At 58.3% G+C, this 55,433-nt stretch carries 58 protein-coding genes, 1 tRNA gene and 1 pseudogene (1 of these 60 running past the window's edge); 14 read left to right on the top strand and 46 right to left on the bottom strand.

Annotated elements, in window-relative coordinates:
• Positions 1-383 precede the first annotated feature (383 nt).
• The 12 genes from ACR0NO_RS02295 to ACR0NO_RS02350 all read right to left on the bottom strand — a co-directional run bounded on the left by ACR0NO_RS02295 (position 384) and on the right by ACR0NO_RS02350 (position 14,666).
• The gene (locus tag ACR0NO_RS02295) at positions 384-2,165 is read right to left on the bottom strand and encodes a thiamine pyrophosphate-binding protein (RefSeq protein ID WP_480722836.1); all 1,782 of its coding nucleotides are present in this window, start codon (positions 2,163-2,165) and stop codon (positions 384-386) included.
• Positions 2,165-3,574, bottom strand: a complete 1,410-nt coding sequence (locus tag ACR0NO_RS02300; protein ID WP_480722837.1) for an aldehyde dehydrogenase family protein — start codon at positions 3,572-3,574, stop codon at positions 2,165-2,167. Before ACR0NO_RS02300 ends, ACR0NO_RS02295 begins: the two co-directional genes overlap by 1 nt.
• On the bottom strand, positions 3,555-4,469 hold the full coding sequence (locus ACR0NO_RS02305; RefSeq protein WP_480722838.1) for a sugar phosphate isomerase/epimerase family protein: 915 nt from the start codon (positions 4,467-4,469) through the stop codon (positions 3,555-3,557). Before ACR0NO_RS02305 ends, ACR0NO_RS02300 begins: the two co-directional genes overlap by 20 nt.
• A gap of 154 nt (positions 4,470-4,623) precedes the next feature.
• Positions 4,624-5,814: a Gfo/Idh/MocA family protein gene (locus ACR0NO_RS02310; RefSeq protein ID WP_480722839.1), complete on the bottom strand. Its 1,191-nt coding sequence runs from the start codon at positions 5,812-5,814 to the stop codon at positions 4,624-4,626.
• Positions 5,807-6,481, bottom strand: a complete 675-nt coding sequence (locus tag ACR0NO_RS02315; protein ID WP_480722840.1) for a hypothetical protein — start codon at positions 6,479-6,481, stop codon at positions 5,807-5,809. The genes ACR0NO_RS02310 and ACR0NO_RS02315 overlap by 8 nt, the downstream gene beginning before the upstream one ends.
• Positions 6,471-7,658: a Gfo/Idh/MocA family protein gene (locus ACR0NO_RS02320; RefSeq protein ID WP_480722841.1), complete on the bottom strand. Its 1,188-nt coding sequence runs from the start codon at positions 7,656-7,658 to the stop codon at positions 6,471-6,473. The genes ACR0NO_RS02315 and ACR0NO_RS02320 overlap by 11 nt, the downstream gene beginning before the upstream one ends.
• Complete coding sequence (locus ACR0NO_RS02325) at positions 7,648-8,463, bottom strand: citryl-CoA lyase (protein WP_480723108.1); 816 nt, start codon at positions 8,461-8,463, stop codon at positions 7,648-7,650. The genes ACR0NO_RS02320 and ACR0NO_RS02325 overlap by 11 nt, the downstream gene beginning before the upstream one ends.
• Before the next feature lie 8 nt (positions 8,464-8,471).
• A complete protein-coding gene (locus tag ACR0NO_RS02330; RefSeq protein ID WP_480722842.1) occupies positions 8,472-10,364 on the bottom strand; it encodes a bifunctional sugar phosphate isomerase/epimerase/4-hydroxyphenylpyruvate dioxygenase family protein in 1,893 nt (630 codons plus the stop codon).
• Complete coding sequence (locus ACR0NO_RS02335) at positions 10,364-11,659, bottom strand: TRAP transporter large permease (RefSeq protein WP_170328647.1); 1,296 nt, start codon at positions 11,657-11,659, stop codon at positions 10,364-10,366. The genes ACR0NO_RS02330 and ACR0NO_RS02335 overlap by 1 nt, the downstream gene beginning before the upstream one ends.
• A complete protein-coding gene (locus tag ACR0NO_RS02340; protein ID WP_480722843.1) occupies positions 11,656-12,231 on the bottom strand; it encodes a TRAP transporter small permease in 576 nt (191 codons plus the stop codon). The genes ACR0NO_RS02335 and ACR0NO_RS02340 overlap by 4 nt, the downstream gene beginning before the upstream one ends.
• A gap of 29 nt (positions 12,232-12,260) precedes the next feature.
• Positions 12,261-13,271, bottom strand: coding sequence for a TRAP transporter substrate-binding protein DctP (dctP, locus tag ACR0NO_RS02345; RefSeq protein ID WP_480722844.1), 1,011 nt, complete (start codon positions 13,269-13,271; stop codon positions 12,261-12,263).
• Between the two features lie 102 nt (positions 13,272-13,373).
• A complete protein-coding gene (locus ACR0NO_RS02350; RefSeq protein ID WP_480722845.1) occupies positions 13,374-14,666 on the bottom strand; it encodes a Gfo/Idh/MocA family protein in 1,293 nt (430 codons plus the stop codon).
• Here ACR0NO_RS02350 and ACR0NO_RS02355 point away from each other — a divergent pair.
• Positions 14,665-15,318 (top strand): GntR family transcriptional regulator, encoded by a 654-nt coding sequence (locus ACR0NO_RS02355; RefSeq protein ID WP_480722846.1) that lies wholly within the window; start codon positions 14,665-14,667, stop codon positions 15,316-15,318. The two genes, ACR0NO_RS02350 and ACR0NO_RS02355, sit on opposite strands and share 2 nt — an antisense overlap.
• Positions 15,319-15,498: 180 nt before the next feature.
• On the opposite strand, the pseudogene ACR0NO_RS02360 reads toward ACR0NO_RS02355, so the two are convergent.
• Positions 15,499-16,205, bottom strand: a pseudogene (locus tag ACR0NO_RS02360) (IS6 family transposase).
• On the opposite strand from ACR0NO_RS02360, the gene ACR0NO_RS02365 reads away from it, so the two are divergent.
• Together ACR0NO_RS02365 and ACR0NO_RS02370 are read left to right on the top strand one after the other, a co-directional pair.
• Positions 16,089-16,589 carry a DUF2924 domain-containing protein gene (locus tag ACR0NO_RS02365; RefSeq protein ID WP_480722847.1) on the top strand — a complete coding sequence of 167 codons (501 nt, stop codon included), beginning with the start codon at positions 16,089-16,091 and terminating at the stop codon, positions 16,587-16,589. The pseudogene ACR0NO_RS02360 and the gene ACR0NO_RS02365 overlap by 117 nt on opposite strands.
• Positions 16,586-18,265 (top strand): recombinase family protein, encoded by a 1,680-nt coding sequence (locus ACR0NO_RS02370; RefSeq protein WP_480722848.1) that lies wholly within the window; start codon positions 16,586-16,588, stop codon positions 18,263-18,265. The genes ACR0NO_RS02365 and ACR0NO_RS02370 overlap by 4 nt, the downstream gene beginning before the upstream one ends.
• A gap of 374 nt (positions 18,266-18,639) precedes the next feature.
• On the opposite strand, the gene ACR0NO_RS02375 is transcribed toward ACR0NO_RS02370, so the two are convergent.
• Positions 18,640-18,729: transfer RNA gene (locus ACR0NO_RS02375), tRNA-Ser, on the bottom strand.
• A gap of 202 nt (positions 18,730-18,931) precedes the next feature.
• On the opposite strand from ACR0NO_RS02375, the gene ACR0NO_RS02380 reads away from it, so the two are divergent.
• From ACR0NO_RS02380 to ACR0NO_RS02415, 8 genes are read left to right on the top strand one after another with little or no spacing between them, the layout of a single operon-like run.
• Positions 18,932-20,254: an SPOR domain-containing protein gene (locus tag ACR0NO_RS02380; protein WP_480722849.1), complete on the top strand. Its 1,323-nt coding sequence runs from the start codon at positions 18,932-18,934 to the stop codon at positions 20,252-20,254.
• Between the two features lie 16 nt (positions 20,255-20,270).
• Entirely contained in the window at positions 20,271-21,437 is a 1,167-nt protein-coding gene (locus ACR0NO_RS02385) for a D-alanyl-D-alanine carboxypeptidase family protein (protein WP_480722850.1), read from the top strand.
• The gene (tmk, locus tag ACR0NO_RS02390) at positions 21,434-22,060 is read left to right on the top strand and encodes a dTMP kinase (RefSeq protein WP_480722851.1); all 627 of its coding nucleotides are present in this window, start codon (positions 21,434-21,436) and stop codon (positions 22,058-22,060) included. Before ACR0NO_RS02385 ends, tmk begins: the two co-directional genes overlap by 4 nt.
• Before the next feature lie 3 nt (positions 22,061-22,063).
• Positions 22,064-23,185 carry a DNA polymerase III subunit delta' gene (locus tag ACR0NO_RS02395; protein ID WP_480722852.1) on the top strand — a complete coding sequence of 374 codons (1,122 nt, stop codon included), beginning with the start codon at positions 22,064-22,066 and terminating at the stop codon, positions 23,183-23,185.
• A complete protein-coding gene (locus ACR0NO_RS02400; RefSeq protein ID WP_480722853.1) occupies positions 23,182-23,988 on the top strand; it encodes a TatD family hydrolase in 807 nt (268 codons plus the stop codon). Before ACR0NO_RS02395 ends, ACR0NO_RS02400 begins: the two co-directional genes overlap by 4 nt.
• Positions 23,985-24,782: an MBL fold metallo-hydrolase gene (locus tag ACR0NO_RS02405; protein WP_480722854.1), complete on the top strand. Its 798-nt coding sequence runs from the start codon at positions 23,985-23,987 to the stop codon at positions 24,780-24,782. Before ACR0NO_RS02400 ends, ACR0NO_RS02405 begins: the two co-directional genes overlap by 4 nt.
• 45 nt (positions 24,783-24,827) lie before the next feature.
• Positions 24,828-25,760, top strand: coding sequence for an AEC family transporter (locus ACR0NO_RS02410; protein WP_480722855.1), 933 nt, complete (start codon positions 24,828-24,830; stop codon positions 25,758-25,760).
• Positions 25,761-25,819: 59 nt separating this feature from the next.
• Positions 25,820-26,518: a CbiX/SirB N-terminal domain-containing protein gene (locus ACR0NO_RS02415; RefSeq protein ID WP_480722856.1), complete on the top strand. Its 699-nt coding sequence runs from the start codon at positions 25,820-25,822 to the stop codon at positions 26,516-26,518.
• Between the two features lie 2 nt (positions 26,519-26,520).
• Here the strand turns inward: ACR0NO_RS02415 and ACR0NO_RS02420 are convergent, their stop codons facing one another.
• From ACR0NO_RS02420 to ACR0NO_RS02440, 5 genes are all read right to left on the bottom strand, one after another.
• Entirely contained in the window at positions 26,521-27,513 is a 993-nt protein-coding gene (locus ACR0NO_RS02420; RefSeq protein WP_480722857.1) for a diguanylate cyclase domain-containing protein, read from the bottom strand.
• A complete protein-coding gene (locus tag ACR0NO_RS02425; protein WP_170642979.1) occupies positions 27,510-28,097 on the bottom strand; it encodes a heme NO-binding domain-containing protein in 588 nt (195 codons plus the stop codon). Before ACR0NO_RS02425 ends, ACR0NO_RS02420 begins: the two co-directional genes overlap by 4 nt.
• Positions 28,098-28,203: 106 nt before the next feature.
• Positions 28,204-29,763, bottom strand: a complete 1,560-nt coding sequence (locus tag ACR0NO_RS02430; protein ID WP_480722858.1) for a trimethylamine methyltransferase family protein — start codon at positions 29,761-29,763, stop codon at positions 28,204-28,206.
• A 122-nt stretch (positions 29,764-29,885) separates the two neighbouring features.
• A complete protein-coding gene (locus tag ACR0NO_RS02435) occupies positions 29,886-30,578 on the bottom strand; it encodes an HAD family hydrolase (protein WP_170375178.1) in 693 nt (230 codons plus the stop codon).
• 17 nt (positions 30,579-30,595) lie between these two features.
• Positions 30,596-30,880 (bottom strand): DUF3572 domain-containing protein, encoded by a 285-nt coding sequence (locus ACR0NO_RS02440; RefSeq protein ID WP_480722859.1) that lies wholly within the window; start codon positions 30,878-30,880, stop codon positions 30,596-30,598.
• Positions 30,881-30,969: 89 nt separating this feature from the next.
• Here ACR0NO_RS02440 and ACR0NO_RS02445 point away from each other — a divergent pair, with 89 nt between their 5' ends.
• Positions 30,970-32,367 carry a diguanylate cyclase gene (locus ACR0NO_RS02445; protein WP_480722860.1) on the top strand — a complete coding sequence of 466 codons (1,398 nt, stop codon included), beginning with the start codon at positions 30,970-30,972 and terminating at the stop codon, positions 32,365-32,367.
• Between the two features lie 5 nt (positions 32,368-32,372).
• Here ACR0NO_RS02445 and ACR0NO_RS02450 read toward each other — a convergent pair whose 3' ends face one another.
• The 4 genes from ACR0NO_RS02450 to ACR0NO_RS02465 are packed head-to-tail and all read right to left on the bottom strand — an operon-like array spanning position 32,373 to position 34,277.
• Positions 32,373-32,846, bottom strand: a complete 474-nt coding sequence (locus tag ACR0NO_RS02450; RefSeq protein WP_480722861.1) for a periplasmic heavy metal sensor — start codon at positions 32,844-32,846, stop codon at positions 32,373-32,375.
• On the bottom strand, positions 32,843-33,196 hold the full coding sequence (locus tag ACR0NO_RS02455) for a hypothetical protein (protein ID WP_480722862.1): 354 nt from the start codon (positions 33,194-33,196) through the stop codon (positions 32,843-32,845). Before ACR0NO_RS02455 ends, ACR0NO_RS02450 begins: the two co-directional genes overlap by 4 nt.
• Positions 33,189-33,803, bottom strand: a complete 615-nt coding sequence (locus ACR0NO_RS02460) for an RNA polymerase sigma factor (protein ID WP_480722863.1) — start codon at positions 33,801-33,803, stop codon at positions 33,189-33,191. The genes ACR0NO_RS02455 and ACR0NO_RS02460 overlap by 8 nt, the downstream gene beginning before the upstream one ends.
• 6 nt (positions 33,804-33,809) lie before the next feature.
• A complete protein-coding gene (locus ACR0NO_RS02465) occupies positions 33,810-34,277 on the bottom strand; it encodes an EF-hand domain-containing protein (protein WP_480722864.1) in 468 nt (155 codons plus the stop codon).
• 213 nt (positions 34,278-34,490) lie between these two features.
• Between ACR0NO_RS02465 and ACR0NO_RS02470 the strand changes: the two genes are divergently transcribed.
• Together ACR0NO_RS02470 and ACR0NO_RS02475 are read left to right on the top strand one after the other, a co-directional pair.
• On the top strand, positions 34,491-34,886 hold the full coding sequence (locus ACR0NO_RS02470; protein WP_480722865.1) for a DUF983 domain-containing protein: 396 nt from the start codon (positions 34,491-34,493) through the stop codon (positions 34,884-34,886).
• The gene (locus ACR0NO_RS02475; protein ID WP_480722866.1) at positions 34,883-35,584 is read left to right on the top strand and encodes an NUDIX hydrolase; all 702 of its coding nucleotides are present in this window, start codon (positions 34,883-34,885) and stop codon (positions 35,582-35,584) included. Before ACR0NO_RS02470 ends, ACR0NO_RS02475 begins: the two co-directional genes overlap by 4 nt.
• 8 nt (positions 35,585-35,592) lie before the next feature.
• Here the strand turns inward: ACR0NO_RS02475 and ACR0NO_RS02480 are convergent, their stop codons facing one another.
• From ACR0NO_RS02480 to ACR0NO_RS02590, 23 genes are all read right to left on the bottom strand, one after another.
• Positions 35,593-37,260: a ribonuclease J gene (locus ACR0NO_RS02480; RefSeq protein WP_480722867.1), complete on the bottom strand. Its 1,668-nt coding sequence runs from the start codon at positions 37,258-37,260 to the stop codon at positions 35,593-35,595.
• Positions 37,257-38,036: a type III pantothenate kinase gene (locus tag ACR0NO_RS02485; protein ID WP_170467865.1), complete on the bottom strand. Its 780-nt coding sequence runs from the start codon at positions 38,034-38,036 to the stop codon at positions 37,257-37,259. The genes ACR0NO_RS02480 and ACR0NO_RS02485 overlap by 4 nt, the downstream gene beginning before the upstream one ends.
• Before the next feature lie 11 nt (positions 38,037-38,047).
• Positions 38,048-38,797: a biotin--[acetyl-CoA-carboxylase] ligase gene (locus ACR0NO_RS02490; protein ID WP_480722868.1), complete on the bottom strand. Its 750-nt coding sequence runs from the start codon at positions 38,795-38,797 to the stop codon at positions 38,048-38,050.
• Positions 38,798-38,851: 54 nt separating this feature from the next.
• A complete protein-coding gene (gene nuoN, locus ACR0NO_RS02495; RefSeq protein WP_480722869.1) occupies positions 38,852-40,294 on the bottom strand; it encodes an NADH-quinone oxidoreductase subunit NuoN in 1,443 nt (480 codons plus the stop codon).
• A 15-nt stretch (positions 40,295-40,309) separates the two neighbouring features.
• On the bottom strand, positions 40,310-41,854 hold the full coding sequence (locus tag ACR0NO_RS02500; RefSeq protein WP_480722870.1) for an NADH-quinone oxidoreductase subunit M: 1,545 nt from the start codon (positions 41,852-41,854) through the stop codon (positions 40,310-40,312).
• Positions 41,854-44,034: an NADH-quinone oxidoreductase subunit L gene (gene nuoL, locus ACR0NO_RS02505; protein WP_480722871.1), complete on the bottom strand. Its 2,181-nt coding sequence runs from the start codon at positions 44,032-44,034 to the stop codon at positions 41,854-41,856. The genes ACR0NO_RS02500 and nuoL overlap by 1 nt, the downstream gene beginning before the upstream one ends.
• A gap of 7 nt (positions 44,035-44,041) precedes the next feature.
• Positions 44,042-44,347 carry an NADH-quinone oxidoreductase subunit NuoK gene (gene nuoK, locus ACR0NO_RS02510; RefSeq protein ID WP_005984024.1) on the bottom strand — a complete coding sequence of 102 codons (306 nt, stop codon included), beginning with the start codon at positions 44,345-44,347 and terminating at the stop codon, positions 44,042-44,044.
• 4 nt (positions 44,348-44,351) lie between these two features.
• Positions 44,352-44,954 (bottom strand): NADH-quinone oxidoreductase subunit J, encoded by a 603-nt coding sequence (locus tag ACR0NO_RS02515; RefSeq protein ID WP_480722872.1) that lies wholly within the window; start codon positions 44,952-44,954, stop codon positions 44,352-44,354.
• Positions 44,951-45,361, bottom strand: a complete 411-nt coding sequence (locus tag ACR0NO_RS02520) for a carboxymuconolactone decarboxylase family protein (RefSeq protein WP_480722873.1) — start codon at positions 45,359-45,361, stop codon at positions 44,951-44,953. Before ACR0NO_RS02520 ends, ACR0NO_RS02515 begins: the two co-directional genes overlap by 4 nt.
• Positions 45,358-45,852, bottom strand: coding sequence for an NADH-quinone oxidoreductase subunit NuoI (gene nuoI, locus ACR0NO_RS02525; protein ID WP_039524264.1), 495 nt, complete (start codon positions 45,850-45,852; stop codon positions 45,358-45,360). Before nuoI ends, ACR0NO_RS02520 begins: the two co-directional genes overlap by 4 nt.
• A gap of 1 nt (position 45,853) precedes the next feature.
• Entirely contained in the window at positions 45,854-46,891 is a 1,038-nt protein-coding gene (nuoH, locus tag ACR0NO_RS02530; protein ID WP_209250261.1) for an NADH-quinone oxidoreductase subunit NuoH, read from the bottom strand.
• Positions 46,892-46,936: 45 nt separating this feature from the next.
• The gene (nuoG, locus tag ACR0NO_RS02535; protein ID WP_480722874.1) at positions 46,937-48,952 is read right to left on the bottom strand and encodes an NADH-quinone oxidoreductase subunit NuoG; all 2,016 of its coding nucleotides are present in this window, start codon (positions 48,950-48,952) and stop codon (positions 46,937-46,939) included.
• Between the two features lie 2 nt (positions 48,953-48,954).
• Entirely contained in the window at positions 48,955-49,359 is a 405-nt protein-coding gene (locus tag ACR0NO_RS02540) for a DUF5333 domain-containing protein (protein WP_480722875.1), read from the bottom strand.
• 98 nt (positions 49,360-49,457) lie between these two features.
• Positions 49,458-49,877: a hypothetical protein gene (locus ACR0NO_RS02545; protein WP_480722876.1), complete on the bottom strand. Its 420-nt coding sequence runs from the start codon at positions 49,875-49,877 to the stop codon at positions 49,458-49,460.
• A gap of 5 nt (positions 49,878-49,882) precedes the next feature.
• Positions 49,883-50,389 (bottom strand): DUF3291 domain-containing protein, encoded by a 507-nt coding sequence (locus tag ACR0NO_RS02550; RefSeq protein WP_170493639.1) that lies wholly within the window; start codon positions 50,387-50,389, stop codon positions 49,883-49,885.
• Positions 50,386-51,684: an NADH-quinone oxidoreductase subunit NuoF gene (gene nuoF, locus ACR0NO_RS02555; protein ID WP_480722877.1), complete on the bottom strand. Its 1,299-nt coding sequence runs from the start codon at positions 51,682-51,684 to the stop codon at positions 50,386-50,388. Before nuoF ends, ACR0NO_RS02550 begins: the two co-directional genes overlap by 4 nt.
• Before the next feature lie 12 nt (positions 51,685-51,696).
• On the bottom strand, positions 51,697-51,918 hold the full coding sequence (locus tag ACR0NO_RS02560; RefSeq protein ID WP_480722878.1) for a DUF5337 domain-containing protein: 222 nt from the start codon (positions 51,916-51,918) through the stop codon (positions 51,697-51,699).
• Between the two features lie 26 nt (positions 51,919-51,944).
• A complete protein-coding gene (gene nuoE / locus ACR0NO_RS02565) occupies positions 51,945-53,051 on the bottom strand; it encodes an NADH-quinone oxidoreductase subunit NuoE (protein WP_480722879.1) in 1,107 nt (368 codons plus the stop codon).
• Entirely contained in the window at positions 53,051-54,274 is a 1,224-nt protein-coding gene (locus ACR0NO_RS02570; RefSeq protein WP_170375130.1) for an NADH-quinone oxidoreductase subunit D, read from the bottom strand. The genes nuoE and ACR0NO_RS02570 overlap by 1 nt, the downstream gene beginning before the upstream one ends.
• Positions 54,274-54,396, bottom strand: coding sequence for a hypothetical protein (locus ACR0NO_RS02575; protein ID WP_419738290.1), 123 nt, complete (start codon positions 54,394-54,396; stop codon positions 54,274-54,276). The genes ACR0NO_RS02570 and ACR0NO_RS02575 overlap by 1 nt, the downstream gene beginning before the upstream one ends.
• 1 nt (position 54,397) lies before the next feature.
• Entirely contained in the window at positions 54,398-54,571 is a 174-nt protein-coding gene (locus tag ACR0NO_RS02580) for a hypothetical protein (RefSeq protein WP_480722880.1), read from the bottom strand.
• A gap of 3 nt (positions 54,572-54,574) precedes the next feature.
• On the bottom strand, positions 54,575-55,177 hold the full coding sequence (locus ACR0NO_RS02585) for an NADH-quinone oxidoreductase subunit C (protein WP_480722881.1): 603 nt from the start codon (positions 55,175-55,177) through the stop codon (positions 54,575-54,577).
• Positions 55,178-55,189: 12 nt separating this feature from the next.
• On the bottom strand, positions 55,190-55,433 hold the final stretch of the coding sequence (locus tag ACR0NO_RS02590) for a NuoB/complex I 20 kDa subunit family protein (RefSeq protein WP_037307875.1). It continues 290 nt past the right edge of the window; only the last 244 of its 534 coding nucleotides appear in the window; its start codon lies beyond the right edge, outside the window — the gene reads right to left on this strand; its stop codon occupies positions 55,190-55,192.

Genomic DNA, 55,433 nt, shown 5'->3' on the forward strand with positions numbered 1-55,433 from the left:
TCATCATCGGTGCGGGGCTGTATATGATACATCGTGAAAGGGTGGCGGCCAGACAGTTGGTCGCCGTGCGTGCCGTGCCTCCAATCTAAGGCTATACGCCCGGCCCTTAGCTGCTGTTGGCTGCTTGTTGGTGATGCTGCGACGCATCCCGTCGAAGCTGCCATTCGCTAAGGGAGCGAAAACTTGAACGCTAAGCACCCACATACTTCAGTGCTATGGCAAATTGACATTATCTCACGTGCTTCGATGAAAGTAACTAACCAACAAAAATATTCATACTCACAACAACGAAGACTGCGCGGCGACGAAGCTGTTGAAATTTGCTCGAACACGGATGAGCATTGACACAAGAAACTGGGCGCGTCTGAACGCGCCCAGTTCCGTCAAGTCGCGACGTGAGATACCTCTTGGTCCGGCGAGTATATGTCCAAGATGTTCCAATGTCCGGTCGTTGGTGTTGGGTTATTGATCATTGGCACATCGAGCACGGTTGGCTTGCCACTGGCGATTGCCGCTTCCAATGCAGGCAATAACTCATCAGCAGCGCTGAGCCTGTGCCCTTCCGCACCATAAGCTCGTGCAATGTCCGCATAGCCCGGTCCGTTCGCGGGTGCGGCGGCTGATCCCGGGAATGTGGTTCCATAAGTCAGACCGTAATGCGCTTTTTGAAGGCCGGCAATCGTTCCGAAGGCGTTGTTGTTCATAACCAGCCAGATGATGCCCAGATCAAGCTCGACCGCGGTTGCCAGCATCGACGGGTTTTGACCGAAGCCACCATCACCGACCAGACTGAGGACGACGCGATCAGGTGCCGCCAGTTTCGCGCCAATCGCGCCCGGAGGACCGAAACCCATCGTCGCGAACCCGCCCGGGGTCAGGATTGAACCCGGCGTCAAAATGTCGAACTGTTGCCCAACACCGTTCTTGTTCCACCCAACGTCCGTGGTGATGATGGCATCCTCGGGCAGTGCCTTGCGGGTGTCTGCCAGAATACGCTCGGGCATCATTGGAAAGGCCGATGAGGTCGCCATTTCCTCGTTGCGTGCTTTGAAGTCTGTCCGGAAGTCAGCGATCTTCTGCTCCAGCACGGGGCGCTTGAAGCCGTCCGGATACATCTCGCGGGCGACCCGGTTGAGGACTCGTAAAGCGACCTTGGCGTCAGCAACGACTCCGATCTCGGTGGGATAGTTCCGACCGATCTCCTGCGGCTCAATGTCGATATGAATGACCTTCGATCCGGGAATGTTGAACGTGTAGCCAGGGTACCAACTTGAACAATCAGCCTCTTTGAACCGAGTGCCCAAGGCAAAGATGTAGTCCGCATTCAAGCAGGACTGGTTGACCAACTCGGTGCCCCAAAACCCGGTCATTCCCAGCACAAGCGGGTGGTCATCACGCAATGCACCCTTGCCCATCAGGGAATGCGCGACGGGCAGACCCATATGGTCAACAAATTCTCGCAACTCCTCGCTGGCCTGAGCCAGAAGAATACCACCTCCGACATAGGCGACAGGGTTTTCGGCTTTAGCCAACGCTTTGACAATCTCTCGCGCTGTCTCGTCGTCAATCGACGGTTTCTTGAGCGCGCGCGTGTTACCGAGAATACGATCAAAGCTGTCCGACGGGATGACTTTCGAGAAGATGTCCATCGGCACATTGACCAACACAGGGCCAGGCTGACCGCTTTCCGCGAGGTGAAACGCCTTCTCCAGAATCTCGGCCATCAGGTCGGCGCGATCCACGCGCCAAGCGCGCTTCACGAAGGGTCGGTAAATCTCCCATTGGGCTGCGTCTGCATGCAGGTTCACTTCCTGATGCGGATGTTTACCGTAGTAATGCGTGGGAATATCGCCCGCGATCACGACCATAGGGATACAGTCCAAGGCCGCGTTGGCGACCCCGGTGGCGCAATTGGTCAGTCCCGGGGAGAGGTGGGACAGCACCACCGAGGCCTTGCCCGTCACGCGGGCATATGCGTCCGCCGCGTGGCTGGCGATTTGTTCGTGTCGTACGGTGACGAAATCGATGGGACTTTCCGCCAGCGCAGCCAGAACCGCAATGTTCGTGTGCCCGCAAAGGCCGAAAACGTGCTTGACCTCACGGCGTTCGAGAAAGTCAACGATATGTTCGGCAACGGTTTTGCCTTCCAGTTTCGCTCCGTCCATCACGCGACCTCCTGTCCGTAGAACTCACCGAACAGGTCCGGCTCCGAAGGGCGATCCTCGGGGATCGGACGGCTGACCCAGGTGTAGTTCATCATATGTTTCATGGTGACGTTTTCATTGGTGATGTTGCCGCCCCAGATGCCGCAACCAAGGCTGCTGGTCATAGGCATGCCATTGGTCCAGGCACCTGCATTGGCCTTGGACTGAGGCTGTCGCACCATCATACGGCTGACCGGAGCCAGACGCGCCAACCGGTCGATGTGATCGTCATTATGGCTATAAATCCCGCAGGAATGGCCCTTGCCCCCGGTGTTGTAGATCTGGCTGACCGTTTCCAGCGCGTCATCGAATGTGTCGAAGTGATATAGCGCCATCAGCGTGGTCAGTTTTTCCTTGGAGAACTTGTGCTGCGGGCCGATTTGCCCCTGATTTTCAACCATCAGAAACTTGCGATCTTCAGGGATGCTAAAACCGGCGACCTTGGCCGTTTGCTGCGGCGGACAGGCGATGGTCGGAAACGTACGGTTTCCCTTTTCGTCCCACATGGCCGCTTCGAGCATGCCCTTCTCTTCATCCGAACACAGGTAGCCGCCCTCGGCCTCAAGCGCCTTGACCATATCGTCGTAAACCGAGCGCTGGATGATGATGTTGCCGTCGGCTGAGCAACCGGACCCAAAGTCGGAGGTCTTTGAAATGCGAGTGTTCTGCGCGGCGATGTCCAGATCGGCGGTTTCATCGATGACGATGGACGAATTGCCCGCGCCGACACCATAGGCCGGGCGCCCAGAACTGTAGGCCGCTTTGACCATCGGCTTGCCACCCGTGGCCAGAGTCAGGTCACAAATCTCCATGAGGTGCTGTGTTAACGGGATCGATGGTTTGCGGATCGACTGGAATAGGTCTTCGGGGGCACCGGCGGCACGGCAGGCTGCGCGCATGACCTCGACCATCTCAAAGGTGGTATGGGCGGTTCGCGGGTGCGGGCTGAAGATGACCGCATTCCGGGCGTTGGCGGCGGAAACGCCGGTCACCGGCGGGGTCATCGCGGGGTTGGTCATGGGGATCAGGGAGGCGATCACACCGGCGGGCTTGGCATATTTCACCAGACCTTTTGCCTCATCCACCTCGACGATACCGGTCGATGGAGTGCGCAGGACATCACGCAGCACCATGTGAATCTTAAATCGCTTCGCAGGGCGCCCTTCGCGATCTCCGATACCGCTTTCGTCCACGCCTTGCTGGGCAAGACGGGTGAAGGTTTTCTCGTTCCCCGCATACCACGCGATGGCCTGAGACAGGCGGTCCAGCCTGTCCTGATCCCAATCCTCGATCTCGGCCATAGCAGCGCGGGCGCGTGCCAGCATATCGGCCGCGAGTTGTCGGTCGTTTTCAGTGAGCTCTTTGCCCATGATGATCCTCTTGGTGTTTTGGAATTGCAGCATCGGGCACACGACGCTGTGACCGCGCCTCTCCGAATGTTCGCTTGGCGTGGCTGAGACAGCGACGCGCGTGTTCTTCGTATCCCAACTCGGCAACGCGGCTTTGGTTGGGCAGTTCGATGGAATAGTCGACGGGCGGCATCCGTTCGATGATGCCGGTGAAATCGATCCATCCCTCACCGGGATATAGCCGCGCATCGCGGGCCAGTTGGATCATGCCCTCACGCGTATCGGCGATGCCGGGCAGGCAATCAGAGATATGCAGGAAGTGAAACAGGTCCGAGGGGACGTGTAGCAACTCTCCCAAATCCACGCGGCTGAGATGCAGATAAAGCGTATCAACCAGAATACCGCCATTCGGCTGATCGGAGGCGCGGACAATGTCAAGCGCCTCATCCAGAGTACGAAGGCGGGAAAAGCTTGGGAACTCCAGGTCCACTGTTAGCCCGTAGGGTGCCGCCAGTTCGCAGGTTTCCGAATAGACGTCGATCAGGAAGTCACGATCATCGCGGGTATTGGTCCACGCGCTCATGATCATGCGCTTGGCACCCAATTCCCCACCGATCTCAAGAGAAGGCTCAAAACTGCGCGGATCGACATCTTCTGTGATGCGCGCAAGTTCGACATCGAGGACTTTCAAGCCAGTGGTAGAGAGAGCAGTTTTGGTGGCATGCACCTGTGCCTTGTCGATTGGAGATTGAGTGAATTCACCGGGCACATGCATCGGAATGAACCGAGGGCTGACGGCATCGTAACCGGCCCGCGCGGCGATATAGACCAACTCGGGCGGCGTACAGCCAATCAGCGTCAAATGCGCCAAGGAATAGAGAGAGGGGCTTGCGCCAGCCTCTTCAGGTTTCGCCATGAACGACAGCTCCACGTGCCTGCGAATCTCATTTTCATCACATGTAATACAAAATATATGATATTTTTTAAAATATCAACTTTTAATGCTGAGCAGGAAATGAAAACGCCCGGGCAACAACCCGGGCGTGCTTAACCTTCGTGTTGGCGGAGCCTTAGAGAGTGACCCAGTCCCCTCCGGACTGTTGAGAGCGCACAGAGGCGTCAATGAATCGGACACCGTCTGCGCCTTGATTGACGCTGGGATATGTCAGCCAATCATCCGGAACGGTAACGCCATCCCGACGCGCGGCTACGGCCATGGCAAATTCCGTATAGAGGTTGGCCCAGGCTTCGATAATCCCTTCGGGGAAGCCGCGCGCGGTACGGATCAGACGTTCCGCGCCGTGTCCGATACCATGCCCGTGACCTCGGCTGATGATTCGATCCGGCTCACCAAACCGATTGAACTTCAGCTGCTCCGAATTCTCCAGGTCCCACTCGAGACCTCCTTCGCTCCCGAAAATGCGCAACCGCAATCCACCCCGATTTCCCGGTGCAAGGCGTGTCGCCATCAGGGTTCCCGGAACCTCGTTTTTATAGCGGGTGAACATAAACACCGTGTCTTCCAAAGGCTTAGGCGCGCCGCAGACATGAAACTCGGCCCGTAGGTCGGTCAAGGGCAGGCCCGAGACAAAGCTGGCGAGATGCGCGGCATGGGTGCCGATATCGCCGACACAACTGGTCGGACCAGATATCTTTGGGTCCAGTCGCCATTTGACGTGGGGCGCATCAGCAACATCATCAGGCGTCATCCAGTCTTGCATGAACTCGACATGGATTTGGTTGATTTTACCGATACCGCCTTCCGCCACGATTTGTTTGGCCTGACGGATTACTGGAAAACATGACATCGCATAGCCGACAGCAAAGATGTGTCCCGTGCGCGCGGTAATCTCCTCAATCCCTTCGGCCTCCGCGACTTCGTTGGTCAGGGGCTTATCGCACAGCACGTCAATACCCGCCTCCAGAAAGGCTTTGGCCGCTTCGAAATGAACGTGGTTCGGGGTGGTGATCATGACGGCATCTACGCCATCCGGGCGTGCCGCCTCGGCCTTTGCCATCTCGTCGAAGGACGCATAGCACCGGTCGGCCGGCAAGAACCACTCAGCTCCGCGCGCCTTGCTGCGCGCGGCATCTGAACTGAGAGCGCCTGCGGTGACCTCCCACTGGTCGGTCATCCGCGCGGCCGTTGCTTGGGTGACAGAGATACGTCCACCACCAACAACGCCCAGCCGCAATCGGCGAGACAACCGGGGGAAAGGTCCGTCAAAGTTCAGGTCTTCGGGTAAAAGTCTCTCAGCCATTCTGAACCTCCATTTCCGGGACCCGTACGCCTTCTGGCAGCATTTCCACCGCCATGAAAATGCTGGGGGTAATCGTCTCGTATTGATGCCAGGGATAGTTGCCTTCGGCGTCATACATCGGCTTGTGCGTCGTGCCCGGAGCCATGAATTCTTCAAGGTAAAGGGTTTCAACGTCCCGTTCGCGGCATTGCTGCATTTTGCCAAAGCCAACGATTTGCGTATGCACTTCGCGAAACCCCGGTACCGGGCAGAACGGATGATCCTTGTGCAATCCGACATTCAGCGGCACCGAGCCCGAGTGGTACATGGTCAGTCCAACGTTACCCACGAAGACCTTTGGCGACATGTAGTGGCTGACACCGCGCAAACGCTCCTCTTGACGGACGTCGAAAGCAGATGGCCATGTATCTTTCACCCATGCGAACAACTCGTTGTCATCGGCATGGGCGTCGAAATCGTGGACAATGACTGCACGTTCCACGCCGCTAAGCGTGCTGTCTTGCACGATCACAGAGGAAAGCGGTGCAATGGTCTGATCCTCGACAGAGAGATTTCGCCCCCCAAGGTTAAGGACGATGGCGCGACCCTCGATAGAAATTCTGCGCTCGTCAGTTGTGTGCTGGACGCGAAAGAATGGCTGAGCAAAGTCGAGTGTCTCAATCGGCATGAACCAATTCCTTCCTCTCATCGTTAAGGAAATCGACCGGCAAAGGCTCCGGAGCCGCGCAACGGCTTTCTATCGTCTGATAGGCGCCAAATTTTGGTGCCCGTTCGATCGCGTCCATGACCTCGAAAACGTGGTAGGCAAGCGCTCCACTTGCACGGGGTTGGCGTCCTTCTTGTGCCGCCAGAGCCAGATCCAATAGGCCGAGCCCGCGACTGTCTTCGTTGAACCCATGTTTGTTCTCGACCACCTGCCAGTCATCGCGACCGGTTGGACGAGGTTGATGAGACCAGCGCGAAGTCTCCCGCGTTTTCAGCCAGACATCCCCTTGAAAGATATTGGCCCCGTGAACCGGGTCAGGGTCTGGGATGCTGATGGTGCCGTTTTCACCGTAGATCTCGAACCGCGGAGTTTCGCTGTCCCAGACGTCGAAACTCATGGTCATCGACCCTATAGCTCCGGATGAGAACTGAAGCAGGCTTAGGGAGTGTGTGTCGACCTCGACATCCATCCATTCGCCGTTGCGCGGGCCGTTTTCGATCATCCGCTGGTCAAATGTCCGCCGCGCCATTCCGGCGACGCGATCAACGGGACCAAGGCAGCAGATCATGGCGGTCAGGTAGTATGGCCCAAGGTCCAGCAAAGGCCCTCCGCCCGCTTGGTAGTAGAAATCCGGGTTGGGATGATGGCGTTCCGTCCCGTGGGTACCGACATGGGCAAAAACCCCTGTCGGTTTGCCAATGACACCCTCGTCGATCAAGCGCCGAACGGTTTGCCAGCGACCGCCAAAAAATGTGTCGGGCGCGCAACCGACCAGCAACCCTTTTTCAGAGGCCATGTGCAGGATCGCCTTACCATCCGTTCGATTCATGACCAGTGGCTTTTCGGAATAGACGTGCTTGCCCGCCTCCAGCGCGCGCAGGCTGATTTCGGCATGGGCGGCTGGTATTGTCAGGTTCAGAACGCAGTCAATCGTTGGATCTTCGAACACGTCATCCGGCGTGCAGGCCCTGGAGATGCCGTATTGATCCGCCTTGGCGCGGCTTTCCGAAGGATCGAGGCTTGCGCAAGCCACGACCTCGACGTTCGAAAATTTCGATATTGTTTTTAAATAGATATCGCTGATACGACCACAGCCGATAAGGCCGACCCGGAAGGATTTCGATGTCTCACCTGTCATCATTCCTGTCTTCGTAGAGGGGTAAGTAATTCGGGGGCATGGGCCCTTTGTTTCGACCGCCCTGACCCATCTGCTCCCAGGCGTGGGCAAGTATTCCGACCGAGCGGGACAGGCAGAACAGCCCCCGCGACAGGGGCGCGGGAAAGCCAAGTTCGCAAAAGATCACCGCCGTTGCGCCGTCGATATTCATGGCGATGGGCCGACCGCCTCGTTGGCGGCCAAGCTCGGCCTGAACCTCTTCTCCGATATCGGCAAAGCGGCCGGAAACCGTGCCTTCACTCGCCGCATCACGGACGAGTTGCATCAGCCGGGGCGCGCGTGGGTCGACGGGTTTGTGAAACCTGTGGCCAAAGCCCGAGACGATCTTGCCGTAGGTCTCGCGCCAGCTGTCCAGACCGTCCCGAACAGCGTCATTCAACGAAGCCCCCGCATCAATGCGGACCGCGATATCATAGTACAGCTCTGCACACTGCTCTCCTGCCCCGCCGTGCACGTCGCCCAGCATGTTCACCGCAGTCGCCATCGCATTATTGAGACCTACCCCGCAGGTGGCAGCCATACGCGCAGCCGCGATTGATGGAGCCTGTGGGCCGTGGTCCACGCCTGCGACCAAAGCGGCTTCGAACAAGTGCGCTTGTGCGTCGCTGGGGAGATCGCCCCGCACCATCAGCCAGATCATCTGCGGGAGAGATACGTTCCCGATCAGGTCCTCTATAGCGTTGCCACGAAAAGAGATCTGTCCGGGTTTCATGTCGATGATGGAGGTACGCCACCATTGGCGAACGGCGCGCTCATCGTCTGTCATCTGCGCGGTCATTGCGTCTGCACCTCTTTCACCGGCTGGGTTTTGCTTTGCGCAGCAAGGCGAATGGGTGCATTGCGCGCGCCATAACCGGCATAGCCCATACGGCGTTCAACAATTTCGAAGAAGAAGCCGTTAAAGATGGGGCGGCTGTATATCTGAAAATACTCAGCACCCGCCGCCCGATCGTAGAGAATACTCCCCCTGCGCAATTGGGCGACCAAATCGTCATCCAATCCGAATGTCGCTTGCAGATCAGCGTAGTAGTTCTCCGGGATGGACAGGCTGGGAAAGCCAGACTTGAGCAACTGGGCTGAAGTTTCAAAAATATCATCCGACTGGAAGGCAATGTGCTGAACACCAGCCCCAAAGCCATCTTCAAGGAATGACGCCGCCAGTGTTCGACGCCCAACTGCCCCATTCAGGTTTAAGCGCACTTCGCCTTCGGGACTTTCGATAGCCTGGCTTTGCACGACACCAGACGGGTCGGCGACGTTCACGATAGGGGATTTTGCCATCTCGAAAGTCGAAATGTAGTAGAGTAGCCAGCTTTGCATCTCATCGTGACGCATCGTCTGGGCCAGATGGTCGATACGACGCAGACCGGCAGGTTGGGTGGCTTTGGTTTTCGCAACCGGCTCGAACTCAATGTCCCATACCCGATGGAGATCGGATTTCTCATCGATGAAATGAACGACGTTGCCACCAACGCCCCGAATGGCCGGGATATCCAGTTCCCCTGTTCCCACCGGTTGTGAGAAATTCGGCGCGCCCAACGCGGTCGCCCGCTGAACCGTCTGATCCGCATCTTTGACACGCAACCCCATGTCACAAACGGAGGGGCCGTGACCCAGGAACGCCGAATGGGCAAATCCTTCCTTTTCGGTATTCACAACGATGTTTATCGCGCCCTGCCGCCACAGCTCGACGGACTTGGATACGTGTTTTCGCTCCATTCGAAAACACATTGCTGACAACATATCTGCCAGCTGCGCGCCGCTTGTTTCGTCGGCTGTAAATTCGACAAATTCGAAGCCTGACGCATAGACGCGTTCCGGCAGGTCCGGGATGCCGAAATCGGTTCCCGGCTCGGTCCGGGATACCTCATCCAGGAGGTTCACCAGCGACCTGTAGCTGTCTCGGGCCAGTGTTCGGCCACCGGGTTGAGGAGCTGCTTCGTTGACGCGTGCAACCGACCAAGGCCCTTTGTATCCGGCGCGAGACAACACGCGAACGAAGCCCGCAAGGTTCAGCGACCCAAGCCCCGGCAGAAGCCCAAAGTGCCGCTTGAGCCGACGTATATCCATCTCAAGCCGGGGTGCATCGGACAGTTGCACATGGAACAGCCGCTCTCCGGGAATGTCCCGAAGGCGGGCTGGTTTGGATCCGTCGGCAAGCGAGAAGAAGGAATTCAAAGCCAACCCCAGATTAGGGCTGTCGACAGCATCAACGACGCCTAACGCCTGTTCATCCGAGTGAATAAGATCCGACCATGGCAAGCCCATATAGGCCAGACGCATCCCCATTTCTTTAGCGATTTGGGCCGCCTCGCCAAGATCTGCGATTACCTGTTCTTCGGTTGCAGCGGCATCGACGTCGAAGGCAGACCCGATTAGCAGTAATTCCGTTCCCAACTCGGTCATAAGGTCGAGTTTGCGTTTCAGCCGATCAAAGGCGCGCTCCCGTCCACCGCCGGACTGGCCTTCAAGGTTATGGAAGGGTTGTAGCAGGCAAATCTTAAGGCCGAGGTCCGACGCAATTTCGCGGACTTGCGATGGCGGCCCGTCAAAAGCGGTCAAATCCGGTTCTTGTAATTCGACACCTCCGAATCCCGCTTCAGCGATAGCACTTAGTTTTTCGGCCAGATCACCGGGGATCGACGTTGTCGAAACCGAGAGGCACATTATCCCTGATATCCAAACATTCGCGGCAACCACAGGACCAGATCCGGCATCAGCATCATGATCACCAAGGCGAAGATGAGAACCGCGAGGAAGGCCCAGATTTCCGAGATGATTTCGCGCAGCGGAATGTCCGTCACGGCGTTGATCACAAAGAGTAGAATGCCATAAGGCGGCGTGATCAGACCAATCATCGAGTTCACGACGACCAGCACTCCGAAATGCACCAGATCAATCCCAAGCGCTTCGCAGGTTGGAATGAACAGGGGCACAATCACAAGAATGATCGTTGTCGCGTCCAACACGCAACCCAGCGCAAGGATCAGCAGGTTGACCAGGATCAGGAAGACGATCGGGCTGACATCCGAACCCTCCAGCAGCGCCGAGATCGACTGAGGGATTTGCTCCTGAATGACGATGAAGTTCAGGATGAACGCGCCGCCGATGACCACCCCGACGGCTGCGGAAGAGCGCGCGCTGTCGACGAACACCTGATAAAGGCCACGGAAGGTCAGCGCGCGGTAGAACAACGCTGCCAATAGCAGAGCGTAGAATGCAGCCACGGCTGCAGCCTCGGTCGGCGTGGTGACACCGCCATATATGCCGTACAGCAGGATTGCGGGCATCAGCAATGCCGGAAACGCGTTGGCGGTTTTTGCAGGCAATTCACGCAGAGGAACAGGTTCTTCCAATGCAAAGTTCCGCTTTCCGGCCAGATAATAATTCATCGCCATCAGGACGACGCCCATGATCAGGCCCGGCAGAATACCGGCTAAAAACAGAGATCCGATGGAGGCCTTGGAAACGAGCGCGTACAAAACCATTGGGATCGAGGGCGGAATGATCGGGCCAATCGTCGCCGACGCCGCAGTAATAGCAGCAGCATAACCTCGGCTGTAGCGGCCATCCTTGGTCATCATCTCAATGATGATCTTGCCGATCCCCGCGGCATCCGCGACAGCCGAGCCGGACATACCGGAAAAGATCAGGGACGCTACCACGTTGACGTGCCCGAGGCCTCCCTTGAAACGACCGACAGCGGCTACGCAGAAGTTCAGCAGACGGTCCGTGATCGAACCAGCATTCATGATATTCGCGGCGACGATGAACAACGGCACGGCAAGCAGGATCGTGCTTTTGTAGAAGCCTTGCAGGATTTTCTCGCCCGCGAGTGCGACGTCCAATCCGGCCGTGCCAAGGTACACCAATGAGGCCAAGAGGATGGAATAGCCGATAGGTGTCCCGATGCCTGCCAGGAGAAAGAGAGCGAGCAGGCAGGAAAGAAGTTCAAAACTCATTTGTCTGCTTCCTCGTCGTCTTCACCGTCGACACGGGGATGATCGTCAACCACGTTGTACCCAACGACCAGTTCCAGCTCGGTTTTTGGTGGGCCATTTCGCAGGATGTCAAAGAACAACCACCCATACCGCGCAGCTACGACCAGCATAAACACCGCATAGATTGAGAACACGGTGCGCAGCGGTATCTTCTCACCCGAGAACGGGTTGCGAACCGTCGCGGTCTTTCGGATTTTCATCCAGTCGATGTAGTCCCACGTCGGCAGGAAACTGTAGAGCATCCCGACCACAATCGCCGCGGCCGCCAGCATCGCAAAGACCTGACGAACGCGCATAGGCACCGAAAGGTAGATGATGTCGAACTTCACGTGATCCCGTTCGCGCACAATGAAGGCGCAGCTAAAAAAGATCACCCACACCCAGAGGATGCCGATCAGTTCAAGCGTCCAGCCAGCGGGGGTAAAGAAGTATCGCAGAAGAATTTGGAGAAGGAAGATCAGGAAGATTGCCGCCAGCAGCCCGCCGGCAATCGCTTCGGTCAGTCGGGAGAACCCCTTTATGAAGCCTTTCATCGTGGTTCTCCCTCCCTGTGTAGATAGGCTTAGTTGCCCAGAGCGTTGATCTGCTCCAAAACACCATCCGGCCATGAACCAGCGAACTCGCTTTCCAGATACATAGACTGTACCTGATCGCGGAACGCCGCCAGGTCGGGCTCGTAGACCTCCATACCCTGCTCCTTGAGGAAGCTGACAAGGTCCTCTTCTTTCTGAAGCTGCTTCTGACGGCCGGCTTCAGCCGCAGCATCCGCAGCTTCCTGAACCTTAGCCTGCTGTTCCGGCGTCAGCCCGTCCCAAACCTCTTTGCCGATGGCGATATAGTTCAAGTCGACCAAATGCGATGTCAGGATGATCTGATTGGTCACTTCGTAGAATTTGGCATCAACCACAGTCGGCAACGGGTTGTCCTGACCGTCAACGGCGCCGGTCGACAGAGCTGTGTAAACCTCTGAGAACGCCATTGGTGTCGGGGCGGCACCCAACGCTTTGCCAAGGAACTGCCACGCATCTGTGCCCGGCATCCGCAGGTTCACACCCTCCAGATCAGCCGGAGTGCTGACGGTCAGTTCATCCTTGGGTTGGCGCAGGTTCACCTGACGACGGCCCAAATACATGACCGACAAAAGTTTGACGCCCAGCTCTTCTTCGGCTTTTTGTTTGAACGCATCCATCAAAGGATCGTTGAAAACAGCCACCTGATGCGCGGCGTCTTGATGGACATAGCCTGCGGTAAAGATCGAAAATTCGGGGAAGAACTGTGCTAGTTCCTGAGCCGAGGTGATTGACATTTCCAGGTTGCCCCGGCTGATGGCGTCCAATTCGGTGCCTTGGGCGAAGATGGTTCCGTTATAGCTGGGCTCGTAGCTTGCGAAATCAGCGACCATGGGTGCGAAAACCTCGGCCATGGCGACCGAGCGCTGATCGGTCTCCGATCCTGATGTTGCGAGGCGAAGTTGGATTTTGTCTTCCGCCAGCACACCACTTGTTGCGCTAAACAGAACACCGGTTGCAACCAGGGCTGATACAGCAGCCCGGCGGGTAAGTTTGGTAATCACTTTGCTCCTCCCTGAGACATCATGATGCTTCTTTTTTGTGATTCAGAGTTTTGACCTATTTTTGATGTTTTGCAAGATTTTTTATAAAATATCTGATATTTTTTATGCAGCCGTCATATCTACCTTCGGTGTTTTTTGTAGGTTTTTGATCCTGACCGTCTCACCTGTTCTGCAGGAATTCTGAATAGCTTCAATAACTTGAAGCGTTCTGAAACCTTCCCAACCAGACACAATCGGCTCTGCTTTGTGCAAAGCTACTTCAACAAAATGCCTAAGCTGATTGACCAGAGGATCAGATGCACCCTTCTTCAGCGCGGTTGATGAGATAGGCGTCCACCAGTCCCTTTGCTCACTCTGGTAACTCCACAAACGAAGATCGGGAACGGACAACGAACCATGAGAGCCACCTATCATGTAGCTACTCTCAGTGGTTGAAGGATAGATTGGATATTCCTGAGACGTCATCTCCCAGCTCCATGGAGCTACGATGCTGTCGGACACACTTATCGTCCCTATCGCCCCGCTTTCGAACGTCAACAGAGCACCGGCAACATCTTCGTTGTCGTATCCCCGCTGCGATGCAGCCGACTGAGCCTGTACGGTCATGACTTCTCCGGCCAGGTACCGCAGCAGATCCACATCGTGGACAAGATTGACCGAGATGGGCCCTGCACCGGGTTTCTTTCTCCAAGGCGCGGCATCAAAATACTCGTCTGGCTTATAGAACCAGCAATTCGCATGGACAGCGCGCACATCTCCAATCTTCCCATCGACAATGGCTTCCTTGGCCGACCGGATCAGAGGATTGTGCCGACGATGATGTCCAACCATCAGTGGCACATTGGCCTTCTCCGCTGCTTGAACAAGCTCAAGTGCAGCGGTGGCTTCTACGGCGATCGGTTTTTCGACAAGAACGGGACAGCCATGTCGAATACAGGTTAGACCTTGATCAACATGAAGCGTAGTGGGCGTCGCAAGCACAGCTCCGTCAGGCGTCTGGTTTGCAAACATTTCCTCCAACGTCTCGTAACACGCGACCCCGTGCTCAACGGCGTAGGCACGACCTCCTTCACTGGGGTCGACCACCGCGACAAGATCAACATGGCGCAACGCTCGGATAGCGTCCGCGTGGCGGCGCCCAACAAGACCAATGCCGACAATGGCAATGCGAAAGTTCTTAGACACTTTGCTTCCTTCCGGAGGGTCCGGAAAATCCCGAAACCGATGATAGCGATCGAGCTGCTTTGCCCAACTTGGCCACGAACGTATTGGGGTTTTCGCGATTCCGCAATAATGTATGACATTTTTATTTTTATCATATATCAGTTTGGATTGTTGATGTCTCCGAAAAATGCTAAGTGAACGAGGAAATTGATAATATCGGGTAAGACGCATGGCGAAACAGCCGTCTACGATAGGTGCAAACACCTATCAGCGCATCAAGCGGGACATCATCTTCGGGGAACTGCAGCCCGGCTCCAAACTGAAGCTGGACGCCTTGAAGGAACGCTACTCGGCAAGCCTTTCGACACTTCGTGAAACGCTGAACAGGCTCGCCAGCGACGGATTTGTCGAAGCTCCCGAGCAACGGGGGTTCCTGGTCACGCCGGTTTCACGAGAAGACCTGACCGAGATATCAGAGCTGCGCGTTCTGTTGGAATGCCACGCGTTGGAGTTGTCCATTGCGAATGGCGACACGGACTGGGAAGGCAACCTCGTTGCCGCGCACCACAAACTGCACCTGATGGAACAGCAGCTTCTCAAGGGCGACGAGTCCGAGAAAGAAACCTGGAAACGATATGACTGGGAGTTTCACCAAGCGATGATCGCGGCCTGCAATTCCAAGAACCTTCTGTCGCTGCACTCGATCATCTACGACAAGTATCTGCGGTATCAGATGCTCGTGCTGACCTATCGCGGCGAAGAGGCCGTCAAGGAGCACAAGGGCATGTTCGATGCCGCGCTGACCAGGGACGCCGACACGGCCAAGAAACTGTTGGAAAATCACATCCGAAACGGCCTCACCCACACGTTGGAGGCTATGTAAGGCGGCACGCTGATTGCGCGCTTCGACGTCTTCAGGTCAATTTGGCAAGGAATAGCTCAAAATTCCTCGTCAAAATCGAGAAGGTTGTGACGGAACACAGCCGACATCCAATATAGGCTCTCGGTGCGGTGCTGTCAGACGAACTCGAACCAGTCTCAGTTTGCCGCGGAAACCGCGAACCTATCCGGAACAGAGTTGACGCCACTCGCTAAGAGTTGCGGCGCGGGTCGACTTGAAGGTGGCTCTGCTGGCCAGCGATCTTTCCTGGTTGAAGTGGTTGTAGACGGAGGAATGGACGGCAGCGAATTTCTGTAAACTTCGCATGCGCCTGAAACGCTGCATCGCGCTTTCGAGTCGTTGGAAAGTAAGGTGTGAATTCTCTACGCGGTTGTTGAGCCACCTGCCCATCTGCTGTTTTTGGTAGAACCAAGCTCTCTGAAAGCGGCACGATACGATGCGAACCGATCCGTGACGACGGTTTCCGCTTTACCGTGTCGCTTCATCAATTTCTTGAGGAATTTCAGTGCTGCAGCTGTGTTTCGGCGTTTGGTGACTACGGCTTCCAGCACCTCGCCTTCATGATCCACAGCCCGCCAAAGGTAATGCCGCTTGCCATTCACCTTCACGAAAACCTCGTCAACGTGCCACTTCCATTTGGAGAAGGCGCGCAGTTGCTGAACACGCTTCCGTCGGATCTCAGCTGCAAACATTGGACCAAACCTGTTCCACCAATACCGGACAGTTTCGTGGCTCACGTCGATGCCTCGCTCGTGCAACAGATCTTCGACATTCCGAAGCGAGAGCGGGAAACGGATGTACAACATCACCGCCAGGCGGATGATCTCTGGGCTGGTTTTGAAGTACTTGAAAGAGGCAGGTCTGGTCATGGGCAAAAGCTACGCAACCGACCTGCCCCGCTCAAGCAAAGTTCTTCTGACAAGACCCCCGCCATGCTCAGCCAACCCTTCCTGCGTCGCTTTATCGCCTTTGAGATGCAGTCCCGCCGTCATGGCAGGCTACCCCGGCAAGTCAAAGCCACGCTGGAAAAGGGCTCTGGGAAGAAACCCTGGCCTACATGCCCTGCCCTAAAACCCGGTGGGCGCCTGCTGCGTGAGTGGAATGGCGTGACACATGTAGTCGACGCCACAGAGGACGGTTTCACTTGGAACGGTCGGTCCTATCGCTCGCTCTCCGCCATCGCCAGAGAGATTACCGGCGCGCATTGGTCAGAGCCGCGTTTCTTTGGGCTCACCGGCAAGGCGGCCAAATGAGCCCGCGCCGTAAAATCCGATGCGCCATCTACACGCGCAAGTCCTCAGAAGATGGTCTGGATCAGGACTTCAATTCGCTGGATGCGCAATATGAGGCCTGCGCGGCCTATGTCGCAAGCCAGCGACATGAAGGCTGGACCCTGTTGTCCGGGCGCTACGATGACGGTGGCCTGTCGGGCGGCACCCTAGAGCGACCCGCCCTTCAGCGCCTTCTTGAAGAGATCGATGCCGGGCGTATTGACATAGTGGTGGTCTACAAGATTGACCGGCTGACCCGGTCGCTTGCCGACTTCTCTAAGCTGGTCGACCGGCTGGAAAAGGCAAACTGTTCTTTTGTGTCCGTCACGCAGGCCTTCAATACCTCATCTTCCATGGGCCGGTTAACGCTGAATGTGCTGTTGTCCTTTGCTCAGTTTGAACGGGAAGTCACCGCCGAACGTATTCGCGACAAGATTGCAGCGTCGAAGAAGAAGGGGCTTTGGATGGGTGGCAACCTGCCTCTGGGCTATGATCGCCACCCCGATCCGAAGGCAAGAACGCTGGTGGTGAATGAAGAGGAGGCCAGAACGGTCCGGCATCTCTTTGGGCTTTATGACGAGCTGGGTTGCCTGCGCAAAGTAGAAGAACGGGCAACGGCAGAAGGGCTGCGGTCAAAACGGGTTGTTCGGACAGATGGCAGTGTGAAGGGGGATTGTCCCCTGTCACGGGGTCAAATCTATTACCTGCTGCGCAATCCGGTCTATCTCGGAAAAATCCGCCACAAGGATAAGATCTGGGACGGACAACATCCGGCGATCATCGATCAGGACATCTGGGACCGGGTGCAGGAAAAAATGCGACAGGCCTCCAACCGCTCGCGGGCACGCGGCGACTCCGATGCACGCCAACACTCCACTGACCCCGGGGCCTGGCTCACCGGTCTGCTGTATGACGAAACTGGTGATCGGTTGACGCCGACCCACACCACGCGCAAAGGCCGACGGTTGCGCTACTATATCTCCAATCGACTGATCTCAGGTGGCAAGGATATCTCTGGCTGGCGACTGCCCGGCCCGGCGCTGGAACACGCCTTCATGGATGTCATCGTCAGACATTTGCAAGACGCCGCCGCGGCGCACCAAGTACTGGCGCAACCGGAGGCCGGGTCAGCCGAGCCAGTTCAGACTTCAGTTGCGGATTTAGTAACCCGGCTTCTAGGCCAAGGCTGTCAGATCGGCGCTGCTCTTCTGGCCAAAGGCAAACTTGCACGAGGACAGATCGACCTCGAATTTAACCCCAAAACTCTGGCAAGCGCACTTGGCATGGCTGCGGACCATCTGCACCCGGATCTCACCCACGTCACCGCATCTTTCGATCTGCGCCGCCGCGGCGTCGAGGCCAAGGTCATCGCCGGAGACATGGCACCCCAACCTGATCCCCACCTCCGGTCCATGCTGATCCGCGCACATGGCTGGGCCCGTGATCTGAAGGCCGGAGTTCAACTGATGGAGATTGCACGCCGCGAAAGCGTCCCTGACGCCTTCATCCGCACCCGTGCTCAGCTCGCCTTTCTCTCCCCGAAGATTCAAACGGCGATTCTCGACGGGACCCAGCCGCCCGAACTCACACTCAAGCGTCTGGTCAGCGTGACCCACCCACTTGAATGGTCCGAACAGGAACGCCTGTTCGGCTTCTAACATCTCCAGATCCTGCGTCCCTGATACAGACTTCGCCCTCCCTGATCCGTCGGCACAATTCCCTGTTCCCACGAGAAAATTCCCTGTTCCGCCTTTTAGGGAATTTGCAGCATAAACCTCTGAAAACATACAGTTCTGATAGAAGAAATGACGGAAATCAGTCCCGGTTTGCGAAAATTCCCTGTAAATTGCAGGTTATCAGGGAAATCCAGCCCAAAGCGACCCCGCTAAAATGCGACACTGAGACTGGCGCCTGAATTGTCCTCTGAATGTACGGTTTGCTTCGTCTCTGATTGAAAGCGCATGCGCCAACGCGCGGGAATTGCGGCACAATTCCGGATCAGAAAATACAACTGAAGTGAGACAGGTATGAGTGGCGGGGAGACAGGGATTCGAACCCTGGGGACGCTCTCACGCCCAACGGTTTTCAAGACCGCCGCATTCGACCACTCTGCCACCTCCCCGTCGAAAGCAGGGTCTAAGGCCAACTGAAATCAGAGGCAAGTCGAAATCGGGAAATCTTGCCGAAGCCCAACCAGCGGACTTTCCATAGAACCATACCCACGTTATGATCCGCATGAAAGACCGCAGCAGACTGGCGCGAAGAACCGGCTGGCTGACGGTGGGGCTCGGGGAACGAGGCCCCTTCAGGCAAGGGATGACAAAATGAAGCGAGCGACTGAGATCCGCCCAGGGCCAAAACGGCTGGCGTGCTTGGCTGTAGCCTTGGTGGTGTTGTCGGGTTGCGAGGAAACGCTGGCAACCGCAGAAAAACCCGACGAAAATACCAGCAAGAACGAACTTTTCCCGCAATCCTCCGGCGACGCACAGCGCGATGTCGAGGCACCGGACGTGTTCCAATTGACCGAGGCCGGACTGTGGGACGGCCGCCCCTCGCTGGGCGGGATCTGGGTGGCTCACCCGGATGTGACTCAGCCCGAGCGGGTGATCATCAAGAATGCCTCGAACAACAAATCCGTAACCGGCGCTTTGTTCCGACGTGAACGCAACCTGCCCGGCCCCGCCTTGCAAGTGTCATCTGCAGCGGCGGAGCAGCTAGGTATCCTTGCTGGCGCGCCAACCAAGATCAACGTGGTGGCCTTGCGGCGAGAAACCGTTGAGGTGGCGCCGCCCGAGCCCGAGGTCGCTGAGGTCGAGACCGCCCCGGAAGCAAGCACCGAGACCGCCGCCGCCAGTGACGTGGCCGAGGTTGATGCATCCGAAGCCACCTCTGGCACGAAAAAACCGGCTAAGCGCAAATGGTGGCAGAAAAAAGCCCCTGCCGCAGCGGCGACTGCAGGCGTTGTGGGCGCAGCCGCTGTTGCCTCAGACGCAGCCGAAGATGGGGCCGAGGCCGCCGTAACTAGTGACGTGGCCGAAGTTGATGCGCCCGAAGCTACCTCCGAGACGGAAAAACCGGCCAAGCGCAAATGGTGGCAGAAGAAAGAGCCCGCCGCAGCGGCGACCGCAGGCACTGTAGGCGCAACTGCTGTTGCCTCGGACGCAGCCGAGACCGACGTCGAGGCAACCGTAGAGACACCGAGCGCTGCCGCAGCGGCGGCCAGCACAGCTCCGGCTTTGACTGATGCGCCGGTGGTTGCGCCTGCCGAAAAACCGGCCAAACGCAAGTGGTGGCAGAAAAAAGATCCCAACGCGATCACCGAAACCACGCTTGACCCGATCGAAGGGGCCGCAGCCGCTATCGACGCCGCCGAACCGACGCCTGTCGCCGCGACGGCCGCCACGACATCCTCGCTTTCGAAACCATTTGTTCAGGTCGGTACTTTTGGTGTTCAGTCCAATGCCGACAGCGCCGCCGCCAAGATCCGCAGAAACGGCATGTCGGCCGAGGTGCGAGAGTTGAAGACAGAAGACAACACCGTCTGGCGCGTGCTGGTCGGACCCGCCGCCACCCGCGCCGAGCGCAAGGCCATCCAGAACGACGTGAAAGATCTGGGCTTTGGCGACGCGTTCACCGTGGCCAACTGAGAACAGGAGGCATCTTATGCTATCCGCATTGCGAACATCCGTTTTCACCCTCGGGATGGCCGTTCTGGCTCTGCCCGCCCATGCGTTCGACACCTCGGCGCGCGCGGCATATGTGATGGATCAGACGACCGGCACCGTGCTTCTTTCCAAGGATGCCGACCAACCGCTTCCGCCTGCATCCATGTCCAAGCTCATGACGCTTTATGTCGCGTTCGAAGCCCTACGTGATGGGCGTTTGACGCTACAGGAGACATTGCCTGTCTCGGAACATGCTATGAGCTATGGCGGATCGACCATGTTCCTGAACACGCAGGACCGTGTGACCGTCGAGGATCTGATACGCGGCATTATCGTGCTGTCCGGCAATGACGCTTGCGTGGTGATCGCCGAGGCGCTCAGCCCCGATGGGACCGAGGCCGGATTTGCCCGCTATATGACCCAGCGCGCGCAGCAGATGGGGATGAACAACTCAAACTTTGCCAACTCCAACGGCTGGCCTGCTGCCGGGCATATGATGTCCGTGCATGATCTCGCCGTCCTCGCAGATCGGCTGATCACGGATTTTCCCGAATATTACCCTCTTTTCGCTGAAGAAGAATTCGAGTTTGACGGGCGCGCGCCTTCGAATAAGCGCAACCGCAACCCGCTGCTACGGCTGAACATTGGGGCCGACGGCCTGAAAACCGGCCACACGCAAGAGGCCGGCTACGGCCTTGTCGGATCAGCTAAACAAGGCGACCGCCGTGTGATCTTCGTTCTCACTGGCCTAGACAGTACCGCTCAGCGGGCAGAGGAGGCTGAGTCCGTGGTTAACTGGTCGTTTCGAAATTTTGTCGAGAGGACAGTTGCCACCGAAGAAGCGCCGATAGCCGAAGCCAAGCTGTGGATGGGTGAGAAAAAGACCGTGGGTCTGGTGCCCGACGGCGACCTGAATGTTCTGTTTCCGGTTCTGGGCACCCAGAATATCGAAGCTGAGGTTGTCTATGACGGCCCCATCAACGCACCTGTTGCCAAAGGTCAGCAACTGGCCGAGCTCGTTATCAAGCCCGAAGGCTTGCCCGAAATCCGCCGCCCTCTGTTCGCGGCCGAGGATGTCCCTCTAGGCGGCTTCATGGTGCGCATGATGACGGTCGGTGGCATTGTTCTGAAAGACGTTATTAATAACCCGCTGGAGTCGATGTGACGCAACGCGGGTTATTCCTGAGCTTTGAAGGCATAGACGGATCAGGCAAATCAACTCAGGCCAGGATGCTGGCCGAGTCCCTCCGCAATGCGGGCCATCAGGTCGTGCTGACGCGTGAACCCGGCGGGTCACCGGGGGCTGAAGAAATCCGCCGCCTTGTACTCGAAGGCGACCCTGACCGATGGTCGGCGGAAACCGAGTTGTTGCTGTTCACCGCAGCCCGCCGCGATCATCTGGAACGGACAATCGAACCGGCCCTCGCCGCGGGCCAGGTGGTGATCTGCGACCGCTTTGCCGATAGCACAAGGATGTATCAGGGCCTGTCCCGTGGAAACCTGCGGGCGGTGGTCGATCAGCTCCATGACCTTATGATCGGTCGCGAGCCGGACATGACCCTTCTGATCGACATGGACCCGGACACAGGCCTGTCTCGTGCCAAGGGGCGACAGGGCACCGAGGAGCGGTTCGAAGATTTCGGCCCTGCCCTGCAAAAACAGATGCGCGCCGGGTTTCTGGCGCTGGCCGATGAGTTTTCCGACCGGTTTCGCGTCATCGATGGCAATCGCGACATGGACAGTGTCGCACAGGATGTGAGAGATATCGTCGAGGCAGCTTTGCGATAGACGATGAGCGACGACATCCCAACCCCAGATCAGGCGACCGGAGCGCCGCATCCGCGTGAGACCGCGCAGCTGTTCGGGCAGGACGTGGCCGAGCAAGCCTTTCTGAGCACCTACAACTCGGACCGGCTGCACCATGGCTGGCTTTTGACCGGCCCGCGCGGAGTCGGCAAGGCCACGTTGGCATGGCGGATCGCGCGGTTTCTGCTCGCCACCCCTCCGGCGGATGACGGAGGGCTGTTTGGCGCGCCTCCGCCCCCGCAAACGCTGGAGATCGACCCGGACCATCCGGTTTCGCATCGTATATCTGCTGGCGCAGAATCGGGGCTGGCGGCGATCACCCGGTCGTTGAACGATCAGGGGCGATTGCGGAAAGAGATCGTGGTGGATGACATCCGCAAGCTGGGCAAGTTTTTCGGCCTGTCCTCGGCAGATGGCGGGCGACGTGTGGTCATTGTGGACGCGGCTGATGAGATGAATGTCAGTGCTGCGAATGCCCTTCTGAAAATGCTGGAGGAGCCACCGGCGCGCACCACGTTGCTGCTGATCTCGCACCAACCCTCACGCCTGTTGCCGACTATCCGGTCCCGTTGCCGTACCTTGCGTCTCTCACCGCTGAGTCCCGAGGATATGCAGGCCGCTTTGGTGCAGACCGGGGCAGAGGTTCCCAGCCAAACCGATCACCTTGCCGCTCTGGCCGCCGGGTCGGTGGGCGATGCGGTCCGTCTCATCAATCTGGGCGGGCTTGATATCTATGCCGAGTTGATCGCTATTCTGGGCACCCTGCCCCGAATGGACCGTCAGCGCGCCCTTAAGCTGGCCGAAGCCGCCGCCCAGCGCGGCGCAGCCGAACGTTTCGAGCTGTTGCTAACCCTAATCGACGTGGCACTATCCCGTCTGGCGATGACCGGAGCAACGGGCGCAGCCCCCTCACCTGAAGCCGCGCCCAATGAGGCGGAAATTCTGACCCGGCTTTCGGCCTCACCTCATCAGGCCCGCAACTGGGCCGAGGTGGCGGCAACGATCACCGCCCGGGCACGTCATGGTCAGGCGGTGAACCTTGACCCTGCCGCGTTGGTCCTAGATACGATGTTCAAGATACAAGAAACCTCCGGTCAGAGCAGATGAGCAACATCCCCCAGATCACCGATAGCCATTGCCATCTGGACTTCCCCGATTTCGAAGGGCAACTGGACCAGGTCATCACCAATGCAGCCGAGGCCGGTGTGACCCGCATGGTCACCATTTGCACCCGCCTGCGCAATGAACCCAGCGTGCGTGCCATCGCCGAGGCTCATGCGCCGGTGTTCTATGCCGCCGGTACCCACCCGATGAGCGCGGCGGACGAGCCAATGACGACGGTCGATGAACTGGTCGCACTGGCGCAGCACCCCAAGTTCGTGGGCATCGGTGAGACCGGGCTGGATTATCACTACACTGCCGACAGCGCCGAGGTGCAAAAGCAGTCTCTGCGCATTCATATCGAGGCGGCCCAACGCACCAGCCTGCCTCTGATCATTCACGCCCGCGCAGCCGATGACGATATGGCGCGCATTCTGACTGAGGAATACCGCAACGCGCCCTATTCCTGCGTGATGCACTGTTTCTCATCATCGGCCGAGCTGGCAAAGGCTGCCTTGGAGCTTGGGTTCTATCTGTCGATGTCCGGGATCGCTGCATTCCCCAAAAGTCAGGAGCTGCGCGATATCTTCGCGACCGCTCCGGCAGATCGCATTCTGGTCGAAACCGACGCCCCCTATCTTGCCCCGCCCCCATACCGCGGTAAACGCAATGAACCCGCCTATACCGCGCACACTGCCCGCAAAGGGGCCGAGGTGTTCGGCATGGACTACGCAGATTTCGCCGCCCAGACACAGGTAAACTTTGACCGCCTGTTCTCTAAAGCGGCACAGTATAAGGCCGCCGCATGACACAGCTGCGCTGCACCATTCTGGGCTGCGGGTCCTCGGGCGGCGTACCGCGCCTTGGGGGGCATTGGGGCGATTGCGACCCCGAGAACCCTAAGAATATCCGCCGTCGCTGCTCGATGCTGGTCGAAAGGGATGGACCCAAGGGCACGACCTCGGTCCTGATCGACACCTCGCCGGATATGCGTAGCCAGTTGCTGGACACCGGCACTGGGCGGCTGGACGGGGTAGTCTTTACCCATTCTCACGCCGATCATGTGCACGGGCTTGATGATCTGAGAATGATCGTCTTCAATATGAAGACCCGTGTGCCGGTCTGGGCGGATGGCGACACCCAGAATGCCCTGCTCGGACGGTTCGGATATGCGTTCATCCAGCCCGAGGGCTCTCCGTACCCACCGATTCTGGAGCTGAAATCTATTGACGGCCCTTTCGAGATCGACGGTCCCGGAGGTCCGATCCCCCTGCGCCCGTTCCGCGTGAACCATGGGTCAATCGACTCGCTGGGGTTTCGGATGGGCAAGCTAGCCTATCTGCCAGATGTCGCCGAAATCTATGACGATGCATGGACCGAGATGGAAGGGCTGGATTGTCTGGTCATCGACGCCCTGCGCCGCGCGCCGCATCCTACCCATGCGCATCTGGAAAAAACCCTGGGGTGGATTGAGAAACTGCAGCCCAAACGCGCCGTCCTGACCAATATGCATATCGACCTGGATTATGCGACGGTCGAGGCCGAAACCGCCGATCACATCACCCCCGCCTATGACGGGATGGTGATCGAGCAAGCGCTGTAAGGCCCTGCCGTTTGTGGCACACATATCGCCAGAACCGGGGGCGATATGCTTCAAAGCCTGATTGACGTTATCCTGCCGGTCTTTCTGGTGATTGGCGCAGGCTATGCTGCGACCCGTTCGGGCTATTTCAAAGAGGTGCATGTCGACGGGTTGATGCGCTTCACGCAGGGCTTTGCCATTCCCTGCCTTTTGTTTCTGGCTATCGCTCATCTGGATCTCAGCGCCAGTTTCGACCCTCGGCTTCTGGCCAGTTTCTATTCCGCAGCCGCACTATGTTTCACTGCAGGGCTATTCGGGGCACGGCTGATCTTTGGCCGTGATTGGGAAGACTGCGTCGCCATCGGCTTTTGCTGCCTGTTCTCGAATTCGGTCCTTTTGGGCCTGCCCATTACCGAACGTGCCTATGGCCCCGAAAGCCTGACGGGCAACTACGCGATCATCGCCTTCCACTCGCCCTTCTGCTACGGCGTCGGGATCACGGTGATGGAAATCGTGCGCAATCGTGGTCATGGCGGCACGAAAATGGTGCGCTCGGTTCTGTCTGCGATGTTCAAGAACGCCCTGATCCTTGGCATCGCGCTGGGTTTTGTCGTCAATCTGTCCGGGCTGATCATTCCACAAGTGGTGGATGAGGCGCTGGAACTCGTGACTCGTGCCGCCCTGCCCGGCGCGTTGTTCGCGCTGGGTGGCGTGCTTGTGAAATACAAACCCGAAGGGGATCTGCGCACGATCGCCTATGTTTGCGGGATTTCTCTGATGTTGCACCCAAGCCTCGTGTGGCTGTTCGGAACATCCACAGGGCTGCCGCAAGACCTGTTCCGCTCCGGAGTGCTGAACGCAGCGATGGCCCCAGGTTTCAACGCTTACATTTTCGCCAACATGTACGGGCGCGCCAAGAGGGTTGCGGCCTCGTCAGTGCTGATCGGAACCGCCACCTCAATCCTAACCGTCTGGCTTTGGCTGACACTTTTGGGCTAACACCCGCCTTGACACAGAGAACCGGCGACACACTTACCGCTCAGGAACAGGAGGCCGGAATGCCGCACGCCATCATCGTTGCCCATGGTCAACCCTCAGACCCGAAGCCAGCTGAGGCATCTCTGGCCACGTTCGCCGCTGAGGTGAACGCGCTCGCGTCCGATGTGTCGGTCCATTCTGCCACGCTGGCCAATCCCGGCGCACTTGAGGAGGTGATGGACAGCCTGCCCCACGACCCGGTGATTTACCCTTTGTTCATGGCCAAGGGCTGGTTTGTCACCAGCGCTCTGCCAAAACGTATCGGGGATCGCAACTTGCGCATTCTTGACCCGTTGGGCACCGACCCCATGCTTCCCGATCTTGTCAGCGACGCGTTGAAATCGGCACTGAAGGCAAAAGACTGGAGCGCGGCTGCTTCCGATCTGATCATCGCCGCCCACGGTTCGGGCCGGAGCAGAAACCCATCAGCCGTCGCCAAGGATTTTGCCGAGCAGCTGTCGCGGAGAATGACGTTCCGCTCGATTCGTGTTGGATTTGTCGAGGAACCTCCGTCGATTTCCGATGCTGCCAATGGAGCGTCAGAGCAGTCAATCTGCCTGCCGTTCTTCGCCTGTCGCGGAGGTCACGTGCTTGAAGATGTCCCAGAAGAGCTGGACAAAGCGCATTTCCGAGGCACCGTTCTGCCGGTGATCGGCGAATTACCCCCGATACAGCGCCAAATCGCAGACACTCTGCAAGCGGCGTTTTCCAAGGCCTGATCTCAGGATTGCGCCTTGAGCAGCGTGGAAAAGAGCCGGTGGCAGGATCGACCCTCTCGCTTGGCCTGATACAGCGCGAGGTCCGACGCCTGCAAAACATCTTCGGCCCTCGGATTGTCAAAATGCGTAGACAAGGCTGTGCCGATACTTGCGGAGATACAGCAATCCTTGTCCTGAAACCTCATCGGTTGATTCAGCCTTTCGATCAACCGGTCTGCGATCGTCGAAAGTCTGTCCGTGTTGGACAAGGCTTGGAAGATGATGACGAACTCATCCCCACCGATTCGTGCCACCGTGTCGTCGTCTCGGGTTTCTTCGATCATGATCCGGGCAGCCTGCTGCAAGACGAAATCCCCTGCGGCATGTCCTAGCAGGTCGTTCACAGATTTGAAGTAGTCCAGATCAATTTGCATCACCGCAAACGGCGCTTTCGACGCGGTCATCTGCCCTAGAAGGCTGTCCATTGCGCGCCGGTTTTTTACTCCGGTCAGAGTGTCGGTATAAGCCTGCTCCTCTGCCGCGAGCATTGCGCCCTGCAGCCTAAGGTTTAGCGACCGAGACGCATCCATTGCGGCCGATTTCGCCTCAACCAGATAGAGAAGTTCGATAGCCAGATCAGTGCCGGAAAAATCAGCGCTGGTCAGGGCATAGTCCCGCACCGCGTCGAGGATCGAGATACCGAAGGACAGGTTGATAACCGCCCCTTCCCCGCCCGGAAGCGGTGCAACCAGCCCCTTGAGGGCAGTGCGCGGCTCATCATGAAATCGCAGGTTCAGGTTCGCACCGGCCAAAGCCATAAGCGCCGGTAAAGTTGTCACCGCGCGAGGGCGAACCATCTCAAAAACATCCAGGAAACTTTTCCCATCCATGACGCGGTCCGGGCGCAGCTTCTGCAATGTCGGACCGACGCGGAGGATGCGACCGTTCTGGTCAACCAGCAGAAACATCGGACACAGGGTTTTCAGCAGTTCTGCAAGATCATCCATCCGCGTCATGCGCCCCGTGCCCCCAGATCGAATTGCCGTCCCTCGGCAAACGAGCTTTCGACAAGCAGGATCGAGATCACCTCAGCCTCGCCCTTCTGCCCGTCATGCGACAACATCACCAAAGCACCGTAATCATCTGCCATCGCACGCAAAACACCGACCATTGCGCTGGCATATCCGGGCAGCCCGGGCCCACAGATAAGCTGGAATTCGGTCTGCGAAAGCTCTTGCAATTCGAGGGCCGGAAGAGACAGATCGGAAACAGCCAACCGCACCCGATCCGCCAGATCATCAAGGGAATGGAGGAATTCGACATAAGTCACGCCGCCAAATCGCAACAGGCGGCGCAGCCCTTCGGTATTGGGATGTGAGACCAGATAGGTTCCTACGTCTTCAAGAATCTCGGGTCGCGGCCGGGCGAGCTCCGTACTGAGCGCATCCAGCAGAGAGGCCGTGATCGCGTCATCGTAGGTCAACATGGCCTCAAACTCGGAAAACCCCAATCCGGCCGAATCTGTCACGCGCTGCCAGCACGGCCGCCCGTAGGTTGCGCATACAAACGACTGTATCGCCCGATTGATCAGACCATGCATCAGATGCCTCAGATTGGTTGCACCCGTACTGTGGCCTGACAACCCTTAACAAATAGCCAAGAACCGCTGCTGATCAGCGGAAAGACCTCTTAGTATCATAGCGATATCAAAAATCCGTCGGTGCCCCGCCTTCGGCTTTACGGCGGGTGACGAACTCGGCCAACTCCTCGCGAATACCCTCGTCTAGAGCCGGGGCCTCAAAGGTTCCGATGATCTCTTTGAACATGTGATGCGCGCGTTCCGCGGTCCAAATACCTCCTGCGATCTCCCAGCCTTCGTAATTCTTCCAGTCGCTCAGAAACGGTTGATAGAAGGCGGTCGTGTAGCGGTCCTGAGTGTGCTGAATGCCAAAGAAATGCCCGTCATTCCCGACCGCACGGATCGCGTCCAGAGCGATCTCATCTGGGCCGGTCGCGGTGAGATCAGGATTCATATATCGTTGAATTTGCTGGAGGATTTCGCAATCCATGATGAATTTTTCGGGACTTGCAATCAGCCCGCCCTCAAGCCACCCCGCTGCGTGATAGACCATGTTGGTCCCCGACTGCACCGACGCCCAGAGCGAGTTTGACGTCTCCCACACCGACTGCCCATCCGGCACATTCGCCGCACAGACGCCCGACGACCGCATCGGCAGACCATAGAAGCGTGCCATCTGGCCCGTCATCTGAGTGGCCCGCATATACTCTGGCGTCCCAAAAGCCGGGGCCCCGGATTTCATATCCACGTTCGACGTAAAGGTTCCAATCACGCAGGGAATCCCCGGGCGCACATATTGGAACAGAGCGATAGCACAGAGAGCTTCGGCCAGAGATTGCGCCACCGCGCCAGCGATGGTGACAGGGGCCATCGCGCCGGCCAAGGTAAATGGCGTGACCACAATCGCCTGACCACGCCGCGCCAGACGCAGGCAGCCGTCAATCATCGGGTGGTCGTGCTTCAGCGGCGAGGTCGAGTTGATGTTGGTGTACATCCGTGGAGTAGCTTCGAACTCTTCATGGCTCAGCCCGCCCGCGATACGGACCATCTCCATCACATCCTCGACCCGCTCTTTACCCAGCGAGTAGGCGTGCATCGCCTTATCCGTCAGGGTCAGCTTGTCATAGAGCACATCCAGATGGCGGATGCTGGCGTGAATATCGACCGGCTCGACCGGGTAGCCACCGGCAAAATGGATGCAGTTAAAATACTGGGTTAATTTCAGCAAATTTCGGCACATCTCACGGTTGCCGGGCACCTTGGTTCCGATTTCCATATCCCAGTAGTTCGGAGGAGAGGAGACGTTGCCAAACAGGATGTTCCGTCCGCCGATCTCGATCGTCCGGTCGGGATTGCGCGGAGTGATCGTGAAGCGGCTGGGGGCTTTTGCCACCATCTCCATCACGAAATCGCGGCCCATCCGCACGTTGTCACCGTCTATCGTACAACCCGCCTCACGCAGGATGCCGATGGCTTCTTCATTATAGAATTCGACCCCGATCTCTTCGAGGATTCGCATGGCGCCGTCGTGGATTGCCTCGATCCCAACCTGATCCAGAGGCTCGGTCGGTGCATCGATATTGACCGGTGGGTTCCACGGCATCTGATCAATGGCCGCACTTCCTCTGCGCTCGGCAGCGCCCGCGCGCCCTCCGCTACGACGTCTGCGCGATTTGGTTCCGGCCATGTTCGTCTCCCTGCCAGTTGCCTGCTCTCAAGCAAGCCCGGGAAAGCGGTAGCAGGCCGTTCCATCTGCGACAGATTTTGTCGTTTACAAGCTTTGAACCGCCGGAAACGGATTCTGCAGATCTAGTTATCCGCCAACCAAGCCGGGATATGACCTATGTCGGGCAAGACAACATCCGCCATCGGCGCCAGAACGTCGGCTTTGGCGAGACCGGTGAGGACTCCGATCGTGGTCATCCCTGCCGCCCGCCCGGCCTGCAGGTCGTGCAGGCTGTCGCCGACCATGGCGATGCGATCCGGCTGCACGCCGATATGCGCGGCGAATGCCAGCAATTGGCCTGGGCCGGGCTTGAACCCATGACCACTGTCATAACCGGCAATGAAGTCGAAATGGTCTTTGACGCCCACCGACTCCAAATGCTGAAGCGCCGGGTGCTCGCTGTCATTTGTGGCGACTCCCAGCTTGAGGCCGGCCTGTTTCAACGCATCCAGGAACGGCCCTAAAGGCACCGCCTGAGCTTGCGGCGCGGCTGCGGCCTCCGCATTCATCAACTCGATCAAAGCGCCACGCGCGATCCCATCGACATGCGGCAGCAGGGCTTCTGCGATTTCCTCAACAGTCCCCGCAATCACGACACTATCGGGGGAATAGGTCTCGGTCTCAAGGTCGAAGCCGATGATCCGACCCAGTTCCGCTGCGCGGTCCATGTCATTCTCGGCCACGCGCAACAACATGGTCCGTCCGAATGTGCCCCAGGTGTTGGCGAAGTCAAACAGCGTGCCGTCCTTGTCGAACACGATCGCATCTATTGGCATGAAAAGCTCCTGCAGAGTCAGGTCCAGTGAACGTCGGAACCACCCGACAACACCGCTTGCGCCTGAGCGGGTTGGTCATACGGCACCGCCGCGGCGTCACAAAATGCTATGATCCACGAATCGTCAAGCATCAGGAAATCCAGAACCGAGGCCAGAAACTCGGGCTCACCTGCCCTGTCGCGCAGATCATTCGCCGCGGCGCCGGTCGAGCCCAGGAAAATGGGCAAAAGCTCCTCATTCCCGACCAACCATCCGAGGGCATTCAGGGCAAGAGTTTGGGCGGAATCTTCGGAAATCGACATAAACTGGCCTCAGTCCCTTGTCTTGGAAAGGGTTTGTTAACCAGACTCATAAACACTTTGTTCACGCATGCAATCAATGGTGAGCAACTATGTCCGTGCAGGGAACCATCCTTGTTTTAGATGGGGTATCTACAAACCGCATTATGCTGAAGGTTCAGCTGACGGCGGCGTGGTACCACGTGGTGCAAGGTGAGAAATTGGAAGGCCTCACCGCGCTCTTGCGGCGTGTGCGGCCTGATCTCGTGCTGACCGCACAAACGCTGCCCGACGGCACAGCGGCGGATGTCAAATGCCTGATCGCGGAAAATCCGGCCTTAGGCGACGTGCCCGTCGTGGCCCTGACCGCCCAGAATGACAAGCAAGCTCGCTTGCGAGCTTTGGCGGATGGTCTGGATGATGTTTTGACCCACCCGTTCAAGGATACACTGCTGCTCGCCCGTATCCGTAGCCTATTGCGCGCACGAGCTGACACGCAGGACCTGCAATTCCGCGAGGACCCCCAGTCTCTTGGCCTGGCCGAGCCGGATACCCCGCACGTTGCAGCCCCCAAACGGGCCCGCGTTGCGGTTCTTGCACAAAAGCCGCGCAACGGCGCGCTTTGGCAAAAAGCCCTTTCCATGAAGTCTCGTTATGCTCTGACCTCGCACCACCAATCGGATCTTCAGGCCTTGCTCTCTGGCCCGGTCCCGGATGCAATCGTGGTCGAGCTGGATGCAGACCGATCCGCGCTGAACATCCTGGCCGACCTCAGATCACGCGGAGCTACACGTCATACGGTTCTGATCGGGGTGCTGAGCGACAACAACGCCACCCGCGCGTCCGAAGCGCTGGACCGGGGGGCAGATGCCGTCTGTCTCGGCGGGTTCTGCGCTGACGAGATCGTCTTGCGGTTGGACAACCAGATTGCCCGCAAAAGCCGGATGGACCACATGCGAGACTCGCTGAAGAAGGGGATCGCCGAGTCGTGGATCGACCCTCTGACCGGGTTGCAGAACCGCCGCTATGCCATGCGAGCCATCCAACAGATTGCGCAGCAATCGGCACAGACTGGGAGGGGTTTTGCCCTGATGCTGGCCGATCTGGATCATTTCAAGGCGATCAATGACGAATACGGTCACGCCAGTGGTGATTGCGTGCTGACTCAAGCGGCGGCACGGATGCAACAGGTCGTCGGCAAGGCAGGATTCGTCGCGCGCATCGGCGGAGAGGAATTCATGATCGCCGTTCCCAACATCTCACGCGCCAAGGCGCTGACGATGGCAAGCACCCTGTGCGAGGCGATCTGTGCAGTACCTTTCCGGCTGCCCGATCAGCGCACGCCGATTTCCGTAACCATAAGTGTGGGTCTGAAAATGTCTGCTCCGGCCTACCTTTCACAAGACGAGGCCGAACCCGTTGAGCAGTTGATCAAATCCGCAGACAAAGCGCTCTACGCGGCCAAACAGGCCGGACGCAACCAAGTGCAGATCAGGCAAAGCGCTGCCTGATCGCTTCAGTGCTTTTTCTTGTGACCGCGCGGACCGCGTTTGACGACTTCTTCCAGACGGGTCGCATAGGTCTGACGCTCCTCGTCGCTCATCTGCGTGACCAGAACCAACCATTTTTCTTGCAGCGCGGCCTGCAAGTCCGCGGTCGCTTGCGCCTGCTGCTGCAGCAATAGCGTGACAGTTTCGGGATCAAATGGAACAGCCCGCAACGCCTCGGTCACAACCATGAAGTCCCTCGATCGCCCCTTGGCCCCTTGGCCGTGCAGGCCGGATAGCTCTCCCCTCAGGGATTTGCGGTCCTCTTTCGGCAAGGCCCGGTACAATGCGGGCCCAAAGCCCGGCGGTGCCTTGGCGTGATCGCTATTCTTCAGCCGCAATACGCTGCCGACCGCGACCCCTATGACCAACAGGTTGATCGCCAGAGAGAGGGTCAGAACGATCGGCATCCAACGACGTTTCGGTTTTGGATCAGTGCTCATTCCGTACTCTCCAGAAAACTGGTGTCAAATCCAAGGTCAGTTGCCAGAACGCTGCCATCCGTTGCACCGAACAGGCCGACCGTATCCGGCAGAACGGCAGGCGCAAAAAACCCAATGAAAATCCCAGTGACGCTGGCAGCGGCCAAGCCGCTAAAGCCCTGCCATCCACCTATATTGTCCAGAAGGCGCGACCACAGGGACCGTTCAGGGCGCGTGTGTTTCGCCAACCTCCTTAGCCGAGTGGTCTCAGCGTCTGTCTGGATACGCACGGCAAGATAATCCGGCAACTCGGGTCGGTCATTGCGCGCCTGAGCAAACAGGTTTTCCAGTTCCATGTCGTCATCAGCCATCGTCATACCCCAGTTCTTCCCGCCGTCCGGCCAATATGGCCGACAAAGCCCGCTTTCCACGCGCGGTCAAGCTCTCAACCGCTTCTACCGATAGGCCCATGACCCCGGCAATCTCGGGGTTGGACAGTTCCTCAATATGCCTCAAAACGACGGCTTGTCGCTGTCGGTCGGGCAGTTGCATAAGCGCGACCTGCAACGCGTCATGGCGCGCCGTATCCTGCATTTTCTCAACCACGCTGGCCGCGTTGTCGGGCGGCTCAGCCTCCTCGGAGAGCTGCTCAGGCGTCTTTTTGCGCTTGCGGTCCAGACACAAGTTCAGCGTCACGCGATAGAGCCAGGTTGACACTTTGGCCGAGCCCGGCACCCATTTGGGTGCCATCTGCCACAGCCGCATCATGGCATCCTGTGTCACATCCTCGGCCTCGGCCCGATTCCCCAGCATGCGCAGAGAGACCGAGTAGCAAAGCGGGCCCAGCCGGTCCGTCAGGATCCGCGCCGCCCTGGCATCGCCATCGGCAAACATCCTCAGCAACCTATCGTCGCCAAGGTCGTCCGCGGTGCACACCGCACCGCGAACGTCTTGAGGGTGGGAGGTCAGATCCTCCATCCTGCATCAGCTATCGTCAGCGTCCGATTTCTGGCGCTTCTTGTGATGCTTGCCCATCTTGTCTTTTGCATCGGCAAATTCCTGTTCCGAGATACCGCCGCTGCTATCCGCGTCGATCCGATCAAACATCTTGTCAGCCCGGCGCGGTTTGGGCAACTCATCGGTGCTGAGAACCCCATCGCCATTCGCGTCATGCTTTTCGAACATCTTGGTCACGCGATCATTGGCCTTCTGCTGGGCTGCGGCCTGCATCTCCTCGAGGCTCAACTGTCCATCGCCATCAGCATCCGCCTTTGTGAAGCGCTGCGCCCGATGGGCCTGCATCTCTTCTTTCGTGATCTGACCATCCGCATTGGCGTCCAGCTCCTGAAACGAGACAGGCTCACGATCCTTTGGGCCTGCTGCCAGTGCCGATGTACCTGTGATCGCCACTGCCGACAGAACGATGGCCGGGATGAATTTCGAGTTCTTCATATCGGTTTCCCCATATTGGCGCGACCTGATTGCCGCTGCTCATATCCATTCAAACGCGGCGCCAGCGAGTTTCCGTCGAAAAAAGTTTAGCGAAGGATCAGCAGGTCACGAACGCTTGCCCGGATCGGGCGATGCAAAGCGACGCACCCCCCTTTTCTATTGCGGCAAACAGGCCCATTATCCGCCAAAGATAGATGCGCGAGTTAGATTAACATGGATCAAACGATCACCCCCGCAGTCGAAGAAGAGCGTGAAACATGGCCTGCTTTGGTCAAAGGCTTTCGTTGCAAATGCCCGAAATGTGGTGAAGGCAAGCTGTTGCACAGCTACCTGAAGGTCAACGACAGCTGCGCAAATTGCGGGCAAGAGCTGTTTCACCACCGCGCAGATGACGGCCCCGCCTATCTGACGATTCTGTTGGTCGGGCACCTGCTGGCCCCTGCTCTGCACGTCTCATACGTACATTGGCGTCCGGATCCGTGGACCATGGCCATCGGATTTTCCATCGGCTGCATAGCGCTGTCGCTGTTCCTGCTGCCCCGCCTGAAAGGGGCTGTCGTGGCTTATCAATGGGCTCGGCGCATGCATGGGTTCGAGAAAGCCGCGTGACCGTCGACAAGACCGCCATCCGCAACGCCGCCACGGTCATCGTATTGCGGGACCGTTACACCGCGCCTTCGATCCTGATGGGGCAACGCGGGGCCAAAGCGGCGTTCATGCCGAACAAATTCGTGTTTCCCGGCGGCGCGGTCGACCCCGAGGATGCGAGCATCCCACTGGCCGCCCCGCTGCCCCAACTCTGCTATGATCGCTTGGCCGAGCATGCCGAGGCTGACCTGCAGCAGGCGCTTGCCGTCGCAGCGATTCGAGAATTGTGGGAGGAAACCGGGATGGTCCTTGGCCAACCCGGTGAATGGGAGGGCGATGCTCCGACCGATTGGACCAGCTTTGCGGCTTTGGGCTTCAAACCCTCGGCCGAGGCGCTGCAGTTCGTGTTCCGCGCGGTTACCCCTCCGGGTCGGCCCAGACGGTTTGATGCGCGGTTCTTTCTGGTCGATGCACAGGCGATTCACGGCGATCTGGACGATTTCAGCCGCGCCTCGGATGAGCTGTCGCACCTGCAATGGGTCAAACTGGACGAGGTTCGAGACTTCGACCTTCCCTTCATCACCGAGGTCGTGCTGGCCGAGATCACAGCCCGGGTCACCGACCCGACACCGCCAACCTCTGTTCCGTTTTTTCTAAACAATGATGAGGCCAGCCTGTTCCAAAGGCTCAGGGGTTACCCCATGCCCGAGGTTGACTGACCCCAACCTTATTTCATGCGGCTGATCACAACCGTGACTTCGGGCTTTTTACCGATCTCTGCCTTGGCCGTCTGACGCACGATCCGGCGCATGGCCTCTTCCAGCTTGTCATCGTCGCGCAGGGTCTTGGCCTCGGCCCGCATCAGGAACTGGTTCAGGTCTTCCTCAAGCACCTCAACCAGTGCCGCGCGAGAGGTTCCGATCTCCGGTAGGCCCATCGTATCGCACCATGGCTCACCCAGAGGCTCGTCCTCTTCATCCAGAATGACGGTCACAGTCACGTGGCCGTTCAGCGCCATGCGGATACGGTCGCGTACAACCCCGTCCAGCGCCCCGACCTTTACCGTGCCATCCAGATAGGTCCGCCCGGTTTCCACATAGTCGACAACCTTCGGCGCATTGCCGGTCAGGTCCAGCATGGTGCCGTTGACGGCCAGAATACCCGTGCGTCCGCCAGCCTCAGCCAGTTTGGCATGTTCGCGCAGGTGGCGATGTTCGCCATGCATCGGGATCACCATCTGTGGGTCGATCACCCCATGCACCTTCTCTAGATCCGGTCGGTTAGCATGGCCCGACACGTGGTAGAGGCCCGAGCTGTCATCCACCACATCCACGCCCTTTTCGCTGAGCTGGTTGATGATGAAAATCACGCCGCGCTCGTTGCCGGGAATGGTTTTTGAGGAGAACAGGAACAGGTCGCCCTCTTTCAACTCGATGCCGCGGTATTTGCCACGGGCCAGCTGCGCGCTAGCGGCGCGGCGTTCGCCCTGGCTACCGGTTACAATCAGCATCAGGTTCTGACGCGGAAGCTCTACGGCCTCTTCGGCGCTGATCACTTTGGGGAAATCCGACAGGATGCCGGTTTCCGTTGCGGCCTCGATCATCCGACGCATGGCCCGGCCCAACAGCACGACCGAACGCCCGGCCCGCTGGCCAGCCTCGGCCAAGGTCTTCACCCGCGCGACGTTCGAGGCGAATGTAGTCGCCACAACCATACCCTCGGCACTTTCAACCAGCTTGGTGATCTCAGGACCGACCTCGGACTCTGAGCGTCCGGGGTGGCTTGAGAACACATTTGTGCTGTCACAGACTAGGGCCTTCACGCCGGATTTGGCGACATCGGCCCAGAGATCGGGATCAAACGGTTCGCCCACAACCGGGTTTGTGTCCAGTTTGAAGTCCCCCGAATGCACGATCCGGCCTTCGGGCGTGTCGATCACCAGTGCGGCGCTTTCGGGGATCGAGTGCGAAACCGGCAGGAAACCAACGGTGAAAGGCCCGGCCGAGACCTGCTCGGGCCAAGCCGAGGCAGTGAGCACAGCATCTTCAGGGTGGCCGTGTTCTTCCATCTTCCGACGGGCGATATTGGCGGTGAAAGCGCGCGCATAGATCGGTGCCCCCAGCGCTTCGTAGCAATGCGCCACGGCGCCCACGTGGTCTTCGTGCGCGTGGGTAACAAAAACCGCCTCCAGCCGGTCAGCGCGTTCCTGTAGCCATGAGATATCGGCATGGATCAGGTCCACACCCGGCGTGGTGTCCATGTCAGGGAAGGTCACACCCAGATCAACGAGGATCAGACGTTCCTGGCCCGGCGCGCCGTAGCCATACACATAGGCATTCATGCCGATTTCACCGGCCCCGCCCAGCGGCAGGTAGATCAGTCTTTCGCTGCTCATGTCGAGCCATTTTCCTTGTTATAGCGATGGATCACGGTCAGCCCGTGCATCGTCAGATCATCTTCGATTGCGTCGAACCCCACGTCGGCCTGATCGAACAAGGGTGCGAGCCCTCCGGTTCCAACGACTTTCATCGGCATTCCGTATTCGGTCTTGATGCGGGCGATCAGCCCCTCAATCAGACCGGAATAGCCCCAATACACGCCCGATTGGATACAGCCAACCGTATTCGTACCAATCACCTTGTCCGGGCGGGTTATGTCGATATGTGGCAGAGCAGCGGCCCCTTGGTGCAGGGCCTCAAGGCTCAGGTTTACGCCCGGCGCGATGATGCCACCAACATAGGCCCCATCTGAGGCGACAACGTCAAAGTTGGTCGCGGTTCCGAAATCGACAACCACAACGTCTCCGCCATGACGGTCAAAGGCCCCCACTGCATTGGCGAGGCGATCAGGCCCCGGCACCGTGCCTTCGTCAATGCGTGGGGCGACAGGCAAAAGGCAATCCGGTTTGCCCACAACCAGCGGACGGCAGCCAAAAAAACGATCTGCAAAGATGCGCAGGTTGAACACCACGCGCGGCACGGTCGAGGCGATGATCACGTCCGTAATGTCAGCCTCAATCCCGTAGTGTTTCACCAGCGTGGAATACCAGGTGAAATAGGCATCCGCCGTACGCGAATGATGGGTCGAGGTACGCAGGGTACACAGGAAACTCTCACCATCCCAGATCGAGAAAACGGTATTTGTATTGCCGCAGTCGATGGCCAGAAGCATCTGAGCCCCCTTCAGAAAAACACGTCCGCCGCAGGAATGCTCACACGGCCTTTGGCGGTGTTTAGGACAAGGTTGCCCCCCACGTCTACCGTTTCGAAGGTACCAACCGTTTCCGACGTGGCGGTACGGGCGGTAATGACCTCTCCCAGCCGCGCTGCGCGGGCCAACCATGCGGTGCGGATCGGTTCAAAACCGTAAGTGACAAACTGTTTTTCATAGCCGGCATAGGCGATGGCAAGTTCGGTCAGAAAATCCTCAGGCGTAACATTCGCACCGGTCTCCGACAGCAGGGAGACCGGTCGAACGGCACCCGGCTCAACGGCATCCGCGCCGGGCGCTTCGGTCAGATTGACACCGATCCCGATCGACAGATGCGACACTCCGCGCCCCTGCCCGGTGCTCTCCAGCAGAATACCCGCAAGCTTGCCGCCGTTCAGCAACACATCATTAGGCCATTTCAGCGACAAACCTGACGCCCTGCCCGTCACGGCCACACAGGCATCGAACAAGGCCAAGGCCGCGACGAAGCTGCGCAGAGCCGCACTCTCCGGATCACCCTGAGGGCGCATCAATAGGGTCGAGGCCAGATTGCCCTTGGGATTGGCCCAAGCCCGCCCTCGCCTACCGCGCGCTGCGGTCTGGTGATGTGCCATGATCCACACGGGGCCTTGAGCCGCGGGTGCAAGACGCGCGGCTTCGTTCAGCGTACTGTCCACCTCTTGCAAAATGTGCAGGCCGTACCCATCGGGCCAGTTGCTCATGTCAGTATGGCCCACTTGCGGGGTTGCGCAGTTGCATCGTGTTGGCGGCTTTCATCAATTGACAAGCGTGGCTGCGGCAGCTGCTGCTGCACCCTCGACACCAAACTGGTAGAACACACCGATCAGCATCAAAGCTGCCGATCCCATCAAGGCCACCCACAATACAGGGTTTGAGCGAGTTTCGATGGGCTCTTCGTTCTCGGCGCCGAAATACATGTAGAAGACGATCCGCAGATAGTAGAATGCACCGATGACCGAGGCGATTGCCGACACGATCACCAACCCGGTCAGACCCGCGCTGACACCCGCCTGCCAGACCCCGAACTTGGCAAAGAAGCCAAGCATTGGCGGCACACCCGCCAGGCTGAACATCAGGATCAGAACGGCCAGAGCCTTGCCCGGATCGCGCTTGGAATACTGGCGCAACGCGTCGATGTCGGTGACCGGTTTGCCGTCCCGCTCCATCATCAGGATGAAGGCGAAAGTGCCAATATTCATCGTCACATAGATCGCCAGATACATCAGCATGGCTTTCACGCCCAGCTCGGTTCCTGCGGCCAGGCCGATCAGCGCATAGCCCATATGGGCGATCGAGGAAAACGCCATCAGACGTTTGATGTCACGCTGGCCAATGGCGGCAACCGCGCCGAGCAGCATGGACAGAACCGACAGCAACACGATCACCTGCTGCCAATCCTTAACGATGCCTCCAAACGCATCGTGCAAAAGCCGAGCAAACAACGCCATCGCAGCCACTTTCGGAGCGGTCGCAAAGAAGGCTGTGATCGGGGTCGGAGACCCTTCGTACACATCCGGGGTCCACATGTGGAAGGGCACGGCCGAAACCTTGAAGGCCAGACCCGAGATCAGGAATATCAGACCAAAGAGCAGACCGATCGAGACGTCTCCCGCCTGCACGATGGCAATGATGCCCGAGAACAGCGTGGTGCCGGTGAACCCGTAAACCAACGACGCGCCATAGAGCAGCAGGCCAGAGCTAAGCGCACCTAGAACGAAATACTTCAGACCCGCTTCTGTGGATTTCGCACTGTCCCGGCGCAGCGCCGCCACGACATAGAGCGACAAGGATTGAAGCTCCAACCCCATGTAAAGCGACATCAGATCGCCCGCGCTGACCATCATCATCATCCCGACTGCAGCCAATGCGACCAGCACAGGGTACTCAAACCGCAGCAGGTTGCGGCGGGCCATGTAGTCCTGGCTCATGACCAGAACGGCAGCGGCGGAAAGTAAGATGGCAACCTTGGAAAACCGCGCAAAGCCGTCATCCACGAACATTCCATTGAAAGCTACGTTGGTCCCGTCACCGTTGCTTGAGATCCAAATCGCCAGAAGCGCCATTAGACCTGCCGTGGACCAGACCAATGCCGGGGCCAGCTCGTCCTTCTTTGTATAAACGGCCCCGATCAGAGCAGCCATCGCATATACGGCCAGAACAATCTCTGGCAGGATTATCGTCAGATCAGCTTGGATCATGTCTCCAAAGCTCCCTTAATGCGAAGCGGCCGTCTGGGTCGCAGCCTCAGCCGCGGCCAGAGCCGTGTCATAGTTCGAAATCAGTGCAGCCGTCGAATTCCCAATCACATCGGTCACCAACGACGGATAGACGCCCAGCAGGATGGTCATCACGATGAGCGGCGCAAAGATCAGCCGCTCACGCGAACTCATGTCGGTCATCGCCTTGAGGCTTTCCTTGATCAGATCGCCGAACACGACCCGACGGTAGAGCCAAAGCGCGTACCCGGCCGAGAAGATCACTCCGGTCGCGGCCACGGCCGTTACCCAGGTGTTGACCTGGAACGCGCCCATCAGGGTGAGGAATTCACCGATGAACCCTGAGGTGCCCGGCAAGCCGACATTGGCCATGGTGAACAGCATGAAGACAAGCGCATAGGCGGGCATCCGAATGACCAGACCTCCGTACGCGTCGATATCACGGGTGTGCATCCGGTCGTAGATTACGCCGACGCACAGGAACAAAGCCGCCGAGATGAACCCGTGGCTGAGCATCTGGAAAATCGCGCCATCAATGCCCTGCTGGTTCGCCGCGAAAATCCCCATAGTCACAAAGCCCATATGCGCGACCGAGGAGTATGCGATCAGCTTCTTCATATCCTCCTGCACCAGCGCCACGAGCGAGGTGTAGACAACAGCGATGGCTGACATCCACAGCACCAGATCGGTCATCACCGCCGAGCCAACCGGGAACATCGGCAGGCTGAAGCGTAGGAAACCATAGCCGCCCATTTTCAACAGGATCGCCGCCAGCACGACCGAACCCGCCGTCGGGGCCTGCACGTGCGCGTCCGGCAACCAGGTATGCACCGGCCACATCGGCATTTTCACCGCGAAGGATGCAAAGAATGCCAGGAACATTAGCGTCTGCATCCCGCCGACGACGTAGATGCCCAACACGCTAAAGCTTTCGGACGAGAACTGATGGGTCATCAACGCCTCGATATCCGTCGTGCCCGCATCGGCATACATTGCAACCATCGCCACCAGCATCAAAACCGAGCCGAGGAAGGTATAGAGGAAGAACTTGAAGCTCGCGTAAATCCGGTTCGCGCCACCCCAGATGCCGATGATCAGGAACATCGGGATCAGGCCTGCCTCGAAAAACAGGTAGAACAGCACCAGATCCAGCGCCATGAACACGCCCAGCATCAGCGTTTCCAGCAGAAGGAAGGCGATCATGTATTCCTTGACCCTTTCGGTCACATTCCAGCTGGCCAGAATGGTCAGCGGCATGATGAAGGTGGTCAGCAATACGAACAGCACGCTGATGCCATCCACGCCCATCTTGTATTTCAGGCCCATCAGCCACTCACCCTCTTCGACCATCTGGAAGCTGGTGTTCGAAGGATCAAAGCCCGTGTAGATGCCAATCGACACAAGGAAGGTAACAGTGGTCGCAAGCAGAGCCACCCATTTGGCATTCCGCTGCGCCGCCGCATCATTTCCATGCAGGAACAGCGCCAAGATGCCTGCAGCAATGGCCGGGATGAAGGTCACGATCGAGAGGATATTGTCCATTACTGTGCCCCTCCGCCGATCGACATCCAGGTCACAAGGGCCGCTATGCCCAGCACCATCCAGAAGGCGTAGGTAAAGATGTACCCGGTCTGCGCCTTGCCTGCGAGGCGGGTGAAGAAGGGAACAACGCCCATTGCTACTCCGTTCAGGAAGCCGTCAATTGTGTTGCCATCACCGCGCTTCCAAAGGAGGCGGCCAAGGGCCAGAGTGGGTTTGACAAAGATCGCGTCATAGATCTCGTCAAAGTACCATTTGTTCAGCAGGAACAGGTACAGTGGACGCTGGTTTGCGGCCAGACGCGCGGGCAGCGACGTGTTCACGATGTAGAACCAGTAGGCCACGACAAACCCAAGCAACATCGCCACGAAAGGCGAGACCTTGACCCATTTCGGGACGGCATGCGCGTCATCCAGCACCGTATTGTCCGGTGCGATATACAAAGCGCCCTCACCCGGTTCGCCCGCGAAGACGTAGTGATGATCTCCGTGGGCGTCTTTCTTGCCATGTGCCTCATCAGCATGGTCATCCCCGTGCACCTCATCCGAATTGGCATCGGCATGATCATCACCGTGATGCTCTTCGGCGGTGCCATCGGCGACATGCTCGGCATGGGTCGCCTCGTCATGAGTTTCACCATGCGCTGAGGCCTCGGCCACCGGAATGCCATAGAACTTGCCCACCTTGTCGGTGTGACCAAAGAAGTTGCTGTACCAGACCATCCCTGCAAAAACCGCGCCCAGCGACAGAACACCCAGAGGGATCAACATCACCTTCGGGCTTTCATGGGCGTGTTCATGCGTATGCTTGTCACCGCGCGGTGTGCCGTAGAAGGTCAGGAATATCAGACGCCAGCTGTAGAACGAGGTGAAAACAGCCGCGATAACCAGCATCCAGAAGGCATAGCCCGTGCCGCCCGCAAAGGCGCTTTCAATGATCGCATCCTTTGACAGGAACCCGGCAAAGCCGAAGGTGGTCAGCGGGATACCAACACCCGTGATGGCCAGCGTTCCGATCATCATTGCCCAGAACGTATAGGGGATTTTCTTCCGCAGCCCGCCGTACTCGGTCATTTCTTGCTCGTGATGCATCGCATGGATCACCGAACCGGCCCCGAGGAACAAAAGCGCCTTGAAGAAAGCGTGCGTCAGCAGGTGGAACATCGCCGCCGAATACATGCCAACGCCTGCGGCCACGAACATGTAGCCCAGCTGTGAACAGGTTGAATAGGCGATGACGCGCTTGATATCGGTCTGAACCAACCCCACGGTCGCTGCAAAAAACGCAGTCGAGGCCCCAAGGAAGGTGATAAACCCGGTCGCACCCGGCGCGAACTCCATCAGCGGCGACATGCGGCAGACAAGGAATACACCCGCCGTTACCATCGTCGCGGCGTGGATCAGGGCCGATACAGGCGTCGGGCCTTCCATCGCGTCCGGCAACCATGTGTGCAGGATCAACTGTGCCGATTTACCCATCGCGCCGATGAACAGAAGGACACAGATCAGCTCAACCGCGTTCCACTCACCCCAAAGGAAGCTGAGTTGCATTTCCGACAGGTCAGAGGCCGAAGCAAAGATATCCGAGAAGTTGATGCTGTCAGTCAGGAAGAATATCGCGAAAATCCCCAGCGCAAAGCCAAAATCGCCAACCCGGTTGACGATAAACGCCTTCATAGCCGCCGCATTGGCGCTGGACTTACGATAATAGAAACCGATCAGCAGGTACGAGGCGACGCCCACGCCCTCCCATCCAAAGAACATCTGCACGAGGTTGTCGGCTGTCACCAGCATCAGCATCGCGAAGGTGAAGAAGGAGAGATAGGCAAAGAAGCGCGGCTTATAGCTTTCACCCTCCCGCCATTGCGGGTCGTGATCCATGTAGCCGAAGGAATATAGGTGCACGAGCGCCGAGACAGTCGTCACCACGATCAGCATGATCGCGGTCAGTCGGTCCAGTCGAATGGCCCAGCTTGTTGAAAGCGAACCGCTCTCGATCCAGCGCAGGATTTCGATCTGTTGGGTCTGACCATCGAAAGTCAGGAACACGATCCACGACAGCAGACAGGCCAGAAACAACAGGCCCGTTGCGGTCCACATGGCGGCTTTCTCACCGATGAACCGCCAGCCGAACCCGCAGATCAGAGCGCCCACGAGCGGGGCAAAGAGGATGGTGGTTTCCATAGTTCTCTTAGCCCTTCATCATATTGACGTCTTCAACCGCGATGGTGCCACGGTTGCGGAAGAAGCAGACCAGAATGGCCAGACCAATCGCCGCCTCCGCCGCCGCAACGGTCAGCACGAACAGCGTGAACACCTGCCCGACCAGATCACCGAGGAAGCTGGAAAACGCCACAAGGTTGATATTCACCGCCAGCAGCATCAACTCGATGCTCATCAGTAGGATGATGACATTCTTGCGGTTCAGGAAGAGACCGAAGATGCCGATGACGAACAGCGTCGCCGCGACCGTAAGATAGTGTTCAAGTCCGATCATCTTCTTAAAGTCCCTGCCCCGGTTTCACATTCTTCAACTCCATCGCCTTGGCCGGGTCGCGCATCATCTGACCGACGATGTCCTGACGCTTGATGTCCTGACGGTGGCGCAAAGTCAGCACGATGGCGCCGATCATCGCCACCAGCAGGATCAGACCCGCAAGTTGGAACAGAAGAAAATATTGATCGTAAAGGATAACGCCGAGCGCTTCGGTGTTGTGGCGGTCTGTTGGGACCGGTTGCGTCAGATTGGCTTCAACGCCTTGCGCGCTGTCCCATGCTCCGAAGGCCATGATGAACTGCATCAGGATCACCAAACCGATCAGCAGGGCCAGCGGCATGTACCGCGCCATCTCGGCCTTCAACTCGGCAAAGTCCACGTCCAGCATCATCACCACGAAAAGGAATAGCACCGCGACCGCACCCACGTAGACGATGATCAACAGCATCGCCACAAACTCCGCCCCCAGCAGCACGAACAACCCCGCCGAGGACAGGAAGGACAGGATCAGCCACAGCACCGAGTGCACCGGCTGGCGGCTGATCACCGTGAAAAGCCCGCCGGTGATGGTGCTGATGGCAAACAGGTAGAAGGCAAAGACGGTCATTGATCCTCATCCTCGTTGTCGCCCATGACCTCTTGCGCCAGATCCAGCGCACGGGTCATGGCCGGAATGCCAGCAAAGACCGACATCTGACCGATCGTTTCCACGATCTCTTGTTTCTTTGCGCCCGCCTCAAGCGCATGTCGCACGGTCTGACGCACGGCCGAGTCCGCCTGAGCGCCCTGACAGGTCAGCCCGGCCAGCGTCAGCAGTAGACGCGTCTTGGCATCCAGCCCGTCCTTGTTGACGGTGTTGCCGAACATCATCTCCATGACCTCTTTGGGCATGGTCGGCCATAGGTTCTCGAACCCTTTGGGCGAGAAATTCTCCATCGCCGGGTTCATCGCCTTGGCCATGTCCTGCGCCTGCTTCATCATCAGCTCAAACGGGTTTGTCTGCGTGTCACTCATCTGTACGGCGCGTCCATTTCCAGATTGCGGGCGATCTCGGCTTCCCAACGTTCACCGTTGTCGAGCAGTTTTTCTTTGTCGTAGAACAGCTCTTCGCGGGTCTCCGTGGCGAATTCGAAGTTCGGGCCTTCGACAATTGCATCAACCGGGCAGGCCTCTTGGCAGAAACCACAATAGATGCATTTGGTCATGTCGATGTCATAACGCGTGGTACGGCGGCTGCCGTCTTCGCGCGGTTCGGCGTCGATCGTGATCGCCTGAGCCGGGCAGATCGCCTCGCACAGTTTGCAGGCGATGCAGCGTTCCTCGCCGTTTGGATAACGGCGCAGGGCGTGTTCTCCGCGAAAGCGCGGGGACAGAGGGCCCTTTTCGTGCGGGTAGTTCACGGTAGCCTTGGGGGCGAAGAAATACTTCAGCCCCAGTTTCATGCCGACCCAGAAGTCTTGCAGAAGAAAATATTTGGCAGCGCGGGTGTAGTCGATTTGGGTCATATCAGCCTCCTACGCTCCAACGCGCGAATGCGCCCCAGAACCATTCGAATTTTGCCGCAAAGGCTACAAACACCACCCAGGCCAGCGAGAACGGCAGGAACACTTTCCAGCCCAGCCGCATCAGCTGGTCATAGCGGTAGCGCGGTGTGATCGCCTTAACCATCGCGAAGAGGAAGAAGAAGAAAGCCATCTTCGCGACCATCCATAGCACACCGTCAGGCAGGCCAGGGATCGGCGACAGCCAGCCGCCGAAGAACAGCAGCGTGGTCAGGGCGCACATCAAGAAGATGGCGATGTATTCGCCCGCCATGAACAGCAGGAAAGGCGTGGCCGAGTATTCGACCTGATAGCCTGCGACCAGTTCCGATTCCGCCTCGGGCAGGTCGAACGGGGGTCGGTTGGTTTCCGCCAGAGCCGAGATGAAGAACAGGAACACCATCGGGAAGTGCGGCAGCCAGTACCAACTGAAGAAGCCAAACGAGCCATCCTGTGCGCGGACGATGTCGCCAAAGTTCATCGAACCCGTCGAGATAATCACGCCGATGATGATCAGGCCGATTGAGACTTCGTAAGATATCATCTGCGCTGCAGACCGCAACGAGCCGAGGAACGGGTACTTTGAGTTCGACGCCCAACCGCCCATAATCACGCCATAAACCTCCAAAGAGGATACGGCGAAGACATAGAGGATCGCCACGTTCAGATCTGACAGCACCCAGCCGTCGTTGAATGGGATCACGGCCCAAGCAATCATTGCCAGCACGAAAGAGGTCAGCGGAGCAAGGATGAAAACGGTGCGGTCCGCGCCTGCTGGGATGACGACCTCTTTGACCACATATTTCAGCGCGTCGGCCACCGTTTGCAACAGACCGTAAGCGCCCACCACATTGGGGCCCCGGCGCATCTGAACAGCCGCCCAGATCTTGCGGTCACCATAGACAAGGAACAACAGCGAGATCATCACAAAGGCCACAACGGCAAGCACCTGCGCCAGGACGATCAGGGCGATGCCGCCCGGTGTGTTAAAGAAATCAGCCATTGGTCCTCACACCGTGGGTCGTCGGGGAAATCTCTGCGGGACGGATCATTCTGCGGCCATCCTGTCTGTGTTTTTCGCCTGCGCCGACAGCTCGGCCATCAGTTGCGAGGCTCGCGCGATCGGGTTGGTCAGGTAGAAATCCTTAACCGCATTGTGGAAACTCGCCTTGCCCAGTGAACCAGCCTCAAGCGGCTGCACCTCGTTCTCGATCACCTCGTCGATACGCGCCAGATGCGGCACCGCCTCGATCAACGCGGTTCGCAATTGCGCCAAAGAGTCGAAGGGCAGAGTTGCCCCTAACTCGGCCGAGAGTGCACGCAGGATAGCCCAGTTTTCCTTGGCCTCACCCGGTGCGAAACCCGCACGCATAGCCAGCTGTGGGCGGCCTTCGGTGTTGACGAACAACCCGTTTTCCTCGGTATAGGCGGCGGCAGGCAGGATAACATCAGCTCGGTGCGCGCCACGGTCCCCATGGCTGCCCTGATAGATGACGAATGCGCCGTCTCCGATTTCGACCTCATCCGCGCCGAGGTTATAGATCACATCAGCCGCGCTGATCGCGTCCATACCGCCCGCGTTGGTGGCATCCAAATCCATCGCGCCCACGCGCGCGGCAGCAGTATGCAAGATGATCAACCCACTTTCGGTATTGCTTGCAATGGCTTGCGCGGCGGCCAGAACAGCGGTGCCATCTGCCTCTTGCAGCGCTCCTTGCCCTACAATGACCAAAGAGCGTTTTGCTTTGATCTCATCATTGCCGCCCATCTCGACGACCTTTTGCAACGCTCCGCGGTCGTCGCCCATGTGGTGGTATTCATAGGTCAGATCGGCCGCCGGACCGACCAGAGCCACCTCGGCCCCATGCGCCCAAGCCTTACGGATACGAGCGTTCAGAACCGGAGCCTCATCGCGCGGGTTGGTACCGATCAGCAGAATGCGCTCGGCCATGTCGATATCTTCAATCGCGGCGGTCCCGGCATAGGCTCCACGGTTGCCCGCAGGCAGCTTGGCCCCGTCTGTACGGCATTCGACAACACCGCCTTGTCCTTCGATCATCTGTTTCAGCGCAAAGATCGCCTCAACCGGGGCAATATCACCGACGAGACCCGCCGGTTTTTCGGCCCCTTTCAGCGCTTCAGCGGCTTTGGTCAGCGCCTCGGGCCACGAGGCCGGGCGCAGCTTGCCGTTTTCGCGCACGTAAGGACGGTCCAAGCGCTGACGGCGCAACCCGTCCCAGACGAAACGGGTTTTGTCGCTGATCCATTCCTCGTTCACGCCGTCATGGTTGCGCGGCAGGAACCGCATCACTTCACGCCCTTTGGTGTCCACGCGGATGTTCGACCCCAAGGCATCCATCACGTCAATGCTCTCGGTCTTGGTCAATTCCCACGGACGCGCGGTGAAGGCATAGGGCTTCGAAGTCAGCGCCCCCACGGGGCACAGATCAATGATGTTACCCTGCAGGTTCGAATGCAGCGTCTGGTTCAGGTATGAGGTAATCTCAGCGTCCTCGCCCCGTCCGGTCTGACCCATCTGAGTGATGCCAGCGACCTCGGTCGTGAAGCGCACACAGCGGGTGCAACTGATGCAGCGGGTCATCGCGGTGCCAACCAACGGCCCCAAATCCAGATCATCTACGGCGCGCTTGGCTTCCTTAAAACGCGAACCCGAAACACCATAGGCCATCGCCTGATCCTGCAGGTCGCACTCCCCCCCCTGATCGCAGATCGGGCAATCCAGAGGGTGGTTGATCAGCAAAAACTCCATCACCCCTTCGCGGGCCTTTTTGACCATAGGTGAGTTCGTCTTGACCTGAGGCGGCTGCCCTTCCGGCCCTGGACGCAGATCACGCACCTGCATCGCGCAGGAAGCCGCAGGTTTTGGAGGGCCGCCCACGACCTCAACCAGACACATCCGGCAGTTCCCCGCAATCGACAGACGTTCGTGATAGCAGAAGCGCGGCACCTCGACCCCAGCCTCTTCACAGGCTTGGATCAGGGTCATAGCACCATCGACTTCGATTTCCTGCCCGTCGATATTGATCTTGCGGAGGTCAGACATCGTCAGTTCGCCCTCAAATAAACGCCGATGGCGCTGTTTCTGTCGATTTCCTTCCGCCCCAACGTGCAGAAAGAATTCGGGTTTTCGTAGGTCACGCCGTTGGAGGCCAGATAAGCCTCGCCCTTGGCGCGCATCCGGTCTTTTTCAGCGTCAGATTCGACATAGGCCCGGATCTCTTGGTCCGAGTAGCCGAGGCTGTTCGCCTCGGATCGCAGCCCCCACATCACGTTGATTGCTTTCAGCTTCCGCCCGCTGATCGAGGGGCAATAGTCCGAAATCTCTTTCGCGACAGCGATGTAATACAGTTCATTGTCAATCTGTTTCACCTCACGCAGAGGCGGCTTGGCCTCGGCGACCGCAGGGATCATCAGCGCAAAACCGATGGCAAGTGTTTTCGCATAAGACATGACAGGTCCTTTCATCTTGGATCGACCAAGATGGGTGTCGCCCTGTCTGCTATGCAATAACAGACCGCTGGCACTGCCGTGATATGCGGAAAACAGCCTCATGGTCTTTGGCAGGTTCCCGCAAAAGTCAGTTTGTCGTCGCTGATGCGCAGGTTCTGCGGTTCGGTATCCGGGCCAACCTTCCACACGATACGCGACGAGCCGAAGTTCTGGATGCAGAATTTGGTGCCTTCGAACCGGCCAGCCTCACGCGCGCCGTCAAGCGAGGCTGACACGTTATTCACGACAACGGTGAACTCGGTCGGCGTATTGCGTTTGTCGACCGACTTAGCCTTGGCGCGGAAAAACTGGCCGTCAAACAGCACACGGTCCTTGGACGAGGAGACGGTGCAAGCCGAGATCAGCACAAGCCCTGCAAGGCCAGCCAAGGTTGAGAGTTTCATTTTCTTCACTTTGCTTATTCCTGTCAGATGGCTGGCATCTGGGCGGCTGCGCGCGCGATCAGAATGGTGTGTCATCCCGCTCACTCCGCTGCGACCTGAGCGCAACGATTGTCGCGCCACTTGCTTGCTTGTTTCAAATCCGCCCATCCAAAGGCGTGTTCACTTGGACCTTCCTGGCGCAGACGCTCTAGCCGCGCCATGGCTTCATCCAGATCCGGTTGGTGCCCTGCGGGCACCCACCACATGACGAAATGCTGATCCCCCAGCAGTTCAAACCACTCCTGACGGCGGTCGTAAAACTGTTTGTGTATGGTGCCCCAGACAAATGTCTCAAGGCTCGCGACATCTTCCCAGACCGTCAGGTTGGCAACAAATTGAGGATCGCCCCCAATTGCGTTTTCCGTATTCCCGGTTCCCGGCTCGCCCGAGCCTTCCATCATCCACACAAAGCCCGGCATCCGCTTGCCCAAGCCATTGACCTTGTCGAGATTGGCCATGAACTCAGCCACCCGAGGGTCATCCGTCGGGGCCAGCAGGCGGCCAATATTCAGTTCGGCCAGATGATATCCGTCGGGCTGCCTGATCATTCCGCTGCCATAGCCCCCATGCGGCCTGATTTTTGCGCCTTGATGCGATCCTCGATCTCTTCGCGGAAGTTTCGGATCAAGCCCTGGATCGGCCAGGCCGCAGCATCGCCCAACGCGCAAATGGTGTGGCCTTCAACCTGTTTGGTCACGTCAAACAGCATGTCGATCTCTTCCAACTCGGCCTCACCACGCACAAGGCGGTCCATCACGCGCATCATCCAGCCCGTGCCTTCGCGGCAGGGCGTACACTGGCCGCAGCTTTCATGCTTGTAGAATTTCGACAGCCGCCAGATCGCCTTGATGATGTCGGTGGACTTATCCATCACGATCACCGCCGCCGTGCCAAGACCCGAGCCCAACTCAGCGCGCAGATAGTCGAAATCCATGATCGCATCGCGCATATTCTCACCGCGCACACACGGCACAGATGAGCCACCGGGGATCACCGCCAGCAGATTGTCCCAGCCGCCGCGAATCCCGCCGCAATGGGTTTCGATCAGCTGTTCGAACGGGATCGACATCGCCTCTTCGACGACGCAGGGGTTGTTCACATGGCCCGAGATCGCAAACAGCTTGGTACCCGCGTTGTTCTGACGGCCAAAGCCTGCGAACCAATCCGCGCCCCGGCGCAGGATGGTCGGCACAACGGCGATGGACTCCACGTTATTCACCGTGGTCGGGCAGCCATAGAGGCCCGCGCCAGCCGGGAATGGTGGCTTCATGCGCGGCATGCCCTTCTTACCCTCAAGGCTTTCGATCAGCGCAGTTTCTTCGCCGCAGATGTAAGCGCCCGCGCCGTGATGCAGGAAGATGTCGAAATCCCAGCCCGAACCGGCCGCGTTCTTGCCAAGCAGTCCAGCGTCATAGGCCTCATCAATCGCGGCCTGCAACGCCTCGCGTTCACGGATGTACTCGCCGCGCAGGTAGATATAGCAGGTATGCGCATTCATCGCGAAAGAGGCGATCAGACAGCCTTCGATCAACGTATGCGGATCGTGGCGCATAATCTCGCGGTCTTTGCAGGTACCCGGCTCGGATTCATCCGCATTCACGACCAGATAAGACGGCCGGCCATCGCTCTCCTTTGGCATGAACGACCATTTCAGACCGGTTGGGAAGCCCGCGCCACCGCGCCCGCGCAGGCCCGAGTCTTTCATTGTCTGGATGATCCAATCCCGGCCCTTTTCGATCAGGCCAGCGGTGCCATCCCAATGCCCTCGGGCCTGCGCGCCGCGCAGAGTACGCTCGTGCATCCCGTAGATGTTGGTAAAGATCCGGTCCTGATCCTTCAGCATCGCGTATTACCCTCAGCTGTCCTGACGCATGCGCCAGAGTTGAAATATGTTGATGCCTGCATAGATAAAGCCGGCCAAAGCAGCGAAATCAAATAGCAGCGCATAGCGCCCCGGAATTCCAATCGCGGGGCCGATGAACAAGGTCATGCCAAGCCAAACCACCATCGTCACGGCGATGACGATGCCTATATGTCGGCCCTTGCGGGCTATGGCTTGTTCTTTGTCCTTGTCCATCTCGTCCTTGAGCCCTTGCAGGGCCTTTAGTCTTCGTAAGTGCCGTCTTCCTTGGCACGTTTGGCGAATTCGGTCTGATCCCCAACGGCCAGCTTGGCCGCTTGCTCAATCCAGCCATCGCGTTCGATCCGGCCCTTGAACTTCAGGCGCGCATCCACCCAAGCCACATGCTCGGGCGTCCAGGCTGCGATCTGATCGTAGTGGAAAAAGCCCAGATCGTTCAGCGTCTCTTCAAGCTTCGGCCCCACACCTTTGAGCATCTTGAGGTCATCCGGCAGGCCCCCACGCGCCTCAGTCAGCGTTCGGGGTTTATCTTCCTCGACTTCTTTCGCATTGGCCTCAGCGGCCTGTTTCACGGCAGGTTTCGGTGGCTCAGGGGCTTTCGGCGGTTTCGCCGCCGCCGACGCTCCGGCCTGCTTGCCGTCTTTCCCTAGCCAGGGCGTGAGGATCGGAACTTCAGTCCCGTCGATCCGCTTGACCGTATCGCCAAGCTCTGCCGCCAAGGCCACGCTGGCATTGTGTTCCGGCTTTCCAGCCTCATGTTCGGTTAGGCTGCTGAGGCCTTTCAAAGGCTCAGCCGCATAACGCCCGTTCTGAGGGCCGGGCGTAGGCACCTTCCCCGCCACCAGATCGTCTATGATCTTGCCAAAACTCTCGGCGGTCAGGTCTTCGTAGTAATCCTTGCCAATCTGCGCCATCGGGGCATTCGTACAGGACCCGAGGCATTCCACTTCTTCCCAGCTCAGCTTGCCATCGGCGGATAGCACGTGTGGCTTGGCTGCGATCTTTTCCTTGCAGACCGCAATAAGATCCTCGGCACCGCAAATCATGCATGAGGTCGTGCCACACACCTGAATATGCGCCACAGAGCCGACCGGCTGCAGTTGGAACATGAAGTAGAACGAGGCGACCTCGAGCACGCGAATATAGGCCATGCCCAGCATGTCGGCGACGGATTCAATTGCCGGGCGGGACAGCCAGCCCTCCTGCTCTTGCGCGCGCCAAAGCAGAGGGATTACCGCGCTGGCTCGGCGACCCTCGGGGTATTTTGTGATCTGCGCTTCAGCCCATTGCTGGTTGGCAACGGTGAAGGCAAAGCTTTCGGGTTGTTCGGGGTGAAGACGGCGGAGCATTAGCGGTCAATCTCTCCAAATACGACGTCCATGGTGCCGATGATGGCGGCGACGTCAGCCAGTTGGTGGCCTTTGGCGACGTGATCCATAGCTTGCAGATGCAGGAAACCCGGTGCGCGGAGTTTGGCGCGGTAGGGTTTGTTGGTGCCGTCGGCAACGAGATAGACGCCGAATTCGCCCTTGGGGGCTTCTACTGCGGCGTAGACTTCGCCTGCGGGGACGTGGAAGCCTTCGGTGTAAAGCTTGAAGTGGTGGATCAGGCTTTCCATAGAGGTCTTCATGTCCGAGCGTTTCGGCGGGGTGATCTTGCCGCGCGCCAAAACGTCGCCCGGGCATTCGCGAATCTTGGCGATGGCCTGACGGATGATCAGCAGCGACTGGCGCATCTCTTCCATGCGGCAGAGATAGCGGTCATAGCAGTCGCCATTCTTGCCGACGGGGATCTGGAACTCGAACTCGTCGTAGCATTCGTAGGGCTGCGCACGGCGCAAATCCCACGCGAGGCCTGAGCCACGGACCATCACGCCCGAGAAACCGTATTTCTGAATGTCATCCTCGGTCACCACACCGATATCGGCGTTGCGCTGCTTGAAGATGCGGTTTTCGGTCAACAACCCGTCAATGTCGTCGAGAACGGCGGGGAATTCGTGGCTCCATGCCTCGATGTCGTCCAGCAACTCGGGCGGGAGGTCCTGATGGACGCCGCCGGGGCGGAAATAGGCGGCGTGCAGGCGGGCACCACAGGCGCGCTCATAGAACACCATCAGTTTTTCGCGTTCTTCAAAACCCCATAGCGGCGGGGTCAGAGCGCCCACGTCCATCGCCTGCGTGGTCACGTTCAGCAGGTGGTTCAGGATGCGCCCGATCTCGGAATACAGAACCCGGATCAGAGAGCCCCGGCGCGGCACCTCGACTCCGGTCAGCTTTTCGATGGCCAAACACCAGGCATGTTCCTGGTTCATCGGTGCCACGTAATCCAGACGGTCGAAATACGGCAGGTTCTGCAGATACGTCCGGCTTTCCATCAGCTTTTCGGTGCCACGGTGTAGCAAGCCGATATGCGGATCGCAGCGCTCTACGATCTCTCCGTCCAGCTCAAGCACCAAACGCAAAACTCCATGCGCAGCAGGGTGTTGTGGGCCGAAGTTAATGTTGAAATTGCGGATTTTTTGCTCGCCGCTCAGCGCGTCCGTGCTGCCGTCATCATATCTTGAGCCGTCCATCACCGCCCCCGCTTTTTCTTCGCGTCCGCGCGCACCCGGACCTTCTCGGCCTCAGCCGCCTTGGCCGCGGCACCGGCAAGAAGCACCCCTAGAGCGCCCAAAATGATCAGTTCCCCCAGCATCTCAGCGACGCTCCATCTCTTGCAGCTTCATGGCCATGATCCACAAAAGGATCAGCGTTCCAATCGGGATGACACAGGCAAACGCCCAGAACTTCTCGATCCCGAAATGCGGCAGCAGTTTCAGCATCGGGATGATCGTGACGATCGTGAAAGCGATCCAGATCAGGAACTCCATGACTTACGACTCCTGTTTTTCATCCCCCGGAAGAATGTAGTTGGCACCTTCCCATGGGGACATGAAATCAAACTGACGGTATTCCTGCACGAGGCTGACGGGTTCATAAACCACGCGTTTCTGCGCCTCGTCATAGCGAACCTCGGTGTAGCCGGTGGTCGGAAAATCCTTTCGAAGCGGATAGCCGCGGAACCCGTAGTCGGTCAGGATGCGCCGCAGGTCCGGATGGCCCGAGAACAGGATGCCGAACATGTCGAATACCTCACGCTCGAACCAGTTGGCCGAGGGATGCGTATCGACGATCGAGGGCACCATGTCCTCTTCCCGGATGGAGACCCGCAAACGAATGCGTTGGTTCTGGTACATCGACAAGAAGTGATAAACCACGTCGAACCGCTTGGCGCGCTCGGGGTAGTCGACGCCCGTGATATCGACCAGCGTCGAGAACTGGCAGGAGCGGTCGCTCTTTAGGAATTCGATGAATTCGACAAGGTTCGCCGGCGCCACATCCACGTTCAGCTCGCCATGCGTGACATCCCAGGACAACACGCAGTCGGACCGTTTCAGCTCCAGATGCGTACCGAGTTCTTTGAGTGCTTCGCTCATCCGCCCTCTCCCTTAGCGCACGATCGTGCCGGTGCGGCGGATTTTGCGTTGCAGCTGCATAAGACCATAAAGCAGCGCCTCAGCCGTCGGAGGGCAACCGGGGACGTAGATATCCACCGGGACGATACGGTCACAGCCGCGCACGACGGAATAGGAATAGTGGTAGTAGCCGCCACCATTGGCGCAGGACCCCATCGAGATAACATAGCGCGGCTCGGGCATCTGATCGTAGACCTTGCGCAGCGCAGGAGCCATT

The organism is Ruegeria sp. CL3 (assembly GCF_056536505.1).

Bases quoted from the DNA above. Each gene is read 5' to 3' on its own strand.
- ACR0NO_RS02540 (WP_480722875.1), bottom strand. From the start codon at position 49,359: ATGTCTTATGCGAAAACACTTGCCATCGGTTTTGCGCTGATGATCCCT.
- ACR0NO_RS02405 (WP_480722854.1), top strand. From the start codon at position 23,985: ATGACACAGCTGCGCTGCACCATTCTGGGCTGCGGGTCCTCGGGCGGC.
- ACR0NO_RS02315 (WP_480722840.1), bottom strand. From the start codon at position 6,481: ATGCCGATTGAGACACTCGACTTTGCTCAGCCATTCTTTCGCGTCCAG.
- nuoF (WP_480722877.1), bottom strand. From the start codon at position 51,684: ATGCTGAAGGATCAGGACCGGATCTTTACCAACATCTACGGGATGCAC.
- ACR0NO_RS02380 (WP_480722849.1), top strand. From the start codon at position 18,932: ATGAAGCGAGCGACTGAGATCCGCCCAGGGCCAAAACGGCTGGCGTGC.
- ACR0NO_RS02515 (WP_480722872.1), bottom strand. From the start codon at position 44,954: ATGACCGTCTTTGCCTTCTACCTGTTTGCCATCAGCACCATCACCGGC.
- ACR0NO_RS02370 (WP_480722848.1), top strand. From the start codon at position 16,586: ATGAGCCCGCGCCGTAAAATCCGATGCGCCATCTACACGCGCAAGTCC.
- ACR0NO_RS02325 (WP_480723108.1), bottom strand. From the start codon at position 8,463: ATGACAGACGATGAGCGCGCCGTTCGCCAATGGTGGCGTACCTCCATC.
- ACR0NO_RS02340 (WP_480722843.1), bottom strand. From the start codon at position 12,231: ATGAAAGGCTTCATAAAGGGGTTCTCCCGACTGACCGAAGCGATTGCC.
- ACR0NO_RS02580 (WP_480722880.1), bottom strand. From the start codon at position 54,571: ATGGAGTTCCTGATCTGGATCGCTTTCACGATCGTCACGATCATCCCG.
- ACR0NO_RS02490 (WP_480722868.1), bottom strand. From the start codon at position 38,797: ATGAGCAACTGGCCCGATGGGTACGGCCTGCACATTTTGCAAGAGGTG.
- ACR0NO_RS02395 (WP_480722852.1), top strand. From the start codon at position 22,064: ATGAGCGACGACATCCCAACCCCAGATCAGGCGACCGGAGCGCCGCAT.
- ACR0NO_RS02420 (WP_480722857.1), bottom strand. From the start codon at position 27,513: ATGACGCGGATGGATGATCTTGCAGAACTGCTGAAAACCCTGTGTCCG.
- ACR0NO_RS02560 (WP_480722878.1), bottom strand. From the start codon at position 51,918: ATGGACAAGGACAAAGAACAAGCCATAGCCCGCAAGGGCCGACATATA.
- nuoE (WP_480722879.1), bottom strand. From the start codon at position 53,051: ATGCTCCGCCGTCTTCACCCCGAACAACCCGAAAGCTTTGCCTTCACC.
- ACR0NO_RS02450 (WP_480722861.1), bottom strand. From the start codon at position 32,846: ATGAGCACTGATCCAAAACCGAAACGTCGTTGGATGCCGATCGTTCTG.
- ACR0NO_RS02400 (WP_480722853.1), top strand. From the start codon at position 23,182: ATGAGCAACATCCCCCAGATCACCGATAGCCATTGCCATCTGGACTTC.
- ACR0NO_RS02545 (WP_480722876.1), bottom strand. From the start codon at position 49,877: ATGACACACCATTCTGATCGCGCGCGCAGCCGCCCAGATGCCAGCCAT.
- ACR0NO_RS02410 (WP_480722855.1), top strand. From the start codon at position 24,828: ATGCTTCAAAGCCTGATTGACGTTATCCTGCCGGTCTTTCTGGTGATT.
- nuoI (WP_039524264.1), bottom strand. From the start codon at position 45,852: ATGACCCAAATCGACTACACCCGCGCTGCCAAATATTTTCTTCTGCAA.
- nuoG (WP_480722874.1), bottom strand. From the start codon at position 48,952: ATGTCTGACCTCCGCAAGATCAATATCGACGGGCAGGAAATCGAAGTC.
- ACR0NO_RS02350 (WP_480722845.1), bottom strand. From the start codon at position 14,666: ATGCGTCTTACCCGATATTATCAATTTCCTCGTTCACTTAGCATTTTT.
- ACR0NO_RS02470 (WP_480722865.1), top strand. From the start codon at position 34,491: ATGGATCAAACGATCACCCCCGCAGTCGAAGAAGAGCGTGAAACATGG.
- ACR0NO_RS02570 (WP_170375130.1), bottom strand. From the start codon at position 54,274: ATGGACGGCTCAAGATATGATGACGGCAGCACGGACGCGCTGAGCGGC.
- ACR0NO_RS02460 (WP_480722863.1), bottom strand. From the start codon at position 33,803: ATGGAGGATCTGACCTCCCACCCTCAAGACGTTCGCGGTGCGGTGTGC.
- ACR0NO_RS02455 (WP_480722862.1), bottom strand. From the start codon at position 33,196: ATGGCTGATGACGACATGGAACTGGAAAACCTGTTTGCTCAGGCGCGC.
- ACR0NO_RS02575 (WP_419738290.1), bottom strand. From the start codon at position 54,396: ATGCTGGGGGAACTGATCATTTTGGGCGCTCTAGGGGTGCTTCTTGCC.
- ACR0NO_RS02440 (WP_480722859.1), bottom strand. From the start codon at position 30,880: ATGTCGATTTCCGAAGATTCCGCCCAAACTCTTGCCCTGAATGCCCTC.
- ACR0NO_RS02300 (WP_480722837.1), bottom strand. From the start codon at position 3,574: ATGGGCAAAGAGCTCACTGAAAACGACCGACAACTCGCGGCCGATATG.
- ACR0NO_RS02305 (WP_480722838.1), bottom strand. From the start codon at position 4,469: ATGGCGAAACCTGAAGAGGCTGGCGCAAGCCCCTCTCTCTATTCCTTG.
- ACR0NO_RS02585 (WP_480722881.1), bottom strand. From the start codon at position 55,177: ATGAGCGAAGCACTCAAAGAACTCGGTACGCATCTGGAGCTGAAACGG.
- ACR0NO_RS02355 (WP_480722846.1), top strand. From the start codon at position 14,665: ATGGCGAAACAGCCGTCTACGATAGGTGCAAACACCTATCAGCGCATC.
- ACR0NO_RS02520 (WP_480722873.1), bottom strand. From the start codon at position 45,361: ATGAGTGACACGCAGACAAACCCGTTTGAGCTGATGATGAAGCAGGCG.
- ACR0NO_RS02550 (WP_170493639.1), bottom strand. From the start codon at position 50,389: ATGATCAGGCAGCCCGACGGATATCATCTGGCCGAACTGAATATTGGC.
- nuoK (WP_005984024.1), bottom strand. From the start codon at position 44,347: ATGATCGGACTTGAACACTATCTTACGGTCGCGGCGACGCTGTTCGTC.
- ACR0NO_RS02435 (WP_170375178.1), bottom strand. From the start codon at position 30,578: ATGCCAATAGATGCGATCGTGTTCGACAAGGACGGCACGCTGTTTGAC.
- nuoH (WP_209250261.1), bottom strand. From the start codon at position 46,891: ATGGCTGATTTCTTTAACACACCGGGCGGCATCGCCCTGATCGTCCTG.
- ACR0NO_RS02445 (WP_480722860.1), top strand. From the start codon at position 30,970: ATGTCCGTGCAGGGAACCATCCTTGTTTTAGATGGGGTATCTACAAAC.
- ACR0NO_RS02330 (WP_480722842.1), bottom strand. From the start codon at position 10,364: ATGTGCCTCTCGGTTTCGACAACGTCGATCCCCGGTGATCTGGCCGAA.
- ACR0NO_RS02415 (WP_480722856.1), top strand. From the start codon at position 25,820: ATGCCGCACGCCATCATCGTTGCCCATGGTCAACCCTCAGACCCGAAG.
- ACR0NO_RS02385 (WP_480722850.1), top strand. From the start codon at position 20,271: ATGCTATCCGCATTGCGAACATCCGTTTTCACCCTCGGGATGGCCGTT.
- ACR0NO_RS02335 (WP_170328647.1), bottom strand. From the start codon at position 11,659: ATGAGTTTTGAACTTCTTTCCTGCCTGCTCGCTCTCTTTCTCCTGGCA.
- ACR0NO_RS02430 (WP_480722858.1), bottom strand. From the start codon at position 29,763: ATGGCCGGAACCAAATCGCGCAGACGTCGTAGCGGAGGGCGCGCGGGC.
- ACR0NO_RS02480 (WP_480722867.1), bottom strand. From the start codon at position 37,260: ATGAGCAGCGAAAGACTGATCTACCTGCCGCTGGGCGGGGCCGGTGAA.
- ACR0NO_RS02500 (WP_480722870.1), bottom strand. From the start codon at position 41,854: ATGGACAATATCCTCTCGATCGTGACCTTCATCCCGGCCATTGCTGCA.
- ACR0NO_RS02465 (WP_480722864.1), bottom strand. From the start codon at position 34,277: ATGAAGAACTCGAAATTCATCCCGGCCATCGTTCTGTCGGCAGTGGCG.
- ACR0NO_RS02295 (WP_480722836.1), bottom strand. From the start codon at position 2,165: ATGGACGGAGCGAAACTGGAAGGCAAAACCGTTGCCGAACATATCGTT.
- nuoN (WP_480722869.1), bottom strand. From the start codon at position 40,294: ATGATCCAAGCTGATCTGACGATAATCCTGCCAGAGATTGTTCTGGCC.
- nuoL (WP_480722871.1), bottom strand. From the start codon at position 44,034: ATGGAAACCACCATCCTCTTTGCCCCGCTCGTGGGCGCTCTGATCTGC.
- ACR0NO_RS02425 (WP_170642979.1), bottom strand. From the start codon at position 28,097: ATGCATGGTCTGATCAATCGGGCGATACAGTCGTTTGTATGCGCAACC.
- ACR0NO_RS02485 (WP_170467865.1), bottom strand. From the start codon at position 38,036: ATGCTTCTGGCCATCGACTGCGGCAATACAAATACCGTTTTCTCGATC.
- ACR0NO_RS02310 (WP_480722839.1), bottom strand. From the start codon at position 5,814: ATGGCTGAGAGACTTTTACCCGAAGACCTGAACTTTGACGGACCTTTC.
- ACR0NO_RS02320 (WP_480722841.1), bottom strand. From the start codon at position 7,658: ATGACAGGTGAGACATCGAAATCCTTCCGGGTCGGCCTTATCGGCTGT.